The sequence below is a fragment of the Pseudomonas sp. TE3552 genome (assembly GCF_056278945.1).
In genome coordinates this window covers 4,654,470-4,711,672 of sequence record NZ_JBWBQJ010000001.1, presented here as the reverse complement: position 1 = coordinate 4,711,672, position 57,203 = coordinate 4,654,470, and the positions used below count along the sequence as shown (strand labels likewise).

The window sequence follows — 57,203 nt, the reverse complement described above, 5'->3', positions numbered from 1 at the left end:
AAGCCGATTTCAGGCTTTTCGCTCCGTTGTTCATGCGCGTGGTTTATGCACATGAGCCGATCATTTTCTGCTTCACTCAAGGCTCGCCCAAAGGCTTGCTGCCCGGATCATAGGGGAATGGCGTAATGGCAACGGTAGACCGCTGGCTGCTGCCAGATGGCATCGAAGAAGTACTGCCACCGGAGGCGGCGCGTATTGAAGTCGCGCGTCGCCAGGTGTTGGATCTGTTCCAGAGCTGGGGTTACGAGTTTGTCGTGACCCCCCATATCGAGTACCTGGAATCCCTGCTGACCGGCGCAGGCCAGGATCTCGACCTGCGTACCTTCAAGGTCATCGACCCGCAGTCGGGCCGGCAGATGGGTTTCCGTGCAGACATCACGCCGCAAGTGGCGCGTATCGATGCGCACACCCTGCGTCGCGAAGGTCCGAGCCGTCTGTGCTATGCCGGTAGCGTGCTGCATGCTCAGCCGCGCGCCTTGTCGTCCTCGCGCAGCCCGATTCAGCTGGGCGCCGAGTTGTACGGCGATGCCAGCCCGAGCAGTGACGTGGAAGTCATCAGCCTGATGTTGGCCATGCTGCAGCTGGCCGATGTGCCGGATGTGCACATGGACCTCGGTCATGTCGGCATCTACCGCGGCCTGGCCCGCGCCGCCGGTTTGTCCGGTGAAGTCGAGCAGCAGTTGTTCGATGCGTTGCAACGTAAAGCCATCGACGAGGTCATTACCTTGACCGAAGGCCTGCCAGCCGATCTGTCGGGCATGCTGCGATCGCTGGTGGATCTGTGTGGCGGTCGTGAAGTGTTGAGCGCTGCCCGCGAGCGTCTGGCCAGTGCGCCGGCGCCTGTGCTGGCGGCCCTGGACGATTTGCTGGCGATTGCCGAGCGTCTGTCCACGCGTTTCCCGGAGTTGCCGCTGTACTTCGATCTGGGCGAGTTGCGCGGCTACCACTACCACACGGGTGTGGTGTTCGCCGTGTTCGTGCCGGGTGTTGGCCAGTCCATCGCTCAGGGCGGTCGTTACGACGACATTGGTGCCGATTTCGGCCGTGCCCGTCCGGCGACCGGTTTCTCTACCGATTTGAAAACCCTGGTGACCCTGGGGCGTGCTGAAATCGAGTTACCGTCTGGCGGTATCTGGATGCCTGACAGTACGGATGCAGCACTCTGGCAGCAGGTTTGCCAGTTGCGCAGTGAGGGTCAGCGTGTCGTCCAGGCATTGCCTGGGCAAGCTTTGGCCGCCGCCCGTGAAGCGGACTGCGACCGGCAATTGATTCAGCAGAACGGGCTTTGGCAAGTATTGCCGCTGGCTTCTTGAGTTTTCCTGCCGGCCGCCGCCGGCACCAAGTTTGCGCGAATGAGGACAAGTGTTATGGGTAAGAATGTCGTAGTCCTGGGCACCCAATGGGGTGATGAGGGCAAAGGCAAGATCGTTGATCTGCTGACCGAACATGCTGCCGCCGTAGTGCGCTACCAAGGTGGCCACAACGCTGGCCACACCCTGGTGATCGACGGTGAAAAAACTGTCTTGCACCTGATCCCTTCTGGCGTGCTGCGCGAAGGCGTGCAGTGCCTGATCGGCAACGGCGTGGTGGTTGCACCCGACGCCCTGCTACGGGAAATCAACAAGCTGGAAGAGAAAGGCGTACCGGTGCGCGAGCGCCTGCGCATCAGCCCGTCCTGCCCGCTGATCCTGTCCTACCACGTAGCGCTGGACCAGGCCCGTGAAAAGGCCCGTGGCGAGCTGAAGATCGGCACCACTGGTCGCGGCATTGGCCCGGCTTATGAAGACAAGGTTGCCCGTCGCGGCCTGCGCATCGGTGACCTGTTCCACCGTGAGCGTTTCGCCGCCAAGCTGGGCGAGTTGCTGGATTACCACAACTTCGTACTGGTCAATTACTACAAAGAGCCAGCGATCGACTTCCAGAAGACACTCGACGAGTGCATGGAATACGCCGAGCTGCTCAAGCCGATGATGCTCGACGTCACCGCAGAGCTGCACAATCTGCGTCGTGCCGGCAAGGACATCATGTTCGAAGGCGCCCAAGGCTCCCTGCTGGACATCGACCACGGCACCTACCCGTACGTCACCAGCTCCAACACCACCGCTGGCGGCATCGCCACCGGTTCGGGTGTTGGCCCGATGTTCCTGGACTACATCCTCGGCATCACCAAGGCCTACACCACGCGCGTCGGTTCGGGTCCATTCCCGACTGAGCTGTTCGACGACGTGGGTGCTTTCCTGGCCAAGCGTGGTCACGAGTTCGGCGCTACTACCGGCCGTGCCCGTCGTTGCGGCTGGTTCGACGCCGTCATCCTGCGTCGCGCCATCGACGTCAACAGCATTTCGGGCCTGTGCCTGACCAAGCTGGACGTGCTGGACGGCCTGGAAACCATCAACATCTGCGTAGGCTACAAGAACCAGGATGGTGCAGTGATCGACGCACCGACCGACGCCGACAGCTACATCGGCCTGGAGCCGGTGTACGAGCAGATGCCGGGCTGGAGCGAGTCGACCCTGGGTGCCAAGACCCTGGAAGAGCTGCCTCAGGCTGCGCGCAACTACATCAAGCGCATCGAAGAGTTGGTCGGCGCCCCGATCGACATTATTTCGACGGGCCCGGACCGCAACGAAACCATCGTTCTGCGTCACCCGTTCGCTTAATAAGTCGTTGATGTAAAACACAAAGGCCCCTTAGTCGGGGCCTTTGTCGTTTATGCCTGTTGGACGGCATGACCTTTGCTGTGAATATCGCCTTCAGAATGCCATCAATTTAATGGCGTTAGAGTAGAGGGATTTCCTGTGTCGGCCGTTCTCTCACTGTTACAAAGCCGTCTCTTGCGGCCTGTGTTCGTTACCCTTGGTATCGCCCTTTTGGTGCAGGTGCTGGTGGCTGTCGCTCTGACCCGGAGCACGGTGACTGCGCTGGAAACCGATCTGGGTGTGCGGCTGGATGCCGATAGCCAGAAGCTCTCTGGCGAGCTTGAGCAGGCAGGGCGTGAGGTCACGTCGAGCCTGGATAGCCTGTCCACCAATACCCGTCAGCGCCTGACCGTCGGGCTGTCTTCGCGTCTGAAGGACGAGCAGGCACAGCTGCGTACGATGCTGGAGAAAGACCTGAAGGATTCGGCCAACGACATGGCGCAGCTTCTGGCCTCGGTCGCACCCCCGCGCCATGTGGGACAGCGACATTCCCACCCTGTCCGAATTTGCTCGCCGTGCCCAGCGTAATCCCAACGTGTTGTTCGTGGTCTACGACGACGCTACGGGCCAGCACCTGACGCGCTACCTCAACCGGGAAAACTCGATCAACAAGGCGCTTCTGGAAAAAGGTCAGGGCGAGCGGGCGCTGGACAAGGTGCTGGATGCGGCGAAGAGTGATCCGGCGGTCTACTACCTTGAAGCTTCGATCAGCCCCAATGGGGTGGAAATCGGCAAGGTTTTGATGGGCGTCTCGACCGCCTCCGTGGAAACCGATCTGGCGGCGCTGGACAAGCGTTTCTCGGCGCTGATCGCCAGCAGCGATCAACTGGTGGGGGATAGCCTCAAAGGTGCGGCAGCTGACAGCGCAGCGGCGATGCGCGGGCGTCTGCAATCGGCGCAGTCCACTGCTTCTGAAATGAAAGCCAACACCACGGGCGCCGTGCAGGAAGCCGCAGGGGCTTTGCGCTGGCGCATCGGCATGGGCCTGGCGGTGGTGGGTTTCGGTGTGCTGCTGTTACTGGCGGTGGTGCTGGGGCGTCGAGTGGTCAATCGCCTGAAAATGCTCATTGTCGCGATGGATGACCTGGCAGCGGGTGAGGGCGACCTGACCAAGCGCGTGCAGATCAACAGCCAGGACGAGATCGGCGACATGGCCTCGGCGGTCAATCGCTTTGTGGATAAGTTGCAGCCGATCGTGCGTGAGGCGGGCGATGTGGCTCAGCGCACCGGCGTGGAGATCGGCGCCATGACCCTGCGCAATGCCGGTGCCGATGCGGCCGCGGGCATGCAGCGCGATGAAGTGGCCGAAAGCTTGCGCGCGTTGTCGCAAATGGCTGACGAAGCCCAGTCTGAAAGTCATGCCATGCAGGCCGCCTTGCAGCAAGTGGTGGGTATTCGTCAGGCTACGGATGAAAACACTCGGACCTCGGCGAAAGTCGGCAGTCTCATTGAGGCGTTGGCTGGACAAGTCGACACCGGTGCGAAAGTCATCGAGCGCCTGGCGCAGCAGAGTGAGCAGATTGAAGTGGTGCTGACGGTGATTCACGGGATCGCCGAGCAAACCAACTTACTGGCACTGAACGCGGCCATCGAGGCGGCGCGTGCCGGCGAAACCGGTCGCGGGTTTGCCGTGGTGGCGGACGAGGTGCGGGCGCTGGCGAGCAAGACCCAGAGCTCGACCGGTGACATTCAGGCGCACATCGTGGCGTTGCAGCAGGGGGCGCGTGAGGCCGTCGCGGCAATCGGGCAGGCTGGACGTCAAGCCAGCGAAGGTTTGTTGGTATTGCGCGACAGTGCGCGGTTGCAGCAGTCGGTGCAGGCGTCGGTCGAGCAGGTACATGCGGCGATCGGTCTGGCGACTCAGGCTGCGGCGCATCAGGCGCAAGGTGCGCAGGCCGTGCGTGGGCGGGTTGAAACTATTCATGCCCAGGCTGAAAAAGCCGCTCAGGCGGTGGTGGAAACCACGGCCAGCGGCAAGGTGCTGGATGGTTTGGCTGCGCAGTTGAAGGCGAGCCTGGGGCAGTTCAGGGCTTGAGTTTTTCGTCGGCAGGTCTGGCGCCTTCGCGGGCAAGCCTCGCTCCTACAGGAATTGCGTTGTGCGCAAATTTCGCGAACGACGCTACGCCGCGCTCCCTGTGGCGAGGGAGCTTGCTCCCGTTCGGCTGCGAAGCAGTCGTAAATCCTGAGGATGCGATGTAACTGTCGGGATGGTAGGGGAGCGCTTCGCACTCCAGCGGGAGCAAGCTCCCTCGCCACAGAGGCCACAGGAGAGGGAATGGCTTTGCAGTTTTTGAAAGCCAGAAACGCAAAAACCCGCTTTCGCGGGTTTTTGTGAAATTCAAGATCGTGACCTTGAATTTGAATTGGTGCCCAGAAGAAGACTCGAACTTCCACGACCTTGCGGTCACCAGCACCTGAAGCTGGCGTGTCTACCAATTTCACCATCTGGGCATGATCTTCAGCGTTGCCGCTGTTGATGTGGCGCACTATACGGAGAGCATTTTGATCTGTAAACCCCTGATTTGGTTTTAATAAATCAAAAGCCTGAAATGCAAAAACCCGCTTTCGCGGGTTTTTGTGTGAGCCTTGAAATTGTTCTAATCTCAAGCTCGAAATTGGTGCCCAGAAGAAGACTCGAACTTCCACGACCTTGCGGTCACCAGCACCTGAAGCTGGCGTGTCTACCAATTTCACCATCTGGGCAGTATCGGCAGCGCTAGTGCGTCGTCGATGGCGCGCACTATACGGAGCGTCTTTTTAACTGTAAACCCCTGTCATCAAAAAAACCTGGAAAATTTCACGGACGGCATTCAAATCAGCTTTGCAGTGTCGATAAAGGGCTTTAGACGGGCTGTCGTAGCCTGAAATTTCCCGTTTCATTACGCCTATGCCAAACTAACCCGCATATAGACAAGGTGAAAACTCTCTAATGGCCGATTGGCAATCCCTCGATCCCGAGGCCGCTCGTGAAGCGGAAAAATATGAAAACCCTATTCCTAGCCGCGAACTGATCCTTCAGCACCTTGCTGATCGTGGTTCGCCTGCTAACCGCGAGCAGCTGGTCGAAGAGTTTGGTCTGACCACAGAAGACCAGATCGAAGCCCTGCGCCGCCGCCTGCGCGCCATGGAGCGCGACGCTCAACTCATCTATACCCGTCGCGGCACCTATGCGCCGGTGGACAAGCTCGACCTGATCCTGGGCCGCATCAGCGGTCACCGTGACGGCTTCGGCTTCCTGGTCCCGGACGACGGCAGTGACGATCTGTTCATGAGCCCGGCGCAAATGCGCCTGGTGTTCGATGGCGACCGAGCCTTGGCCCGTGTTTCCGGTCTCGACCGTCGCGGTCGTCGCGAAGGCATGATCGTCGAAGTGGTGTCCCGTGCCCACGAGACTATCGTCGGTCGCTATTTCGAAGAAGGCGGTATCGGTTTCGTTGTCGCGGACAATCCGAAGATCCAGCAAGAAGTGCTGGTGACTCCGGGCCGCAACGCCAACGCCCAGATCGGCCAGTTCGTCGAAGTGAAGATCACTCACTGGCCGACGCCACGCTTCCAGCCGCAAGGCGATGTGGTCGAAGTCGTGGGTAACTACATGGCGCCGGGCATGGAAATCGATGTCGCCCTGCGCACCTACGATATTCCTCACGTCTGGCCTGAAGCGGTGCTCAAGGAAGCCGCCAAGCTCAAGCCGGAAGTCGAAGAAAAAGACAAAGAGAAGCGCATCGACCTGCGTCATCTGCCGTTCGTGACCATCGACGGCGAAGATGCGCGCGACTTCGATGACGCGGTCTACTGCGAAGCCAAGCCGGGCAAGCTGCGCCTGTTCTCCGGCGGCTGGAAGTTGTACGTGGCGATTGCCGACGTTTCCAGCTACGTGAAAATCGGTTCGGCGCTGGATAACGAATCCCAGGTTCGTGGCAACTCGGTGTACTTCCCCGAGCGCGTCGTGCCGATGCTGCCTGAGCAACTGTCCAACGGCCTGTGCTCGCTGAACCCGCATGTCGATCGCCTGGCCATGGTTTGCGAGATGACCATCTCCAAATCCGGCGAGATGACCGACTACTGCTTCTACGAAGCGGTGATTCACTCCCACGCTCGCCTGACCTACAACAAGGTCAGCGCCATGCTGGAAACACCGAAAGCCACCGAGGCGCGTCAGCTTCGTGGTGAATACACCGACGTCCTGCCGCACCTCAAGCAGCTGTACGCGTTGTACAAGGTTCTGCTGGCGGCTCGTCACGTGCGGGGCGCGATCGATTTCGAAACCCAGGAAACCCGGATCATCTTCGGTTCCGAGCGCAAGATTGCCGAAATCCGTCCGACCGTTCGCAACGACGCCCACAAGCTGATCGAGGAATGCATGCTGGCGGCCAACGTGGCCACCGCCGAATTCCTGAAAAAGCACGAAATCCCTGCGCTGTATCGCGTCCACGACGGCCCGCCACCGGAGCGTCTGGAAAAACTGCGCGCCTTCCTCGGCGAGCTGGGCCTGTCCCTGCACAAGGGCAAGGACGGCCCGTCGCCGAAGGATTACCAGGCCTTGCTGGCTGGTATCAAGGATCGTCCGGATTTCCACCTGATCCAGACCGTCATGCTGCGTTCGTTGAGCCAGGCGGTGTACAGCGCCGATAACCAGGGCCACTTCGGCCTGAATTACGAAGCCTATACCCACTTCACCTCGCCGATCCGCCGCTACCCGGACTTGCTCACGCACCGGGCGATTCGCAGCGTCATCCATTCGAAAATGGACACGCCGCACGTTCGCCGTGCCGGCGCGATGAGCATTCCGAAAGCGCGCATTTACCCGTACGACGAGGCAACCCTGGAGCAGCTCGGCGAGCAGTGCTCGATGAGCGAGCGCCGTGCCGACGAAGCCACCCGTGACGTGGTGAACTGGCTCAAGTGCGAGTTCATGAAAGATCGCGTGGGCGAATCGTTCCCGGGTGTGATTACCGCCGTGACCGGTTTCGGCCTGTTCGTCGAACTGACCGACATTTACGTCGAAGGCCTGGTGCACGTTACCGCGCTGCCGGGCGATTACTACCACTTCGATCCAGTGCACCACCGCCTTGCCGGTGAGCGTACCGGTCGCAGTTTCCGCCTCGGCGACACCGTTGAAGTGCGGGTCATGCGCGTCGACCTCGACGAGCGCAAGATCGACTTCGAGATGGCCGAGAAAACCATCAGCGCGCCAATCGGCCGCAAGAAACGTGGCACTGAAACCGCTGCCCCTGCCACGAAGACTGCTGCCGAGCCGGCGCCGGCGAAAACCGGTCGTCGTCCTGCCAAGGAAAAGGCCATCGAGGCCTATCGTCCGAGCGATGCCGCGGCAAAAAATGCCGAGTTGCGCAAAAGTCGTGAACTGAAACAGGCGTTGCTGTCTGAAGCGAAAAGCGGCGGTAAAGCGGCGTCTGGGGGAAAGACCGGGCGGTCGGTGCCTGAAAAGGCCTCCGGCGGCAAGCCAGCCAAACCAAGCAAACACCGTAAAGGCCCGCCCAAAGCGGGTTCCGCTCCAGCCGCCAGAAGCGGCGGGGCGCGTAAACCTAAGGCCAAGTCATGAGTCAGTTGGAAAAGATCTACGGCGTGCACGCGGTAGAAGCGTTGCTGCGTCACCACCCAAAACGCGTCAAGCAGATCTGGCTGGCTGAAGGCCGCAGTGATCCGCGGGTTCAGACGCTGATTGAACTCGCTGCCGAAAACCGCGTTGCGGTCGGTCAGGCCGAGCGCCGTGAACTGGACGCCTGGGTTGAAGGTGTGCACCAAGGCGTGGTGGCGGACGTGAGCCCGAGCCAGGTCTGGGGCGAGGCGATGCTCGACGAATTGCTCGATCGCACCGAAGGCGCACCGTTGCTGCTGGTGCTCGATGGCGTGACCGATCCGCACAACCTCGGTGCTTGCCTGCGTTCTGCCGATGCGGCGGGTGCGTTGGCGGTGATCGTGCCGAAGGACAAGTCAGCCACCCTGACTCCGACGGTACGCAAAGTCGCCTGTGGCGCGGCGGAAGTGATTCCGTTGGTCGCGGTGACCAACCTGGCGCGCACCCTGGAAAAACTCAAGCAGCGCGGCTTGTGGGTCGTCGGTACGGCGGGCGAGGCTGAGCAGGATCTGTATCAGCAAGACTTGACGGGGCCGACCATCTTGATCATGGGCGCGGAGGGCAGCGGGATGCGCCGCCTGACTCGCGATCTTTGCGACTACCTGGTGCGTCTGCCGATGGCAGGCAGCGTCAGCAGTCTCAACGTTTCCGTGGCGACTGGCGTGTGCCTGTTCGAGGCGTTGCGCCAGCGTGGCGTCAAAGCTGCCGGGACCGCCAAAAAGTCCTGATCCGGTTGTAATCCCTGTGGGAGCGAGCCTGCTCGCGATAGCGGAGTTACATTCAGCACCAATGTTGAATGTTGCATCCCATCGCGAGCAGGCTCGCTCCCGCAGTGGTTTTGTGTCTGGGCGAAGATTGGGGTTGTTCAAATAATCACCAATTGCCTTGCACCTCTCTCGACCCTTCTCTACAATTGCGCCCCTTGCTGTGACGGCAGGCACGCATGTGTCTATCGCAAGCAAGTCCATAAGTGTCATTCACTCCTTGTCTGACCGCTTTTGAGCGGCAGGCTACAACCCGTAAGGAGCATTCATGCGTCATTACGAAATCATCTTTTTGGTCCACCCGGATCAAAGCGAGCAAGTCGGCGGCATGGTTGAGCGTTACACCAAGCTGATCGAAGAAGACGGCGGCAAAATCCACCGTCTGGAAGATTGGGGCCGTCGTCAACTGGCCTACGCAATCAACAATGTTCACAAGGCTCACTACGTGATGCTGAACGTTGAGTGCACTGGCAAGGCCCTGGCCGAGCTGGAAGACAACTTCCGCTACAACGATGCAGTGATCCGTAACCTGGTCATCCGTCGCGAAGAAGCCGTTACCGGCCAATCCGAGATGCTCAAGGCTGAAGAAAACCGCAGTGAGCGCCGTGAGCGTCGCGACCGTCCTGAGCACTCCGACGCCGATAGCGTTGATGGTGATGACAGCGACGCCAGCGATAACGCTGACGAGTAATCCACGGACCTTTTGAGGAGCCTATTACATGGCACGTTTCTTCCGTCGTCGTAAATTCTGCCGCTTCACCGCTGAAGACGTGAAAGAGATCGATTACAAAGATCTCAACACTCTGAAAGCCTACGTATCCGAGACCGGCAAAATCGTTCCAAGCCGCATCACCGGTACCAAAGCTCGTTATCAGCGTCAGCTGGCCACCGCTATCAAGCGCGCCCGCTTCCTGGCCCTGCTGGCCTACACCGACAGCCACGGCCGCTGAGACCGGGCAGTCGACACGTAGCAAAGGATTGAATGCATGCGCGCCTTAGCTGAGTTCATCATGCGCGGCCGTATGCAGGCCACTCTGGTAGTGGCCGGATGCGCAACATTGCCGTTGTTGTATTGGTTGGGTGCTGCCGCCGGATGCCTTGTGCTCCTGCGGCGCGGATTGAGGGACGCCCTGGGCGTTCTTGCTCTGGGGCTGCTGCCGGCGTTGATCTGGTGGCTTTACTCCGACGACCCACGGGCACTTCTGGTGCTGCTGGGGTCTTCGAGCCTTGCGTTGGTTTTGCGCGCAAGCGAGTCCTGGAACCGCGTGCTGCTGGTCAGCATAGCGATGGGAGTGGTGTTTTCAGTGGTGCTGGGGGCGGCTTTTGCGCCCCAGATCGAGATGCTGGCGCAGGCTTTGATAAAAGTCATGCCGTCGCTACTCGGTGATGTCTACCAGCAATTGTCGGTAGACGAGCAAGCGCGATTCGCGTCCCTGATTGCACCGGTCCTGACTGGCCTGATTGCGGCCTTGTTGCAAATCGTCAGTGTGCTGAGCCTGATTGTCGGGCGCTACTGGCAGGCGTTGTTGTACAACCCGGGTGGTTTTGGTCGCGAGTTTCGTGCCATCCGAATCCCGCTTTTACCGGCGATGTTGCTGCTGGTGTTGATGCTTCTGGGGCCTAACTTAGGCTCGCAGATGGCCATGTTGACACCGTTGTGCAGCGTACCGCTGGTGTTCGCCGGGCTGGCCCTGATTCACGGGCTGGTGGCGCAAAAACGACTGGCCAAATTCTGGCTGGTGGGGTTGTACGTCACGCTGTTGCTGTTCATGCAGCTGATCTATCCGTTGCTGGTGGTCCTGGCCATCGTCGACAGCCTGATTGATTTTCGCGGTCGTTCGGCGCCGAAAGATGCCGATAACGCGAACGGTGAAGGTTAAAAGTTAAGAGGATTTTCACATGCAACTGATCCTTCTGGAAAAAGTCACCAACCTGGGCAACCTGGGTGACAAAGTGAACGTTAAGGCTGGTTACGGTCGTAACTACCTGCTGCCTTACGGCAAAGCTACCGCTGCGACCGCTGCCAACCTGGCTGCGTTCGAAGAGCGTCGCGCTGAGCTGGAAAAAGCCGCAGCAGACCGTAAAACTTCGGCTGAAAGCCGTGCCGCCCAACTGGCTGAGCTGGAAGTGACTATCACTGCCACCGCTGGTGACGAAGGCAAGCTGTTCGGTTCGATTGGCACCCACGACATCGCTGATGCACTGACCGCCTCTGGCGTTGAAGTTGCAAAAAGCGAAGTTCGTCTGCCGAACGGCACCATCCGCAACGTAGGCGAATTCGACGTAGCCGTGCACCTGCACGCCGAAGTTGAAGCCACCGTACGCGTTGTCGTGGTAGCAGCTTAAGCAGCACTTGTCGGCTGGCACCCTCGGGTGCTTGCCGGTAACATCGGGCACGATCCTGTTTACAGGTCGTGCCCTTTGTCTTTCTGCGGTTCCTGATTTTCTACAAACTAATTCCAAGTGGCCATGAACGATATTTCCGCTCCCGAGCAATACGATCTGCAAACCGCTGCCCTGAAGGTGCCGCCGCATTCCATCGAGGCCGAACAGGCTGTACTCGGTGGCCTGATGCTGGACAACAACGCCTGGGAACGCGTGCTCGATCAAGTCTCCGACGGCGATTTCTATCGGCATGACCACCGCCTGATTTTCCGCGCGATCGCCAAACTGGCCGATCAGAACATGCCGATCGACGTCGTGACCCTGTCCGAGCAACTGGACAAGGAAGGTCAGACCTCGCAAGTCGGCGGGCTCGGTTACCTCGGCGAACTGGCGAAAAACACGCCGTCGGTCGCCAACATCAAGGCCTATGCCCAGATCGTTCGCGAGCGGGCAACCTTGCGCCAGCTGATCGGCATCAGTACCGAAATCGCCGACAGCGCCTTCAACCCCGAAGGCCGCACTGCCGCCGAAATCCTCGACGAAGCCGAACGGCAGATCTTCCAGATCGCCGAAGCCCGTCCGAAAACCGGCGGCCCGGTGAGCGTGAATGACCTGCTGACCAAGGCCATCGACCGCATTGACACCTTGTTCAACACCGACAACGCCATCACTGGCCTGTCCACCGGCTACACCGACCTCGACGAGAAGACCAGCGGCCTGCAGCCGTCCGACCTGATCATCGTCGCCGGCCGTCCATCCATGGGTAAAACCACCTTTGCGATGAACCTGGTGGAGAACGCCGTGTTGCGCAGCGAGAAGGCCGTATTGGTTTACTCGCTGGAAATGCCAGGCGAATCGTTGATCATGCGTATGTTGTCGTCCCTGGGGCGCATCGACCAGACCAAGGTCCGTTCGGGGCAGCTGGAAGATGACGATTGGCCGCGCCTGACCTCGGCGGTCAACCTGCTCAACGATCGCAAGCTGTTTATCGACGATACCGCCGGCATCAGCCCATCGGAAATGCGTGCCCGGACCCGGCGTCTGGTGCGTGAGCACGGTGAAGTCGGTCTGATCATGATCGACTACCTGCAACTGATGCAGATCCCGGGTTCCAGCGGTGACAACCGGACCAACGAGATTTCCGAGATTTCCCGGTCCCTGAAAGCCCTGGCCAAGGAATTCAACTGCCCGGTGGTGGCATTGTCCCAGCTCAACCGTTCCCTGGAACAACGCCCGAACAAACGCCCGGTGAACTCCGACTTGCGTGAATCCGGTGCGATCGAGCAGGACGCCGACGTGATCATGTTCGTTTACCGGGACGAGGTGTATCACCCGGAAACCGAACACAAAGGCATTGCCGAAATCATCATCGGCAAGCAGCGGAACGGCCCGATCGGCTTTATCCGCCTGGCCTTCATCGGTAAGTACACCCGATTCGAGAACCTGGCGCCGGGTAGCTATAACTTCGACGACGACGAATAACCTGTGGCAAGGGGGCTTTGCTTGCTCCCGCTCGGCTGCGCAGCAGTCGTAAAATCAGCCGACTCGAGTTGTCTGAAGGAATAGGTTTGGGGTTGCTTCGCAACCCAGCGGGAGCAAGCTCCCTCGCCATAGGTTGTGGGCCTGACCCCAAGATCTCGCCTCGAAGTGAACACCACCAATTTCCGACCATAGCCGTCGGAATTGGTCAAAATTTGTGCTATATTCCGCGCCCGCGAAATTCAATGAAAGCCAACACCGGTTATCGACATGCAAGCAGCCAAGCCGTTATTTGACTATCCAAAGTACTGGGCCGAATGTTTCGGGCCAGCGCCATTCCTGCCGATGAGCAGAGAGGAGATGGATCAGCTCGGCTGGGATTCTTGCGACATCATCATCGTCACCGGCGATGCCTACGTCGACCACCCGTCGTTTGGCATGGCGATCATCGGCCGGCTGCTGGAGGCCCAGGGCTTCCGCGTCGGGATCATCGCGCAGCCGAACTGGCAATCCAAAGACGACTTCATGAAGCTCGGCGAGCCGAACCTGTTTTTCGGTGTCGCGGCCGGCAACATGGACTCGATGATCAACCGCTACACCGCTGACAAGAAAATCCGTTCCGACGACGCCTACACCCCTGGTGGCCTGGCGGGCAAACGTCCGGACCGCGCGAGCCTGGTTTACAGCCAGCGCTGCAAGGAAGCCTACAAGCACGTACCGATCGTGCTCGGTGGCATCGAAGCATCCCTGCGCCGCATCGCCCATTACGATTATTGGCAGGACCGGGTGCGCAACTCGATCCTGATCGACGCCTGCGCCGACATCCTGCTCTACGGCAACGCCGAGCGTGCAATTGTCGAAGTCGCCCAGCGCCTGTCCTACGGCCACAAGATCGAAGACATCACCGACGTGCGCGGCACCGCGTTCATCCGTCGTGATACGCCGCAAGGCTGGTACGAAGTCGATTCCACACGCATCGACCGTCCGGGCAAGATCGACAAGATCATCAACCCGTACGTGAACACGCAAGACACCGCGGCCTGCGCCATCGAGCAGGAAAAAGGTCCGGTTGAAGACCCGAGCGAAGCCAAAGTCGTGCAGATCCTGGCCAGCCCGAAAATGACCCGCGACAAGACCGTGATTCGTTTGCCGTCGGTTGAAAAGGTCCGTGGTGACGCCGTGCTTTACGCCCACGCCAACCGCGTGCTTCACCTGGAAACCAACCCGGGCAATGCCCGCGCACTGGTGCAGAAGCATGGTGAAGTGGACGTCTGGTTCAACCCGCCTCCGATTCCGATGACCACCGAAGAAATGGACTACGTGTTCGGCATGCCTTACGCACGGGTTCCGCACCCGGCGTACGGCAAGGAAAAGATTCCTGCCTACGAGATGATCCGTTTCTCGGTGAACATCATGCGCGGCTGCTTCGGCGGCTGCACCTTCTGCTCGATCACCGAGCATGAAGGCCGGATCATCCAGAACCGTTCCGAAGAGTCGATCATTCGCGAAATCGAAGAAATCCGCGACAAGGTGCCAGGTTTCACCGGTGTCATTTCCGACCTCGGCGGCCCGACCGCGAACATGTACCGTATCGCCTGCAAGACTCCGGAGATCGAATCCGCGTGCCGCAAGCCTTCGTGTGTGTTCCCCGGCATTTGCCCGAACCTGAACACCGATCACTCGTCGCTGATCCAGCTCTATCGTAGTGCCCGTGCCTTGCCGGGTGTGAAGAAGATCCTGATCGCGTCCGGCCTGCGCTACGACCTCGCGGTCGAGTCGCCGGAATACGTCAAGGAACTGGTGACCCATCACGTCGGCGGCTACCTGAAGATCGCCCCGGAACACACCGAGGAAGGTCCGCTCAACCAGATGATGAAACCGGGCATCGGCAGCTATGACAAGTTCAAGCGCATGTTCGAGAAGTACACCAAGGAAGCCGGCAAAGAGCAGTACCTGATTCCGTACTTCATCGCCGCTCACCCGGGCACCACCGACGAAGACATGATGAACCTGGCCCTGTGGCTCAAGGGCAACGGTTTCCGTGCCGACCAGGTGCAGGCGTTCTACCCGTCGCCGATGGCTACCGCCACCGCGATGTACCACTCGGGCAAGAACCCGTTGCGTAAGGTCACTTACAAGAGTGACGGCGTGACCATCGTCAAGAGCGAAGAGCAGCGTCGCTTGCACAAGGCGTTCTTGCGTTACCACGACCCGAAAGGCTGGCCGATGCTGCGTGAGGCGCTGACCCGCATGGGCCGAGCCGATTTGATCGGGCCGGGCAAGAACCAATTGATCCCGCTGCATCAGCCTGCGACCGACAGCTATCAAAGCGCCCGTCGCAAGAACTCGACGCCGGCCGGCAGCCACAAAGTGGCAGGGGAAAAGACCACCAAGATCCTGACCCAGCACACTGGCCTGCCACCGCGTGCCAGCGATGGCGGCAACCCGTGGGACAAGCGTGAACAAGCCAAGGCCGCGGCATTCGCCCGTAACCAGCAGGCTGCCAAGGAGCGCAAGGATGCGGCCAAAGGCAAGGGGCCGAAACCTGCGCGCAAGCCGGTTGTACCGCGCTAAGCCTCGCTTGAGCTGAACAGAACGCCAACCTTCGGGTTGGCGTTTTGCGTTTCAGGAACAATGAACTTCATTGTGGCGAGGGAGCTCGCTCCCGTTCGGCTGCGAAGCAGTCGCAAACCCGACTTGCACATTTCAATGGAATGGACCCATTGCCTGACTCAAGGGCCGCTTCGCGCCCCAACGGGAGCAAGCTCCCTCGCCACAAAAGCTGAGTTGACTTGCTCCTTCGCCACATTTGCGTGCAACTCTCTCAAACCATTTTCCCGCATCGCCCGATTTTGGTGCTGTACTGCCCTGAGCAAATCAGTGAAAGCGCCAACGCAGCTGGATGGCATAAGTCTTGCGCCGCTTTCGATAACGCTCAAGGCTCGCAGGAGGCACGCCGTGTCGATCCATGTCGCATTGCATCACGTCACGCATTACCGCTACGACCGCGCTGTCGAGCTCGGTCCGCAGATCGTTCGCCTGCGCCCGGCTGCTCACAGCCGCACGCGAATATTGTCCTATGCGCTGAAAGTCTCGCCCGAGCAGCACTTCATCAATTGGCAGCAGGACCCACAGGGCAATTACCTGGCGCGGCTGGTGTTCCCGGAGAAAACCGATGAGCTGCGGATCGAGGTCGATCTGCTGGCCGAGATGGCGGTGTTCAATCCATTCGACTTCTTCCTCGAGCCCTATGCCGAAAAGATCCCTTTCGCCTACGCCGCGGATGAGCGCAAAGAGCTGGCGCCGTACCTGGAAACCTTGCCCCTGACGCCTAAATTCAAGGCCTATCTGGATGGCATCGATCGCACGCCGCTGCCCAGCGTGGATTTCCTGGTCGCGCTCAACCAGCGCCTGAGCGAAGACATCGGCTACCTGATCCGCATGGAGCCAGGCGTACAGACACCGGAACACACCCTCGAACAGGCTTCCGGTTCCTGCCGCGACTCGGCGTGGTTGCTGGTGCAATTGCTGCGCAACCTCGGCTTGGCGGCGCGATTCGTCTCCGGATACCTGATCCAGTTGACCGCCGACGTCAAAAGTCTCGACGGCCCTTCGGGCACTGATGTGGATTTCACTGACCTGCACGCCTGGTGCGAAGTCTATTTGCCCGGTGCAGGCTGGATCGGCCTGGACGCGACCTCAGGGCTGTTTGCCGGTGAAGGGCACATTCCGTTGGCGTGTAGTCCTGATCCATCCTCTGCGGCACCGATCAGTGGTTTGGTGGAGCCGTGCGAGTGCGAATTCACCCACGAAATGTCGGTCGAGCGGATTTGGGAAGCGCCAAGGGTTACCAAACCCTACACCGAAGACCAATGGCTGGCGATTCAGGCATTGGGCCGGCAGATCGATGCTGATTTGCTCGAAGGTGACGTGCGCCTGACCATGGGCGGCGAGCCGACGTTCGTTTCCATCGATGATCCGGACGGCGCCGAGTGGAACACCGCCGCGCTCGGGCCAGACAAACGTCGGCTGTCAGCCGAACTGTTCCAGCGCATGCGCAAGCATTACGCGCCCAAGGGCCTGGTGCATTTCGGTCAGGGCAAGTGGTACCCCGGCGAGCAGTTGCCGCGCTGGTCGCTGAACTGCTACTGGCGCCGCGATGGCGTGCCGATCTGGCACAACAGCGCGCTGATTGCCGACGAGCGGGAAGATTACGGCGCCGATGGCGAACTGGCCGGGCGTTTCCTGGCGAGTGTCGCCGAACGCTTGAAAATTCCGACACGCTTCGTGTTCCCGGCCTACGAAGACAATTTCTATTACCTCTGGCGCGAAGGCGCTTTACCGCAGAACGTCAGCGCCGAAGACTCACGCCTGGAAGAACCTTTGGAGCGTGCGCGCCTGCGTAAAGTCTTCAGCCAGGGCCTGGACAAGGTCATCGGTCAGGTCCTGCCGCTGGCGCGCACCGCCAAGGGCGATCAATGGCAGAGCGGTCGCTGGTACCTGCGCGAGGAACACTGCCGGTTGGTGCCGGGGGATTCGCCACTGGGTTATCGCTTGCCGCTCGGTTCGCAGCCTTGGGTGAAAGCCGCGGAGTACCCGTTCATTCACCCCACGGACCCGAATCAGGATTTCCCGGCGCTACCGGACACCGACCAGCTACAGCATCACGCTCAACCGAAAACCGCCGACGAACGTGTGCCCGAGATCGACCAGTCCGCCGACTGGCTCACCCGCACCGCGTTCTGCGCCGAAGCGCGCGAAGGCCGGTTGTACCTGTTCATGCCGCCACTGGAACGGGTCGAGGACTATCTGGAACTGGTCGCCGCCATCGAAGCCACCGCCGAGGAGTTGCATTGCCCGGTCCTGTTGGAAGGCTATGAGCCGCCGAGCGATCCGCGCCTGAGCAACTTTCGCATTACTCCGGATCCGGGCGTGATTGAGGTCAACGTACAACCGTCGGCCACATGGGATGAGCTGGTGGAGCGCACCGAATTTCTTTATGAAGAAGCGCGCCAGACGCGACTGACCACCGAGAAGTTCATGATCGACGGTCGGCACACTGGCACCGGCGGCGGTAATCATTTCGTACTGGGTGGCGCGACTCCGGCCGACTCACCGTTTCTGCGCCGGCCCGATCTGTTGCGCAGCCTGATCAGTTATTGGCATAACCACCCATCCTTGTCCTACCTGTTTTCCGGACTGTTCATCGGCCCGACTTCGCAGGCGCCGAGGGTAGATGAAGCGCGCAACGATGCTTTATATGAGCTGGAAATCGCCTTCGCCCAGATGCCGAAGCCGGGCGAGGAATGTCCGCCATGGTTGGTGGATCGCTTGCTGCGCAATTTGCTGATCGACGTCACCGGCAACACCCACCGCGCCGAGTTCTGCATCGACAAACTCTACTCGCCGGATGGCGCCACCGGGCGCCTCGGGTTGCTGGAGTTGCGGGCCTTTGAAATGCCGCCCCATGCGCGCATGAGCCTGGCTCAGCAATTGTTGCTGCGAGCGCTGGTGGCGCGGTTCTGGCGCGAGCCTTATACGCCGCCGAAACTGGCGCGCTGGGGCACGGAGCTGCACGACCGGTTCCTGTTACCGCATTTCATCGAACAGGATTTCGCCGATGTCATCGTCGACCTCAATGCCGCCGGTTATCCCGTGCGGGCCGAATGGTTTGCGGCGCATCTGGAATTTCGTTTTCCCAAGGTCGGCGATTACGCCGTCAGCGGCATCGAACTGGAATTGCGTCAGGCCCTTGAGCCCTGGCATGTGTTGGGCGAGGAGGGTAGCGCGGGCGGTACGGTGCGTTATGTGGATTCATCCCTGGAGCGCTTGCAGGTCAAGCTGACGGGGCTGCCGCCGCAACGTTATCTGCTGACCTGCAACGGCATTCCGGTGCCGTTGCAATCTACCGGTCGGGTCGGGGAGTTCGTCGCCGGTGTACGTTTCCGTGCCTGGCAACCGTACAACTGTCTGCAACCAACTATCCCGGTCCACGCACCGCTGGTGTTCGACTTGCTCGACACCTGGATGGGGCGTTCGCTGGGCGGCTGTCAGTACCACGTCGCCCATCCGGGCGGGCGCAACTACGACAGTCTGCCGGTGAACGCCAATGAGGCCGAGAGCCGGCGGATGGCGCGATTCTTCCGTCTCGGACACACGCCTGGGAAACTTCCTATACCGAATCTGGAAATTAACGACGAGCTGCCGATGACTCTCGATTTGCGACGTTTCTAAACCGTACGCGACGCTCGGATTTTTCGTATATCCGGGCGTCATGAGCCTGCGTTAGTCTGACGGTTCTTTGTTGTCTGCCGAGCTTTCCATGCCTGACCTGCTTGACCGCTACCCGCTGACTGCGGGCACCTATCACGAACTGCTCGACAACAGCGGCGCCGTGCGCCCGCACTGGCGGCGGCTGTTCGATCAATTGCAACGCAGCACGCCAATGCAACTGGTGCAGCGTCAGGCGCTGCTGACCCGGCAGATCCAGGAAAACGGTGTGACCTACAACGTCTACGCCGACCCCAAGGGCGCCGACCGGCCGTGGGAGCTGGATTTGTTGCCTCATGTGATTGCCGCCGATGAGTGGGAGCAGTTAGCGGCAGGGATCGCCCAAAGGGCACGCTTGCTCAATGCGGTGTTGGCGGATCTCTACGGCCCTCAGCGCTTGATCGCCGAAGGCTTGCTGCCGGCTGAGCTGGTGTTCGGTCACAACAACTTCCTCTGGCCCTGCCAGGGTATTGCGCCGCCCGACGGGGCCTTCCTGCATCTGTATGCCGTGGATCTGGCGCGTACGCCTGACGGTCGCTGGTGGGTGACCGCCGACCGGACTCAAGCGCCGTCCGGCGCCGGTTACGCCCTGGAAAACCGCACCATCGTGTCCCGGGCCTTTCCCGAGCTGTACCGCGATTTGAAGGTGAAACACCTGGCCGGGTTCTTCCGCACACTTCAGGAAACCCTCGCCCGTCAGGCGCCGAGCGATGATGAAGCGCCACTGGTGGTTCTGCTGACACCGGGGCGTTTCAACGAAAGTTATTTCGAACACCTGTACCTGGCTCGTCAGCTCGGTTATCCGTTAGTGGAAGGCGGCGATCTGACCGTGCGGGATGCCACGGTCTATCTGAAGACCTTGAGCGGCCTGCGTCGGGTTCACGCGATCATGCGTCGGCTCGACGATGATTTCTGTGACCCGCTGGAGTTGCGCACCGACTCAGCCCTTGGCGTGCCGGGGCTGCTCGAAGCCGTGCGTCAGGGCCGCGTGCTGGTGGCCAACGCCCTCGGCAGCGGCGTGCTGGAATCGCCGGGGTTGCTGGGCTTTCTGCCAAAGATCAATCAATTTCTGTTCGGTGAAGAGCTGATCCTGCCGTCCATCGCGACCTGGTGGTGTGGCGAAGCGCCGGTACTGGCCCAGGCCCTGGAAAAACTGCCGGAGCTGTTGATCAAACCGGCGTTCCCGTCCCAGAGCTTCGCAGCGGTGTTTGGTCGTGATTTGAGTGAAAAACAGCGCCAGGCCCTGGCCGAGCGCATGCAGGCACGGCCTTATGCCTATGTTGCGCAAGAACTGGCGCAACTGTCCCAGGCACCGGTCTGGCAGGCCGAAGGCGGGCAGTTGCAACCGCGAGCCATCGGCATGCGCATGTATGCGGTGGCCAGTCGTGATGGCTATCGAGTGCTGCCCGGTGGCCTGACTCGGGTCGCCGCCGACGCCGATGCCGAAGTGGTGTCGATGCAGCGCGGCGGGGCAAGCAAGGACACCTGGGTATTGGGCGATCGCCCGCCCAGCGGTGAACAATGGAAAGCCCAGCGCAACATCGGCGTTCATGATCTGGTGCGACGCGATCCGTATCTGCCGTCGCGGGTGGTCGAGAACCTGTTCTGGTTCGGCCGTTATTGCGAGCGCTGCGATGACAGTGCGCGGCTGCTGCGGATCATGTTGGCGCGGTATGTCGATGGCGATGACCCGCAAGCCCTGGAGGCGGCAGTCGATCTCGGCGAACGCTTGAATCTGTTGCCGGAGGAGGGCGAGTTGCCGGAGCGACTGCTGGCGGCGCTGCTCGGCGAAGACTGGTCGTTCAGTCTGCGTTCCAACCTGCAGCGCTTGCAGTGGGCGGCCTCGCAAGTGCGCGGCAAGCTCTCGCGGGAAAACTGGCAGGCGCTGGTGGAGTTGCAACGCGAAGCCATGGGGCTGGAAACCGACGAGCCGGATTTCGGCGAGTTACTGGATTTCCTCAACCGGTTGGTGATGTCGCTGGCGGCGCTGTCTGGTTTTGCCCTCGACGACATGACCCGGGACGAAGGCTGGCGTTTCCTGATGATTGGTCGACGAATCGAACGGCTGCAATTTCTCAGCGGCAGTCTGGCAGCGTTTCTGCGGGGGGCCGGCACCTTCGATCAGGCAGGCCTGGAATGGTTACTGGAACTGGGTAATAGCAGCATCACCTATCGCTCGCGGTACCTGGCGGTGGCGCAATTGATCCCGGTGCTTGACCTGTTGTTGCTCGACGAACAGAACCCGCATGCGGTGCTGTTCCAGTTGAAACTGGTGACCCGCACGTTGAAGCGCTTGAACGACGACTTTGGTGCACCCCGCGAAACAGGCCTGCCGCAGTTGGTGGAGCGGCTGGCGCGCTTCGATCTGGGCTGCCTGGAGAATTCGTTGTTCGGCGAAGCCAGTGTTCGCGCCGCCATCGAGGGGCTGGCCGATCTGCTGCAAGAGATCGCCAATGCCAGCGGGCAAGTATCCGATCGCCTGGCCTTGCGCCATTTCGCCCATGTCGATGATGTCAGCCAGCGCACGGTATCCGTCTGATGAATGCCCGTTACCAGATTTTCCACGACACCCATTATCACTACGACAGCCCAGTGTCACTGGCCCAGCAACTGGCGCATCTATGGCCACGGCCCTGTGCCTGGCAGCGCTGTACCGAACAACTGTTGCAGATCAGCCCCGAGCCGACTTCGCGCCGGGATGAGCTGGATGTGTTCGGCAATCCGCTGACTCGGCTGGCGTTCGAACGGCCCCACGATGAATTGCTGGTCAATGCCCGGCTCACCGTCGAAGTGCTGGCCCGGCCACCGCTGGACTTCACTCAATCGCTGGCCTGGGAAAATACCCGTAACGCGCTGACCTATAGCAGTCAGCCGCTATCTCCCGATTTGCTGGAGGCTTGCCGTTATCGGTTCGAATCACCCTACGTGCATTTGAAGCGCAGCTTCGTCGAGTTTTCCGAAAGTTGTTTTCCTCCGGGCAGGCCACTGCTGCTGGGTGTCCAGGCATTGATGGAGAAGATCTTCAACGAGTTCACCTTCGATGCCGAAGCGACCCAAGTGGCAACGCCACTGGTGGAAGTGCTGGAGAAGCGGCGCGGGGTATGCCAGGACTTTGCCCACCTGATGCTCGCCTGTGTGCGCTCCCGTGGGTTAGCGGCGCGGTACATCAGCGGCTACCTGCTGACCCAGCCACCACCGGGCCAGCCACGGTTGATCGGCGCCGATGCGTCGCATGCCTGGGTCTCGGTGTTTTGCCCGGTGCTGGGTTGGGTCGATTTCGACCCGACCAACAACGTGCAACCGGCGCTGGAACACATCACCCTGGCCTGGGGCCGGGATTTTTCCGATGTCTCGCCGTTGCGCGGGGTGATCCTGGGGGGCGGCAGCCATGATCCCGAGGTTCGGGTGACAGTGATGCCATTGGAGTAACGCAGCTCCCAGAGGCAATGTGCAATTTTTTTGGAGAGGTAATTTCAGATTGGCCTGTGAGGGTCAGCAACATCGCTGCTGACCCTGGACACAGATCCGGTGGGCCTGATCAGATCATCGGGCCCTGAGGGTCTCAGGCGTCGGGCGCCTGATCTTTCGGTGCTTCAGTTTCGTCTGTAGCTACTTCGCTTTCGGTATCCGGGTTCAGTGCTGCTGCGTCTTCTTCAGCTGTGGCTTTCTTGCGCTGAAGCTTTTCCTCTTTCTTCTGCTCCTTGGCCAAGTCTCTCTGACGTTTGGCGAAGGAATAATTGGGTTTGGCCATGGGCGATCCTCTGGGGTCGAAGGTGAGGTTGAGCGGCGCATATTCTGCCCTGTATCGGCACCGAGCCGTTAGCTGGGTTTTTGCTCGGTCCATTTTGGCGGTACCGAGGGTTGCCAGGCGTCCAGCGCATCGAGCAGGGTTTGCGGCGATTCGCTCATTTGCAGCATGTCACGGTGCGCTTCGCGAACGAAGCCTTCGCCGACGATATGATCGAGAAAAGACGTCAACTTGCTGTAGAAACCGTTCACTTCCAGCAAACCCAGCGGTTTGCCGTGATAGCCGAGCTGGCCCCAGGTCCAGACTTCGAACAGCTCTTCCAGTGTACCCAGGCCGCCGGGCAGAGCGATGAAGGCATCGCTGAGCTCGGCCATTCGCGCCTTGCGCGCATGCATGCCGTCGACCACTTCCAGGCGAGTCAGGCCGCTGTGGCCGATTTCCTTGTCCTTGAGACTCTGCGGGATGATCCCGATCACTTCACCACCGGCCGCCAGCGCGGCGTCGGCCACAATCCCCATCAGCCCGACGGCGCCGCCGCCATAGACCAGGGTCAGCTTGCGTTCGGCCAGCGCGCGCCCCAGGGCGACAGCCGCTTCACGATAAACCGGGTTAGTGCCGGTGCTGGCACCGCAAAATACACAAACGGACGCTAAAGACATGCCTTACTCCATGATCATCAGGGCCACAGAGTAAAGGCAGGCTTGTTTCGTTCCAAGGACTAAACTTCGCGTTCAGGGGGTTCGTACGTACCGCTGGCGCCACAGGCATAGGCGGCAAGCAAACTGCTCAACAAGCTGTTGAAAGACATAACAGACGCTCCAGATGAAAGATGACGGCCCTGATGATAGGGCCGTGCCAGACGTGTGGCTGGTAGATTGTTTCGATGAGTGTCATAGCCCGAAAGTTGTATACAATTTTTGATTCAGGTCATAGGAACTTGCGAAGATTTCAGGCAGTCTTCTGTCCATTAGCACTTTTGTTAACCCTGCCTTGGAGATTCACCATGTTTGCCAAACTTGTTGCGGTATCCCTGCTGACGCTGGCCAGCAGTCAATTGATGGCTGCCGAGTGCAAGACGACCATCGACTCCACCGATCAGATGTCCTTCAACACCAAGGCCATTGAAATCGATAAAAGCTGCAAGACCTTCACCGTTGAACTGACCCACTCCGGCAGCCTGCCGAAAAACGTCATGGGCCATAACTGGGTGCTGAGCAAAGAGGCGGACATGCAGCCGATCGCCACCGACGGTCTGTCGGCTGGTATCGACAAAAATTACCTGAAAGACGGTGATACCCGCGTTATCGCTCACACCAAAGTCATCGGTGCTGGTGAAAAGGATTCCGTGACGTTCGACGTATCGAAACTCGCTGCCGGTGAAAAGTATGGGTTCTTCTGCTCGTTCCCGGGCCACATCTCGATGATGAAAGGCACTGTTACCCTGAAGTAATTAATTGCATTCATAAAAAAAGCGTCCTGCGAGGGACGCTTTTTTGTGCCTGACGATAGACCGAGTCATCGTTCTTCGCGTCGGTACAGACGCCGACGTCCTTATGGCGCGAACGGCATCACCCGCTTGTGATGAGTCTTTTTATACGTGTCGCAGATGATCTTGAACGCTTCCTCACGCACCGGTTCGCCGTGCAGGAAGGCGTCGATTTCGGCATAAGTCACGCCGTGGGATGCTTCGTCCGGTTTGCCCGGCGACAGGTCTTCAAGGTCGGCGGTCGGGATTTTTTCCACCAGCGACTCCGGCGCGCCGAAGCTGCGGGCAATGGCCCGAACCTGATTTTTCACCAGGCCGCTCAGCGGTGCTAGGTCGCAGGCGCCGTCGCCGAACTTGGTGAAGAAACCCATCACCGCTTCTGCCGCGTGGTCGGTGCCGATCACCAGGCCATGAGCCGCGCCAGCGATGGTGTATTGCGCGACCATGCGCATCCGCGCCTTGGTATTGCCCAATACGAAATCCACCGAGACCGCATGTTTGCCTTCGAAGGCCGCCACTTCGCTGGCCAGGGATTTGACCGCCGGGCCGATGTTCACGGTATGGCGCTCATCCGGGGCGATGAAATCCACCGAAGCCTGGGCGTCATGCTCATCGAACTGCGTTTGGTATGGCAGGCGCACGGCGATGAATTTGTAGCTGTTGTCACCGGTGCGTTCGCGCAGTTCACGCATGGCACGTTGGGCCAGCAGGCCGGCGGTCAGGGAATCGACGCCGCCGCTGATGCCGAGTACCAGGGTCTTGAGCCCGGAATCGACCAGGCAATCCTGGATGAAGGTAATCCGCCGGGCGACTTCGGCCTCGAGGGCGGCCTGGTCGGCGAACGGCGGCTGGACCTTGAGCTGTTCAGCAATCTCACGCTGTTCGGCTTGCATGAATTCACTCCTTGCTTGATGTACTTGAAAGGGTGGCAGGTACTTGGAAAACGTGTCGCAGATAGGCGACGAAATTCGGGTCTTTGCAGTGAGTCTTGCCAGGCTCATCGGAAATCTTGGCCACCGGCTGGCCGTTGCAGGCCGTCATTTTAAGCACGATGCTCATCGGTTCGACACCGGCAATATCGCAGGTCAGGTTAGTGCCAATACCGAAGCTCACATTGATCCGACCGCGCAACGCCCGAAAAATCTCCAGGGACTTGGGTAACGTCAGGCTGTCGGAGAACACCAGGGTCTTGCTCATCGGATCGATGCCCAGGTTGTGGTAGCGGGCGATGGCTTTTTCCGCCCAGAGCACCGGATCACCAGAGTCGTGGCGCAAGCCGTCGAAGAGCTTGGCGAAATAGAGGTCGAAATCGCTGAGGAAGGCATCGGTAGTGATGCAATCGGTCAGGGCGATCCCCAGCAAACCCCGATACTCGCGGACCCAGCAATCGAGGGCGGCAATCTGGCTGTCGATCAGTCGCGGGCCCAGTTGCTGGTGGGCCATGATCCATTCGTGGGCCATGGTACCCAGTGGCTTCATGTCCAGCTCCCGGGCCAGGTGCACGTTGCTGGTGCCGACGAAGCGACCGGGGAAGTCATGCTTGAGTACGTTCACCACTTCTTCCTGTACCCGGTACGAGAAGCGACGGCGAGTGCCGAAATCGGCCACCTGCAGTTCCGACAATTCATCGCTGCTGGCGTTGGCGCTCAGCCAGTCGAACTTGCGATAGAGCTGCTCGCGGGCCTGCTCCAGAACGATTTCCTGGTAGCGATAGCGGTTGCGCACTTCGCTGACAATGGCCAGCAGCGGCACCTCGAACAGAATCACATGCAGCCACGGCCCGCGCAGGCGAATGAATAACTCGCCGTTTTCAATGCCGGTGTGGATGTAGCGCAAGTTGAAGCGGAACAGCCCGAGAAAGCGCAGGAAATCCGGTTTCAGGAAACTGATGCGTTCCAGGAAGCTCAACTGATCGGCACTCAGACTCAACTCGGCCAGGCGCTCGATCTGGAAACGGATCTCCGCCAGGTACGGGCGCAGATCTTCACTGTTACGGCAACGAAACTCCCATTCGACGTCCACGTTAGGGTAGTTGTGCAGCACCGCCTGCATCATCGTCAGTTTGTAGAAGTCGGTGTCGAGCAGGTTCTGCACGATGCGATCGGCAAACACACTCTCGCTCATAACGGGGGTCTCCAGGCTGGCCGCGGCCCGTGGCAGCGACCTTGCAGCTGTTTCAATGAATGGGGCTAGTGGCGCATATCAGCGGTGAGGATTGCCAGCGATTTTTTAGACGCTAGAGATATCTGTGGCGAGGGAGCTTGCTCCCGCTGGGGGGCGAAGCGCCCCCGATGAAAGCCGATGAGTTCTATCTGGAAGAATGCATTGACCGTTTTGCGGCTGCTGCGCAGCCGAGCGGGAGCAAGCTCCCTCGCCACAAAAAATGGGCTTGACCATAGATTTTTGTGAATCCTCACATCTATTGCGCATCCGGACTATCAATCTGCTCCAGCATCCACTTCACAAAATCCCGCACCTTGGGCACTTCCGCCGAATGCTCCGGGTACGCCAGGTAATAGGCGTCAGTACTTGGCATCGCATGCTGCCAGGGAATGACCAGTTTGCCGTCGGCCAATTCCTCTTCCACCAGAAACCGCGGTAACAGCGCCACGCCGCAGCCGACCTGCGCGGCGCGGATGCACATGTAGAAGGTTTCGAAGCGCGGGCCGTGGTAGCTGTGTTCGGTGTGGTAGCCCTGACTGTCGAACCAGTCGTGCCACGCCTGGGGTCGGGAGGCGTTTTGCAGCAGGACCAGGTCGGTGAGCTGCGTCGGATCGGTGAATGGCGTGTCCGGCAGGCTGCCCGGTGCGCAGACCGGCACCAGTTCCTCGCCGAACAGCTTCAGGCATTCGGTGCCTGGCCGGGAGCCCTGGCCGAAGTAGAACGCCAGGTCGCTGCGACCTTGCAGCAGGTCGTCGGCTTCCTGTTCGCTGCACAGGTCCAGATGGATCGTGGGATGGCGCAGGCGCCAGCCTTTCAAGCGTGGCACCAGCCAGCGTGCACCGAAGGTCGGAGGCGTCGAGACGCGCAAGACTTCGGTGTCACCGCCGTAGGAGCGCAGGTAATGAGTCGACATTTCGACCTGTGTGAGGATTTTTCTTACCTCCACCAGGTACAAATCACCCGCCGGGGTCATTTGCAGGCGTCGGCGCACCCGGCGGAACAGCAGGTGCTGCAACAGTTCTTCGAGTTGTGCGACCTGTTTGCTCACGGCGCTCTGCGTCAGGTTCAGCTCTTCGGCGGCACGGGTGAAGCTCAAATGCCGGGTCACGGCCTCGAAACACTGCAGCGCAGTGATCGATGGCAAGTAGCGTTTATTCAGCATTGGTTGTCCTTTCTTGTTTCTCGATGCTCTTTTTTACCGGCAGATTCGCAGCATGAATAAACGGAATGATATCTCTCTTAAAGGTCGTTTGTTGGCTAACCTCCAGAGCGCTAAAACTACAGGCCTGCCCAGTCGTGATTTTGCGGCTGCACACATTCTGTTTTTTGCTTGAGGAGTGACCCATGGTAGCCGCATTGCTTGATCGTCTTGGTGTGAACCCGGCCCTGTACCAGAATGGCAAAGTGCCGGTGCACTCGCCGATCGACGGCAGTCGTATCGCTGCTGTGAACTGGGAAGGCGCTGCTGAAGTCGAGCAGCACATCAGTCGCGCAGATCATGCGTTCGAACTGTGGCGCAAGGTTCCGGCGCCGCGTCGTGGCGAACTGGTGCGTCAATTGGGCGACATCCTGCGCGAATACAAGGCCGATCTCGGTGAGTTGGTGTCCTGGGAAGCTGGCAAGATCACTCAGGAAGGTTTGGGTGAAGTTCAGGAAATGATCGACATCTGCGACTTCGCCGTCGGTCTGTCCCGTCAGTTGTACGGTTTGACCATCGCTTCCGAGCGTCCTGGCCACCACATGCGTGAAACCTGGCACCCGCTGGGCGTCGTTGGCGTGATCAGCGCGTTCAACTTCCCGGTCGCCGTCTGGGCCTGGAACGCGACGCTGGCGCTGGTCTGTGGTAACCCGGTGATCTGGAAACCGTCGGAGAAAACCCCGCTGACCGCGCTGGCCTGCCAGGCACTGTTCGACCGCGTACTGAAGAATTTCAGCGACGCACCGCCGCACCTCAGCCAAGTGATCATCGGTGGTCGCGATGCTGGCGAAGCCTTGGTCGATGACCCGCGTGTCGCGCTGGTCAGCGCCACCGGCAGCACCCGCATGGGCCGTGAAGTGGCGCCGAAAATCGCGGCCCGTTTCGCTCGCAGCATTCTGGAGCTGGGCGGCAACAACGCGATGATCCTCGGCCCGAGCGCCGATCTGGACATGGCCGTACGGGCGATTCTGTTCAGCGCCGTCGGCACCGCCGGTCAGCGTTGCACCACCTTGCGTCGCCTGATCGCCCACGAGTCGGTGAAAGAAGAAATCGTTACCCGCCTCAAAGCCGCTTATTCCAAGGTGCGCATCGGCCATCCACTGGAAGGCAACCTGGTCGGGCCGCTGATCGACAAACACAGCTTCGACAACATGCAGGACGCGCTGGAGCAAGCCTTGAGCGAAGGCGGCCGGGTGTTTGGCGGTCAGCGTCAGCTGGAAGATAAATTCCCCAACGCGTACTACGTTTCACCGGCCATCGTCGAAATGCCGGAGCAGAGCGATGTGGTGTGCAGCGAAACCTTCGCGCCGATTCTGTACGTGATCGGTTACAACGACTTCGATGAGGCATTGCGCCTGAATAACGCTGTGCCACAAGGCCTGTCGTCGTGCATCTTCACCACCGACGTGCGTGAAGCCGAGCAGTTCATGTCGGCGGTGGGCAGCGATTGCGGGATCGCCAACGTCAACATCGGCCCGAGCGGGGCGGAGATCGGGGGTGCGTTTGGCGGCGAAAAAGAGACCGGTGGTGGTCGTGAGTCCGGTTCGGATGCATGGCGCGGGTACATGCGTCGCCAGACCAATACCGTGAACTATTCGCTGGAGTTGCCGTTGGCTCAGGGGATTACGTTCGACTGATGGTCTCCTTTGAACCCATGAAGAACACTGTGTGAGCGGGCTGCCCGCGATAACAATCTCTCAGTCACTCAGATGTTGAATGTGCTGACGCTATCGCGGGCAAGCCCGCTCCCACAGGGAAATGGTGTGTTGGTTAGGTTTCGGATTGGAGTCTGGCAATGCCGTTACGCGAAGAGTGTCTGTGGGAAAAACTGACGCCGCAAAGGCCCGACAATGTGGCGCTCAAGGGCGAGGTGACGGTGGATGTCTGCGTCATCGGTGCCGGTTTCACCGGTTTGTCGGCGGCGGTGCATTTGCTGGAACAGGGTAAAAGTGTTTGTGTGCTGGAAGCGCATCGCGCCGGGCATGGCGGTTCGGGTCGCAATGTCGGGCTGGTCAATGCCGGGATGTGGATTCCACCGGATGAAATCGAAGCCGGTTTCGGCGAGGCGGTCGGCAGTCAGCTCAACCGCATGCTGGGTGCGGCACCATCACTGGTGTTCAGCCTGGTCGACAAATACAACATTGATTGCCAGTTACGCCGCGAAGGCACGCTGCACATGGCGCACAACGCCCGTGGCGAAGCCGATTTGCGCAGTCGCGAAGAACAATGGAAACGTCGTGGGGCGCCGGTCGAGCTATTGACCGGTCAGGCCTGCGAACAAGCGACCGGAACCAAAAAGATCGCCGCCGCATTGCTCGATCGACGTGCCGGCACGATCAACCCGATGGCCTACACCACGGGGTTGGCCAAGGCAGCCATTAGTCTTGGCGGTCAGCTGTTCGATCATTCCCCGGTGACCCGACTTGAACGTCAGGGCCAACGCTGGTCGGTGCAGACCGCCCAGGGTTCGGTGCTGGCCGAACAGGTAGTGATTGCGTCCAACGCCTACACCGAAGGCGACTGGACGGAACTGCGGCGCAACTTCTTCCCCGGTTATTACTATCAAGTGGCCTCGGTGCCGCTGACCGAAGACGCCGCGCAGCAGATTCTGCCCGGTGGCCAGGGTTCCTGGGACACCCGGCAGGTACTCAGCAGCATTCGTCGCGATGCCGAAGGGCGTTTGTTACTCGGCAGTCTCGGTAATGGCAACCAGAAACCGACCTGGTTCCTCAAAGCCTGGGCCGACCGGGTTCAGCAGCATTACTTCCCATACCTTAAACCGGTGGAATGGGAGTGCACCTGGACCGGTTGCATCGCCTTCACCCCAGATCATTTGATGCGCTTGTTCGAGCCGGCGCCGGGTCTGGTGGCCGTCACCGGTTACAACGGTCGAGGCGTGACCACCGGCACAGTGGTCGGCAAAGCCTTCGCCGACTATTTGTGTAACGGAAATCCTCAAGCCCTGCCGATTCCTTTCGCCCCCATGCAGCCATTGGCGGGTGTGGGGCTGCGAAGCTGCCTGTATGAGGCCGGTTTTTCGCTGTATCACGCGGGCCAGTGCCTGCGGATCGTGATCTGATTGTTGAAATATGTTGCTGGAAGCAGCGCTTTTCAGCGAAGCGGCTAGCCTGTAATGGTGCGGGTTGTAGCAGTTGCGCACCAGCAGTGTGCAGTTCGGTGACGCAGTCTGTTACAGGCAGGTTGCACGTCGTTTAGTGCTGTGGTTGCAATGATGGCGCGTGCGGGTTGCGCCTTTAAAGATAAATGGTTTCACCTCCCGCGGTTTAGACGGTTGCACACCCAATGAAAATGGGATCGAAACAGTCGAAATAACAACAAAGCAGCGACTTTTTTCAGAATAAAAAACCGATGGCACGGCCCTTGCTCTGAGCATTCAGTGAAGTCGCAGTGCCAACTAAAAAAAACCTTGGAGCACCACCTCATGTCCCAGACGTTTTACAAGAAAGGCTTTCTGGCCCTCGCAGTGGCAGCTGCGTTGGGTGTTTCTGCGTTTGCACAGGCTGATGTGAAAATCGGTGTGGCGGGTCCGATGACAGGCGCCAACGCGGCATTTGGCGAGCAGTACATGAAGGGTGCACAGGCAGCCGCTGATGCGGTCAACGCAGCTGGCGGTGTCAACGGGGAGAAAATCGTACTGGTCAAGGGCGATGACGCCTGCGAACCGAAGCAGGCTGTGACGGTCGCCAAGGACCTGACTGAAAAGAAAGTCGTTGGTGTGGTAGGTCACTTCTGCTCCTCGTCGACCATCCCTGCCTCCGAGATCTACGACGAAGCTGGCATCATCACGATCACCCCAGGTTCCACCAACCCCAAGGTGACCGAGCGCGGTCTGAGTGCCATGTTCCGCATGTGCGGGCGTGACGACCAGCAAGGTATCGTGGCTGGCGACTATGTCGTCGACGTGCTCAAGGGCAAGAAAGTCGCCGTGCTGCACGACAAAGACACCTATGGCCAAGGCTTGGCAGATGCCACCAAGGCTCAACTGATCAAGCGCGGCGTAACGCCAGTGCTGTATGAAGGCTTGACTCGCGGCGAGAAAGACTTCAGCGCCGTCGTCACCAAGATCCGTGCGGCCGGTGCCGACGTGGTCTACTTCGGCGGCTTGCACCCGGAAGCCGGTCCACTGGTTCGGCAACTGCGTGAACAGGGCCTCAAAGACGTCAAGTTCATGTCCGATGACGGCATCGTGACTGACGAACTGGTGACCACCGCCGGTGGCCCACAGAACGTTGATGGCGTACTGATGACCTTCGGCGCCGACCCACGTCTGCTGCCAGACAGCAAGACCGTGGTAGACGCCTTCCGCAAGGCCGGCACCGAACCTGAAGGCTACACCCTGTACGCCTACGCTTCGGTCCAGACCCTGGCCGCAGCGTTCAATGGCGCCAAATCCAACAAGGGCGAAGACGCTGCAAAATGGCTGAAAGCCAACCCGGTCAAGACTGTCATGGGCGAGAAGACCTGGGACAGCAAGGGCGACCTGAAAGTCTCCGACTACGTGGTTTACCAGTGGGACAAGGACGGCAAATACCACCAACTGGAAAAACAGAAGTGATATGACCTGACTGCCCGGTGCCTTGTGCGCCGGGCAATCAAAGAACATGTCCGTGCAGTACCTGTCTTTTCTCGTAGAGCTGCACACAACCGTGTTGCGCCGGTGGCTGAACCCCGGTCCGTCGCACCCGGCTTCTGTGCAGTCTCTCAAATGCGTGAGATTGCGTTATGGATGGTATTTTCCTGCAGCAACTGGTCAACGGCCTGACCCTCGGGTCGGTCTATGGCCTGATCGCCATCGGCTACACAATGGTCTATGGCATCATCGGCATGATCAACTTCGCCCATGGCGAGGTTTACATGATCTCTGCTTACCTCGCGGCGATCAGTCTGGCTCTGCTGGCATACTTCGGTATTGAATCCTTCCCTCTGCTGATGCTTGGCACACTGGTCTTCACCATTGTCGTCACGGCGGTGTATGGCTGGGTCATCGAGCGCGTCGCCTACAAACCGCTACGCAACTCCACCCGACTGGCACCGTTGATCAGCGCCATCGGTATTTCGCTGATCCTGCAAAACTATGCACAGATCGCCCAAGGCGCCCGTCAACAAGGGGTTCCTACACTGCTGACCGGTGCATGGCGAGTTGAAGTCGGGACCGGCTTCGTCCAGCTTACCTACACCAAGATCTTCATTCTGGTTGCCGCGTTCGTCGGGATGGGCCTGCTGACCTATGTCATCAAGTACACCAAGCTCGGCCGCATGTGCCGCGCCACCCAGCAAGACCGCAAGATGGCCTCGATCCTCGGGATCAACACCGACCGGGTGATTTCCTACGTGTTCATCATCGGTGCAGCGATGGCGGCCCTGGCCGGCGTGCTGATCACCATGAACTACGGCACATTCGACTTCTACGCCGGCTTCGTCATCGGGATCAAAGCGTTCACCGCAGCGGTACTCGGCGGCATCGGCTCGCTGCCTGGCGCCATGCTCGGCGGGATCATTCTCGGGATCTCCGAGTCACTGTTCTCGGGTCTGGTGAACTCGGATTACAAAGACGTTTTCAGCTTCTCGCTGCTCGTTCTCGTTCTGGTCTTTCGGCCCCAAGGCCTGCTCGGCCGTCCTCTTGTGTCGAAGGTGTAAGCGATGTCTTCAACCACTAAAAAAACCATTGATATCAAAAGAAGCCTGGTTGACGCGATTCTTGCCGGCCTTGTCGCCCTGATTGTGTTCGGCCCGATTGTTGGCGTAGTCCTCGATGGCTACGGCTTTGACTTGCAACCGACCCGTGTGGCGTGGATTGTCGCCATCGTCATGACGGGTCGTTTTGCCCTGAGCCTGTTCCTGCAAACCCCCAAGGGCCTGAGAATTCTTGAAGGCTTTGAAAGCACCGGCTCCGGGGTTCATGTACTGCCGCCTGATTACAAATCCCGGTTGCGCTGGATCATCCCGCTGTTGATCGTCATTGCCGTGGTGTTCCCGTTTTTCTCCAACTCTTATCTGTTGGGCGTGGTCATTCTCGGGTTGATCTACGTGTTGCTGGGCTTGGGCCTGAACATCGTGGTCGGTCTGGCCGGGCTGCTCGACCTGGGTTACGTGGCGTTCTACGCCATCGGTGCCTACGGCCTGGCGCTCGGTTATCAATACCTCGGTCTGGGGTTCTGGACGGTGTTGCCGCTGGCGGCGATCACCGCTGGCCTCGCCGGTTGCATCCTCGGTTTCCCGGTATTGCGCCTGCACGGTGACTACCTGGCGATCGTGACCCTGGGCTTCGGCGAAATCATCCGGTTGATCCTCAATAACTGGCTGTCCCTGACCGGCGGCCCGAATGGCATGGCGGCTCCGTTGCCAACCTTCTTCGGCCTTGAGTTCGGCAAAAGGGCGAAAGAGGGCGGGGTGCCGTTCCATGAGTTTTTCGGCATCGCCTATAACCCGGACGTGAAGTATTACTTCATCTACGCGGTGTTGTTCCTGGTGGTACTGGCCGTGCTGCATATCAAGCACCGCTTGACCCGGATGCCGGTCGGTCGCGCCTGGGAAGCCTTGCGTGAAGACGAAATCGCCTGTCGTTCCATGGGCCTGAACCACGTACTGGTCAAGCTCTCGGCGTTCACCATCGGTGCGTCGACGGCCGGGCTGGCCGGTGTGTTTTTCGCCACCTATCAAGGCTTCGTCAACCCGACCTCGTTCACTTTCTTCGAATCGGCCCTGATCCTCGCCATCGTCGTCCTCGGCGGCATGGGCTCGACCATCGGCGTAGTGATTGCGGCCTTCGTGCTGACCGTCGCCCCGGAACTGCTGCGCGGCTTCGCTGAATACCGCGTGCTGTTGTTCGGCGTCCTGATGGTGTTGATGATGATCTGGCGACCGCGCGGCCTGATTCGGATCAGCCGTACCGGTGTGACCCCGCGTAAAGGAGTAGCGCCATGAGCGAAGTCGTACTCTCGGTAGACAAACTGATGATGCACTTTGGCGGCATCAAGGCGCTGAGCGATGTCAGCCTGAAGGTCAAACGCAACTCGATTTTCGCCCTGATCGGCCCCAACGGCGCCGGCAAGACCACCGTGTTCAACTGCCTGACCGGATTCTACAAAGCGTCCGGCGGGCATATCGAACTCAACACCCGTGGTGTGAAAACCGACGTCATCAAGATGCTCGGGGAACCGTTCAAGGCAATCGATTTCGTTTCGCCGAAAAGCTTCATCAGCCGGCTCCACTACAAAATGTTCGGCGGCACGCACCTGATCAACCGTGCCGGTCTGGCGCGGACTTTCCAGAACATTCGCTTGTTCAGGGAAATGTCGGTGCTGGAAAACCTGCTGGTGGCCCAGCATATGTGGGTCAACCGCGGCATGCTGGCCGGCATCCTCAACACCAAGGGTTACCGCAAGGCCGAAAGCGATGCGCTGGACCATGCGTTCTACTGGCTGGAAGTGGTGGATCTGGTGGACTGTGCCAACCGCCTGGCCGGTGAACTGTCCTACGGTCAGCAACGCCGTCTGGAAATCGCCCGAGCCATGTGTACCCGCCCGCAGATCATCTGCCTCGACGAACCGGCCGCCGGCCTCAACCCTCAGGAAACCGAAGCGTTGAGCGCGATGATCCGGTTGCTGCGGGATGAGCATGATCTGACCGTGGTGCTGATCGAACACGACATGGGCATGGTAATGAGTATTTCCGACCACATCGTGGTGCTGGACCACGGCGTTGTCATCGCAGAGGGTGGTCCCGAAGTGATTCGACATGATCCAAAAGTGATTGCCGCCTACCTGGGCGCCGAAGAAGAGGAAGTGGTATGAGTAAACCCATCCTCGAACTCAAGGATCTGGACGTGTTCTACGGGCCGATCCAGGCCCTGAAGAAGGTCTCGCTGCACATAAACGAAGGCGAAACCGTCAGCCTCATCGGCTCCAACGGTGCCGGCAAGTCGACCTTACTGATGTCGATCTTCGGCCAGCCACGGGCGGCTGATGGGAAAATCGTCTATCAGGGTGTGGATATCACGCACAAGTCGTCCCACTACATCGCCTCCAACGGTATCGCTCAATCGCCGGAAGGCCGGCGGGTGTTCCCCGACATGACCGTCGAGGAAAACCTGTTGATGGGCACCATCCCGATCGGTGACAAGTACGCCAAGGAAGACATGCAACGCATGTTCGAGCTGTTCCCGCGCCTCGAAGAGCGACGCACCCAACGGGCCATGACCATGTCTGGCGGCGAGCAGCAAATGCTCGCCATCGCCCGGGCGCTGATGAGTCGGCCGAAGCTGTTGCTGCTCGATGAGCCGAGCCTGGGGCTGGCGCCGATTGTGGTGAAACAGATCTTCGCGACCCTGCGGGAACTGGCCAGCACCGGCATGACCATCTTCCTGGTGGAGCAGAACGCCAACCACGCTCTCAAGCTGTCAGACCGGGCGTATGTGATGGTCAACGGCGAGATCCGCCTCAGCGGCACCGGCAAGGAGCTGCTGGTAAATGAAGAGGTGCGTAACGCATACCTCGGCGGGCATTGAGTTCTGTGCTGTAACAACAAGCCCCGACGAGCAATCGCCGGGGCTTTTTTCTATCTATAAAACACCAACAATCCCTTGTGGGAGCGAGCGGCGTGTGCTTTTTGGAAATTGTGGAAAACAATATTCAGGAGCTCTCAAAGCGCGACATAAAGCCGCTGCAAATCGCTGTTTTGTCTCGGTTTTGACTTGTCCCCGTTTGCTGTGGAGCTGGCTGTGAATAACGTGGGAGTAGCTGGCTGTAAGCCTTTTAATCCGTGGCTTGCAGAGGTTTGGTTATTTTTTGATCAGGCGTTTTTGCCGACCTGCGAGCCGGCTTTGTCAACCTTTTTGTTACGGGTAGACTCGGTATGAATCGAGGTGGACAAGCCTGTGGATAAGTCTGTGATTAAACTCTGGAAAGACCCGGCTGAGGGCCGTAGTTACTGGCTTGGCGCCATCGTCGGTTTGACCGCTCGGTCGTGCAAATTGCCCGGGGCTACACAGCAGGCGCCCGAGGGTCAAGCAAAAAACTTTCTAATCTGCTCGCAAAGCCTTGTGCACAGCGGCTTGCAGCTTTTCCACTTGCCCCCGGAAACTGTGGACCGGCCTGTGGATAAGGTGCGTGTACATGGCTGCAAGCCACGGTGCATGGGGTGTTGCCAGCATTGATCGTTTTTTGTACGGTTTTTGCGATGGTTGCCGCTGTGGGCAAGGCCGGGCATGCTGCCAGCTGATTTTCTATTCCAATGGCTGACTGTCAGCCGAAGCAAGGAGAACACGATGTCCAACACCCTGTTTATTACCGGCGCGACTTCCGGTTTTGGCGAAGCCTGTGCCCGTCGATTTGCCGAGGCCGGCTGGAAACTGGTGCTGACAGGTCGTCGTGAAGAGCGCCTCAATGCCCTGTGTGCCGAGTTGTCAAAGCAGACCGAGGTCCATGGCCTGGTGCTCGATGTACGGGATCGCAAGGCCATGGAAGAGGCGATTGCCAATCTGCCGCCGTCCTTCGCCAAGCTGCGCGGGCTGATCAACAACGCCGGCCTGGCCTTGGGCGTGGACCCGGCCCCCAAGTGCGACCTTGATGATTGGGACACCATGGTCGACACCAACATCAAAGGCCTGATGTACAGCACCCGCTTGCTGCTGCCGCGTTTGATCGCCCACGGTCGTGGCGCCAGCATCGTCAACCTCGGCTCGATCGCCGGCAACTACCCGTACCCGGGCAGCCACGTGTATGGCGCGAGCAAGGCGTTCGTCAAACAGTTCTCCCTGAACCTGCGCTGCGACCTGCAAGGCACGGGCGTGCGGGTCAGCAACATCGAGCCGGGCCTGTGCGAGAGCGAGTTCTCGCTGGTGCGTTTCGCCGGTGACCAGGAGCGGTACAACGCCACTTATGCCGGTGCCGAGCCGATCCAGCCGCAAGACATCGCCGAGACCATTTTCTGGGTGCTGAACGCGCCGGCCCACATCAACATCAACAGCCTTGAGCTGATGCCGGTGAGCCAGACCTGGAGCGGGTTTGCCATTGAGCGTAATGGCGGCAAGGCGTAATTGTGGCGAGGGGGCTTGTCGGAACGCCGCACCGCCCCGTTCGGGTGCGAAGCAGCCGCCTGCGATGCAACTGACAGAACACTAGGGCTGCTGCGCAGCCCAACGGGGGCAAGCCCCCTCGCCACAAAAAACTCAGCCGAGATACTCGGCCAGCCCGCGATAGCAGGTTGCCAAGTGATAAGGCGTGGTCGAAGGCATGTCCTTGCGGCTCACCTGGCCTTGTTCATCGCGACACTCATACCAACCGCCCGCATGCACAAAGCGCTGTTGCAACGCCTGCAATTGACGCTCGACTGACGCTTCACTGCCCGGGCGCAAGGTCAGGGCGCGCAGGTATTCGGCTTGAGCCCAGATGCGTTGGGTTGCGTCGCGAGGGCGGCCATTCAGTTCCAGCATCGCGCGCACGGCACCGGTCTGCTGATCGACACCCCGTTGTTCGGTGAACGCAAACGCGCGCTCAAGCGAGGTGTGCAGTTTCGAGCCTCGCAGCAACGGCGAGGATTGCAGCAGGAAATACCATTCAAACTGATGGCCCGGCTCGAACCAGTTATCCACAGCCCCAAGCGGCTTTTCCATCAACACCGCGTGTTGCGGATCGATAAAACGCTCTTGCATGGTTGTGCATAACTCGACGAGCGCGCTCTGCACCGCTGCGTCTTCGCGCACCGACAGGGTGGCGAGGAAGGCTTCGGCCAAATGCATCAAAGGGTTTTGCAGCGGCCCGGAGTTGAGCGAGGACCAATCACGGTCCAGGCTGGCTTCATACAGGCCGTCGCCCATGGCAAAACGCCGGGCCACGACTTCCAGCGCGGCGTTGAGTACCGACTCCACCAGCGGTTCGCGAACCTTGTCCCAATAATGGGCGCAGGCGAACAAGATGAAGGCGTGGGTGTAGAGGTCCTTGCGCTGATCCAGCGGCGCACCTTGCGGGTCGATGCTGTAGAACCAGCCGCCATGCTCGGCATCGTGGAAATGCCGCTGCAAGGAACGGAACAGCGCCGCCGCACGTTCTTCGGCCTGGGGTACTTGACCGATAAGGCTGGAAAACAGGTACAGCTGCCGCGCGCAGGCCATGGCCCGGTAGCGCTGAGGTGGCAGCGGTCGATGCTCGGCATCCAGCGCTTCATAAGGCAATGCCATGTCGGCGTTCCAGCCGGGGCCTTGCCAGAGCGGCACGATCACGTCCTCAAAGTGCTGCTGCACCGAGGCGAACAGGGCGGTCAATTCAGGCTGGGAGGCAGAGCGGGAAACATGCGGCATTGGCTGGCGTCGTCACGGCAGGGTTAATTGCGCGACATGTTAGCAGGCCTGAGGGACGCGGTGTCTGATCGGCCGCCTTCGCGGGCAAGCCCGCTCACAGGGATCTTCGGTATTCACGCGATCTGTGCCGGCGGCGAATATCCTGTAGGGACGAGGCTTGCCCGCGAAGAGGCCAGTTCAGACGCCAGAGAATCAACCCGCCAGCAACCAAACCCCGGTCGCCGCCGACGCCGCGCCCGCCAGCCGAATCAACGGCGCCGCGGCTTGAGGCAGCACTCGAACCACCGCATAACCCAACCCATGCAGCGCGGCCGTCGCCACCACAAAACCCGCCGCATACGCCCATGGACTCGCCATATCCGGCAGTTCCAGCCCATGCGCCACACCGTGGAACAGTGCGAACAACGCAGTCGCACCCACCGCCACGCTCAGCGGCGGACGCACCGCCAAAGCCACTGCCAGCCCCAAGGCCAGGACCGAAGCGGCAATCCCGCCCTCCAGCGCCGGCAGGTCCAGCCCTTCAAAACCCAGCAGCCCGCCGATCAGCAGAGTGCCAACGAATGTGCACGGCAGCGCCCAGCGTGCAGTGCCTTTGTGCTGCGCCGCCCATAACCCCACGGCAACCATCGCCAGCAAGTGATCGAGGCCGCCGATCGGGTGGCTGATGCCGGCCATCAGGCCATTGTCGCCGTGGCCCGGGTGGGCGAACGCGATAGCCGGCGTCAGCAGCAGGGCCAGGGTGCCCAGAATGCGCTTCAGTGTCATGGATAAGCTTCCTTGTTGATAAGTGTGAGCGTGCTCAGGCCGCGGTCAGCAAGCCCTGGCGTTCGATGAAGGCGATGATGTCTTCCAGGCCTTGGCCGGTTTTCTGGTTGCTGAAGACGAATGGCTTGCCGTTACGCATGCGTTTAGTGTCGCTGTCCATCATTTCCAGCGATGCGCCTACCAGCGGCGCCAGGTCGATCTTGTTGATCACCAGCAAATCGGATTTGCAGATGCCCGGCCCACCCTTGCGCGGCAGCTTGTCGCCGGCCGAGACGTCGATCACGTAAATTGTCAGGTCGGACAATTCCGGGCTGAAGGTCGCCGAAAGGTTGTCACCGCCGGACTCCACCAGAATCAGGTCCAGCCCCGGAAAGCGCCGGTTCAGCTGATCCACGGCTTCGAGGTTGATCGAGGCGTCTTCGCGGATTGCCGTGTGCGGACAACCGCCGGTTTCCACACCGATGATCCGCTCCGGCGCCAAGGCTTCGTTGCGCACCAGAAAGTCGGCGTCTTCGCGGGTATAGATGTCGTTGGTCACGACGGCCAGGTTGTAGCGCTCGCGCAGGGCCAGGCACAGGGCCAGGGTTAGCGCGGTTTTGCCGGAACCGACCGGGCCGCCGATGCCGACGCGCAGAGGTTGTGTGTTCATGTGGTTCTCCAAAATAAAAGGCCCAAAATAACAGGCCCTAGGAACGGAACAGACGGCTGTACTGGCGCTCATGGGCCATGCACGCCAGGGACAGGCCGAAAGCGGCACTGCCAGAGTGTTCGGGGTTGATTCGGGTGGCGTCTTGCTGCGCCTGTTGCAGCAACGGCAGCAATTCGCTGGTCAGGCGCTGGGCGGCTTGCTGGCCAAGGGGCAGGGTTTTCATCAACACCGCCAATTGGTTTTCCAGCCAACTCCAGAGCCAGGCGGCCAGCGCATCTTGCGGGCTGATCTGCCAGGCGCGAGCCGCCAGTGCCCAGCCGAGGGCCAAGTGCGGTTCAGGGCATTGCTGCAGAAACGCGCGGGCCGCTGCATCCAGTTCCGGCAAACCGCTGAGCAGTTGCTGCAAGGAATAGCCCATCTGTCGACTTTCCTGATGCAGCTCACGGGTTTCGCGGCTGGCGCGATGCTCTTCGCAGCGTTGCAGCAACTCGCCCCAATTCTCCTCTGCCGCGGCGGTGCAATGGGCGAGCAGCAGCGGCGCTTCGAAACGTGCCAGGTTCAGCAGCAACTGATCGCTGATCCAGCGTCGCGCGCTGTCGGGGTCGTTGACCCGGCCGTTATCCACAGCCATTTCCAGACCCTGGGAATAGCTATAGCCGCCAATCGGCAGCTGCGGGCTGGCCAGACGCAGCAGCGCCCAGGCCGGGCTCATAAACGCACGCCGAACTGGTGCAGTTTCGGCGGGTAGTTGAAAGCCTCGTCGCCATGGCGCGAATGGTGATGGCCGCCGCCGTAGGCGCCATGTTCGGGCTGGAACGGTGCTTCGATGTCTTGGACCTTGGCACCCAACTGTTCGAGCATGGCCTTGAGTACGTAATCGTCGAGCAGGCGCAACCAGCCATCGCCGACTTGCAGGGCTACATGGCGGTTGCCCAAGTGATAGGCGGCGCGGGTCAGTTCGAAAGCATTGGCGCAGGTGACGTGTAGCAGTTGCTCGGGGCGAGCACAGACGCGAACGATGCGCCCGTCTTCAGCTTGCAGGCATTCGCCGTCGTACAACGGCGGCTGGCCGCGCTCCAAAAACAACCCGACGTCTTCACCTTCGGCACTGAAACAGCGCAAACGGCTTTTGCTCCTGGCTTCGAAAGTCAGGTGCAACTTGGCGGCCCAGACGGGTTGAGGGTCGATTCTGCGATGAATCACCAGCATCGGAAGGCTTCCAGCAATGGACAATACCGGGGCTAGAGCAAGGGGCTTGCCAATCGGGTGAAGCGTAGGAAATGCCTGTCAGGGCGGAGAGGGAGTTTCAGAATGCTGGAGGATTTTGAGAGGTTTTGGTGCGCTTGTTTTTTATGTGCACCAAATTAATGCCTTGATGTTGGGCGATGTGGGAGCGACAGGCTCGCTCCCACCGTAATTACTCGGTGCTGCCGAGTCCTTGCCAATGCTTCAGCCCGATAAAGATAAACCGCAGCTGCTGAGTGATTTTTGCTTGAGGCGTCAGATGCTCCGGCAACGCTTGTGCCGGTGGATCGATGATGTCCGGCAAGGTCGCGAACACGCTTTTGACGATCAGGTCGGCCATGACGCTCAACCCTGCGATGTCCAGATGCTGCAGTTTCGGCATTAGCGACAAGTCGGCCGCCAGGTCCGAACTGATGTCTTCGCGCAAGCGGCCGATGGCTTGGCGCACCGGCAGCGAACCGCCGTACTGTTCGCGGGCAAGAAACAGGAATTGCGAGCGATTGGCCGTGACTACGTCGAGAAAGATTCGTACCGAGGCATCGATGATGCCGCCCATGACGAACTCGTTATGGCGCACCAGCCGGATGGTTTCGCGGAAGGTCTGGCCGACTTCGCTCACCAGAGCCAGGCCCAGTTCATCCATGTCGGCGAAGTGCCGGTAGAAACCGGTGGGCACGATGCCGGCGGTTCGGGTCACTTCGCGCAGGCTCAGGCTGCCGAATCCTCGGCCGCTTTCCATCAAGTGGCGGGCAGCGTCCATCAGGGCGTTGCGGGTCTGTTGTTTCTGTTCGGCGCGGGGCAGCATCGCAAGGGCGTTTTCTGGACAGGGACAGCGGCGCACTCTAACAAATCGGCTTCGCTGGCGTCGAACGGACTGTCGGGGGATCACACGGGGGAAATGCAGCTTCTATAAAGTCAAAAGCCCAATCCGGGGATTGGGCTTTTTTTCCAGGCCGCCATGGGCTTAGCTCACAGCGCTGTTGCGTTCGATCACACGGTCACCACCACCTTCAGCAAGGGTTTGGCCTTGTGGAGTGCGGTCAGTACCGTCAGCAGCCAGGGTTTGACCTTGTGGGGTACGGTCGGCACCGTCAGCAGCCAGGGTTTGGCCTTGTGGAGTGCGGTCAGTACCGTCAGCAGCCAGGGTTTGGCCTTGTGGAGTGCGGTCGGTACCGTCGGCAGCCAGGGTCTGGCCTTGTGGAGTGCGGTCGGTACCGTCGGCAGCCAGGGTCTGGCCTTGTGGGGTGCGGTCAGTACCGTCAGCAGCCAGGGTTTGACCTTGTGGTGTGCGATCCGAACCATCCTGAGTGATCAGGCCTTTTTCTTTCAGGCGGTCATTACCACCTTCGGCAACGGTTTGGCTGAACACCGAGTGGCTGTCTTTGACTTGTGGAGTGGCCTGATCAGCAGCCGGCAAAGCAAAAGCGGTGCTGGCTAACATCGAAAGGGTCAGGCTAAGCAGTAATTCGCGTTTCATGATGGGTTGCTCCTTGGGAGGGCGATAAAGTGGGTACGAGGGCAATGCTACTCTCGATAAGTCGATACAAAAGTTCATAAACGCAATGGTAATAATCAACAGAATTGATTGTTCGGCCGCAGCGCTCTAGAACGGGCGTTTCCGGCGAGCTTTTTTGCACTGAGGTGGGTATTTTCGACCCGCTCTCGCCTCGCAAAAGTGCGGGTGCGGTAACGCCGGATGAGGAGTAGGGTGGCCCCGGCCGATTATTTGAGTGTTAAACACCTATTCGGTAAAACCCGCGCGCCATTTCCCAGTCTAGATTTCATGGCAGGCCGGTTCTGGCCTAACGTTTCATTCAGTGCGTCGCTGTCGGGGCGCTCAGTCGTATTCAGGAGCCCTGTGCAATGACGCGCACTCGTAAAATTCTTGCCTGGACCTTCGCCAGCCTCGTTGTCCTGCTGGCCGTCCTGGTGCTGATCATCGCGTTCTTCGATTGGAACCGGATCAAGCCGCCCCTGAACGCCAAAGTGTCCGAAGAACTGCATCGTCCGTTCGCCATCAATGGCAACCTCGACGTGCTCTGGCAGCGCGAGCCCGATGAGGGCGGCTGGCGGGCCTGGGTGCCGTGGCCGCATGTGGTGGCTGAAGACCTGAGCCTGGGCAACCCGGACTGGTCGAAGCAACCGCAGATGGCCAGCCTCAAACGCGTCGAACTGCGCATTTCGCCACTGGCCTTGTTGGCGCAGCGGGTAGTGATCCCGCGCATTGACTTGAGCGAGCCCAATGCCGACCTGCAACGCCTGGCCGACGGCCGCGCCAACTGGACATTCAAGTTCGACCCCAAAGACCCGAACGCCGAGCCTTCGAACTGGGTGCTGGACATCGGAGCCATCGGCTTCGACAAAGGCCACGTCACGCTCGACGACCAAAGCCTGAAGACTCAGCTTGATCTGCTCATCGACCCATTGGGAAAACCGATTCCGTTCAGCGACATTGTCGGCGACAAAGCGGCGAAAAAAGCGGTTGAAAAGGGCGGTCCGCCACAGGATTACGCATTCGCACTGAAGGTCAAAGGCCAATACCACGGCCAGAATCTCGCCGGCCAAGGCAAAGTTGGCGGCCTGCTGGCCTTACAGGACGCCACCAAGCCATTTCCATTACAGGCGCAAATGAAGATCGCCGACACCAGCGTCGAACTGGCCGGCACGCTTACCGATCCATTGAATCTCGGCGCCCTGGATCTGCGCCTGAAACTGGCCGGCGCCAGCCTGGGCAATCTCTATCCGCTGATCGGCGTGACCCTGCCGGATACGCCACCCTACGCCACCGACGGACACTTGATCGCCAAGCTGCATGAACCGGGCGGGGCGGTGTACCGCTATGAGGACTTCAACGGCAAGATCGGCGAGAGTGACATCCACGGCAACCTGGCCTATGTCGCGAGCCAGCCAAGGCCCAAGCTCAGTGGGGCGCTGGTGTCCAATCAACTGTTGTTTACCGACCTGGCCCCGCTGATCGGTGCCGATTCCAACGCCAAGCAAAAGGCCCGTGGCGGTGAAAGCAAGCAGCCGACGGACAAGGTGCTGCCGGTCGAGGAGTTCAGGACTGAGCGTTGGCGCGATATGGACGCTGACGTTGAATTCACCGGAAAGCGCATCGTCCACAGCGAAAAACTACCGTTCAACGATCTCTATACTCATTTGGTGCTGACCGATGGGGTACTCAGCCTGGAGCCTCTGCGGTTCGGCGTGGCTGGCGGCAACCTGGATGCGCAGATTCGTCTGAACGGGCGCACCGAACCTTTGGAAGGCCAGGCCAAACTGACCGCGCGCAAGTTCAAGCTCAAGCAGCTGTTCCCCTCCATTGAACGGATGAAAACCAGTTTCGGTGAGCTTAATGGCGACGCCGACCTTACCGGCCGTGGCAACTCGGTGGCCAAACTGCTGGGCACTGCCGACGGCAATTTGAAGTTGCTGATCAATGATGGCGCGATCAGTCGCGAGCTGATGGAGCTGGCGGGGCTCAATGTCGGCAATTATGTGGTGGGCAAGATCTTTGGCGACAGGGAAGTGAGGATCAACTGCGCGGCGGCCGATTTCGACATCAAGACCGGCCTGGCGACCACGCGGCTGTTCGTCTTCGATACCGAGAACGCGATCGTCTATATCGATGGCACCGCGAACATGGCAACCGAGCAACTGGACCTGACCATCAGCCCGGAATCCAAGGGCTGGCGCTTGATTTCGTTGCGTTCGCCGCTGTATGTGCGGGGCAAGTTCATCAAGCCGGATGCCGGCGTGAAACCGGTGCCGCTGATGCTGCGCGGGGCCGGGATGGTTGCGCTGGGCGTGATTGCCGCGCCGGCGGCGGGCTTGCTGGCGCTGATTGCGCCGAGCGCTGGCGAGCCCAATCAATGCGCGCCGTTGCTGGAGCAGATGAAGGCGGGCAAGGTGCCGGTGACGGTCAAGCCCACCCGGTAAACCGTTGGCGTCTGTCATGACGCCTTCGGCGGTTCAATAGTCGCTATAGATCTTTCAGAATATCGGCCATGTCATCGGCATGCTCTACGTCTTCGATGCGCCTACATTGGAATGCGTTCTGCCGGAGCTGCCGCAGGCTGCGATCTTGGCAATAGACCAGACAATCGAGCTTCTTCCTGTAACCACGCAAAAAACGCCCGCACGGGCGGATGCCGTTCGCGGCCCGGTACGCACAGCGCGCTGTATCCGGCCCCATTCACCTGAATGTCATCCCGATAAGGCAGCAGCAAGCCGCTGGCCACGCTCTCTGACACTAGAATATTGCTCACCAGCACCAGGCCTTGCCCGGCGATGGCGGCTTGCAGGGCGTAATGCTCTTCATCGTACTCGCGCACCGCTGGCTGCCCGGTCAGCCAGGTTTCGCCGGACTGTGCGCACCAGGCCTCCCAGCCATGGGCATAGAGCTTGGAGTTGTGCCAGCGCACGCTGATCAGCGTCGGTGCCCGGCTGGCCGCCAGGGTGACTTGTTCGGGCGAGCCATAGACTCCGAAAGACTCGTCGAACAGGCACAGGCCATACAGGTTCGGGTAATCGTCGAGGCTGTAACGCACCACCAGATCGACACTGGCGTCCTGATGCAAATCGATGACTTCGCAATGGGTGTCCAGCCGCAGGTTGATGTTCGGGTGGCGGGCATAAAACCGTCCCAGCCGAGGCACCAGCCAGAGGGCGGCGAAGGCGGCCGTGGTGGAAATCGTCAGGCTCGTGCCGCTGCGTTGCGGGCGCAAGGTATCGACGCTTTGCGCCACTTCCAGCAGGGCGCCGTGCAGGCTGCGGAACAGTCGCTCGCCGCATTCGGTAAGTCGCACTTGCCGTGGCAGTCGTTCGAACAGCGGCACGCCGAGCCAGTTTTCCAGGGAGCGGATCTGATGGGAAACCGCCGTCGGCGTCACCGAGAGTTCTTCGGCGGCGGCTTTGAAGCTCAGCAGGCGCGAGGCGGATTCGAAGGCGCGCAGGGCGGTCAGCGGCAACGAGGCAAACATTTAACACTCCATGGGTGAAATAGATTCATCCAGACTGATTTCTACTCATTTGAAGAGGAGCGGCTACGCGCTTCAAGCTGCAACCACAAGCCGTTTCAGTTTAGCCTTCAAGGAGATTCAGATGAGCGCAATTCTTGCCGTTCATGCCAGCCCTCGTGGCGAACGTTCTCATTCCCGGCGTCTGGCCGAGGTGTTTCTTTCAGCCTGGCAGCTGCGCAATCCGCAGTCGCAACTGACACGCCGAGAAGTCGGTCGGGCGTCGATTCCTCCCGTCAACGAAGCCTTTGTGGCGGCCGCTTTTCATCCGGAACCTGAAGCGCGACCGCTGTCGATGCGGGCTGATTTGGCGCTCAGCGATGAATTGGTGAGGGAGTTGCTCGGTCATGATCTGTTGGTGATTTCCACGCCGATGTACAACTTCAGCGTGCCCAGTGGCCTCAAGGCCTGGGTCGACCAGATTGTGCGGCTCGGGCTGACGTTCAATCACACCCTGGACAACGGCATCGCTCAATACGAACCGCTGGTGCAGGGCAAGAAGGCGTTGATTGTCACCAGTCGCGGCGGTTTCGGCTTCGGGCCGGGTGGTGAACTTGAAGCGATGAACCATGCCGATCCGTTTTTGCGCACGGCACTGGGGTTCATTGGCATCACCGACGTCACGGTCGTTGCCGCTGAGGGCGAAGAGTCCGCCGAACGCACCTTCCAGGTGTCCGTGGCCGAGGCCGAGCAGCGTTTGCTGGCCCTGGCCAGGGAGTTCTAAATGGCCTGGTTGTTCTTGCTGATCGCCGCCGGGTTCGAGGTTACCTTCGCCATGGGCATGAAGTACGCCGAAGGCTTCACCCGGCTCTGGCCTTCGGTGATTACCGCGGTGGCGGCGGTGGGCGGGATTTACTTTCTGACGCTGGCCATGCGCGAATTGCCGGTGAGCATCGCCTACCCGATCTGGACCGCCATCGGTTCACTGGGCACGGTGTTTCTCGGCTTTGCGCTACTGGGTGAAAGCCTGACCGCGCTCAAGCTGGTGTCGGTCGGGCTGATTGTGGCGGGCGTGGTGGGGTTGAAGTAGGCGGATGTCATAAACTGGTCGTCGAGTTGTCATCTTGGGTGACGATGCTTGGCTGATGCCTTGCATCCGGCCTTGCTTCATCTCTCCGATCACAAGGATGTTCATCCATGTCGCAAGGTTCCGCCACGCGTTACCCGTTGGTACTGGTCCCGGGGATGCTCGGGTTTATCCGTCTGGTGTTCTATCCCTATTGGTACGGGATCATTTCGGCGTTGCGCCGGGATGGGGCGACCGTGATCGCGGTGCAAGTCTCGCCGCTCAATTCAACCGAGGTGCGCGGTGAGCAGTTGCTGGCGCGGATCGACGAGATTCTGCGCGACACCGGGGCCGAGAAGGTCAACCTGATCGGCCACAGCCAAGGCTCGCTGACCGCCCGTTACGCCGCAGCAAAACGCCCGGACCAAGTGGCCTCGGTGACGTCAGTGGCCGGGCCCAACCATGGCTCGGAGCTGGCGGACTATCTGCACACACATTATCCGGCGGATAGCGCCAAGGGCCGGCTGCTGAGCTTTTTGCTGTGGCTGGTCAGCGCGTTGATGTGCCTGTTGGAAACCGGTTATCGCGGGCCGAAACTGCCGGTGGATATCCCGGCTTCGCACCACTCGCTGACCACGGCAGGCGTGGCGCTGTTCAATCAACGTTATCCACAAGGCCTGCCTGAAACCTGGGGCGGGCACGGTCCGGAAGAGGTCTATGGCGTGCGCTATTACTCCTGGTCGGGGACTCTCCAGCCGGGCAAGAGCGATCGCGGGTGCAACCTGTTCGATGGGACCAACCGCAGTTGCCGGTTGTTTGCCAAAACCTTCGTGCGTGAAGCAGGGCAGTGTGACGGGATGGTCGGGCGCTACAGCTCGCATCTGGGGACGGTGATTGGCGATCAATACCCGATGGATCACTTCGATATCGTCAACCAATCGCTGGGGCTGGTGGGCAAGGGCGCAGAGCCGGTGCGCTTGTTTGTCGAGCATGCGGCGCGGTTGAAGGCCGCCGGGGTTTAGATCCCTGTGGCGAGGGAGCTTGCTCCCGTTGGGCTGCGAAGCAGCCCTGAATTGCGACGGGAGCAAGCTCCCTCGCCACAAAGGGTTATGCGCGGCCCAACACGGTGGTCCAGCGCTCCGACAAAATAACCCCACCCAACGTCAACACCCCACCCACCAAGTGATACAACGCCAACTGCTCATGCAGCACCACCGCCGCAATCAGCGCCGTAATCAACGGCAGCAGATTGAAAAACAGCGTGGTCCGGCTCGGCCCCAGGCGCACCACGGCTTGCATCCATGCCAGCGGCGCAAGCATCGAGGCCAACAGGCAGGCGTAGAGCACCAGCGGAATGTTCTGCAGGGTCGGGCCGACCTTCGGTGACGCGAGGAACAGCGGAAACAGCACCACCACCGCGACCAGCACCTGCAAATACAGCAACACCAGCGGCGGCAAGCGCAGCTGCCATTTCTTCAGCAAGGTGCTGTAAACCGCATAAGCCAGCGTGGCGATCAGCATCATCGCGTCGCCCAGGTTCACCCCGTGCTCCAGCAACGCGCCAAGGCTGCCGGACGACACCACCACCAAAACACCGGCAAACGACAATACCGCACCGGCCAGCGCTCCGGCGGTCAGGTGTTGGCCGAGGCTGACAATCGCCATGGCCAGTGACATCAACGGCATCAGCGACAAAATGATTCCCATGTTAGTGGCCGAAGTCAGCGTCGCAGCGAAGTAAGCCAGGCTCTGGTAAACCGCCATGCCCAGCACGCCGAGGATGAAAATCCTGCCCAGGTTCGGGCGGATCAGCGGCCAGTGGGCGATTACCGGTTTGAGCATGAACGGCGTGAACAGCATTGCGGCCAGCAGCCAGCGGTAGAAGCCGATTTCGGCGGGGAAGATTGCGCCGACCGCCAGTTTGTTGATCACGGTGTTGCCGGCCCAAATGAAAATGGCCAGCAGGGGATAAGCGTATTGCATCGGAAAAGAGCCAGAACGTTAATGAGGGGGAATTATCCGTCTGTCTGGATCAAAGCCTATACTGCGATCCAGACAACCTGCCTCTGATTCCGGACAGCATGAACAACAAACACATCGACCTGCTGGATTTCAGCGAATTGCCGGCCCCGGTCTATTTCCGTTATGCCGACTTCAACCGCCACCAGTACGCTTCGGCCCACCATCACCCTTGGGGCACGCTGGAGTATTCGGCCAATGGGGTCTTGCATATGGAAATCGGCAGCCGCCGCTTCATGTCGCCGCCGCAATACGCCGTGTGGGTGCCACCCGGGACCGAGCACAGTTTCTATAGTAATCAGCCGATCAACTATCGTGCGGTCTGCCTCGCGCCGACGCTGTGTCGCGATTTGCCGCAGCAGGCCTGCACCCTGGCGATCAGCGACATTCTCAAGGCGATCCTCAAGGACTTCGCCGCCCGCGATGTGAAAATTCCCGAGCTCGATGCAGACAAGCGTCTGGCTCAAGTGCTGGTGGACCAACTGCAACAGGCACCGATGCATGAGTGTTATTTGCCCTACGCCAGCAGCCCCGGGTTGCTTGGAATCCTCGAGGCCTTGCAGGCCGAGCCTGGGGATAATCGGCCATTGGCACATTGGGCCGGGCAGATTCACGTCAGTGAGCGCACCTTGGCCCGGCAGTTTGTCCGTGAGTTGGGCATGAGCTTCGGGGAGTGGCGGCAACGGCTGCGGTTTCTGGCGGCAATCGAAGCGCTGGACAGCCACCGCAGCATTCAGGAAATCGCCTTTGACATGGGCTACAGCACCGGTTCGGCATTTATCGCGATGTTTCAGCGCCAGGCCGGGTGTACGCCGGAACAGTATCGGCGCAGCCAACTCGATAGCAGATGAAGGTGTAACGGGCTTTGTCTACACTCCAGAGCGAGGCCGTACCCATCGGTGCGGTAACAAGGAGAACACTCCATGAAGATGTTGCGTGTCCCGTTGTTGATGATCGGTTTGCTGCTCTGCTCCCAGGGGTTCGCTGCCACTGCCCAACAGAACAAGATGACCACCTGCAATGCCGACGCTACCGCCAAGAGCCTCAAGGGCGATGAGCGCAAGGCCTTCATGAGCACTTGCCTCAAAGCCGCACCGGCCGCCGATGCCGCCAAACCCATGACTCCTCAGCAAGAGAAGATGAAAACCTGTAACGCCGACGCCACGACCCAGGCCCTCAAGGGCGATGCGCGCAAGGCCTTCATGAGCGATTGCCTGAAGAAAAAATAAACAGTGTGGGAGCGAGCCTGCTCGCGATGCAGGCGACTCGGTATCACGCAGGACCGCGTTGATGCAATCGCGAGCAGGCTCGCTCCCACAGGTTCGTGTTTGCTCGCTTCGGCGCCGGAACGCTGGCAGACTGCCAATCCTTTTACGTCGTTCGTTTTGAGGCTGTATGTCAGCGTTTTCTCAGCGTCAGGTCTTGTTGTTCATCAGCTGGGTCATCATTTTTGGTGGTTTGCTGCTGGTACTCCCTCTGCGATTGCTGCCCAGCCTGCTGGCCGGGTTGTTGGTATTCGAACTGGTCAACATGCTCACGCCGCAATTGCAGCGGCTGATCGAAGGCCGGCGCGCACGCTGGCTGGCGGTGGCATTGCTGGGGACATTAGTGGTCAGTGTGCTGGCGCTGATCTTTGCCGGTGCGATCAGTTTCCTGCTGCACGAGGCGGAAAACCCCGGCGCTTCTCTCGACAAATTCATGGTGGTGGTCGATCGCGCACGCGGGCAGTTGCCGCCGTTCGTCGACGCTTATTTGCCGGCCAGTGCCGCCGAGTTCCGGGTGGCCATCGGCGAGTGGATGAGCAAGCACCTCAGCGACTTGCAATTGGTGGGCAAGGACGCGGCGCACATGTTCGTGACGCTGCTGATCGGCATGGTGCTGGGGGCGATCATCGCCTTGCAGCGAGCGCCGGACCTGACCAAGCGCAAGCCCTTGGCCGCGGCGCTGTTCGACCGTTTGCACCTGTTGGTCCAGGCGTTTCGCAACATCGTTTTCGCCCAGATCAAGATTTCCCTGCTCAACACGTTCTTCACCGGGATTTTCCTCGCGGTGGTCCTGCCGATGTTCGGGATCAAGCTGCCGCTGACCAAAACCCTGATCGTGCTGACCTTCCTGCTCGGCCTGCTACCGGTGATCGGCAACCTGATGTCGAACACCTTGATCACCATCGTCGGCCTGTCGCTGTCGATCTGGGTGGCGGTGGCGGCACTGGGGTATCTGATTTTTATCCACAAGCTCGAATACTTCCTCAACGCGCGCATCGTCGGCGGGCAGATCAGTGCCAAGTCGTGGGAGTTGCTGCTGGCAATGCTGGTGTTCGAAGCCGCGTTCGGCCTGCCGGGGGTGGTGGCGGGGCCGATTTATTACGCGTATTTGAAGAGTGAGTTGAAGCTGGCGGGGATGGTTTGATCCAGTGTTGATCTAATTGTGGCGAGGGGGCTTGCCCCCGTTGGGTCGCGAAGCGGCCCCTCTTATCCCCAAAAGAAGGGACTGCTGCGCAGCCCAACGGGAGCAAGCCCCCTCGCCACAGGGTTTCAGCTCAATCCATCGGGCCGTAACGCTTGGCCGCTTCAATCGCCAACCCACTGCCGATACTGCCGAAGATGTTGCCTTCCACATGCTGCGCATTCGGCAACATGGCCGAGACGCTGTTGCGCAGCGCCGGAATCCCGCTCGAACCGCCGGTGAAGAACACCGTGTCCACCTGATCGACCCGCACATTGGCGTCGTTCAGCAATTGGGTCACGCTGTTGCGCACCCGCTCCAGCAAGTTGTCGATGGCCGACTCGAACAGTGCCCGGCTCAATTCCACGCTCAAACCCGGTTCGATACGATCCAGCGGCACATGGCGGCTGTCGGCGTGGGTCAGCTGGATCTTGGTTTCTTCGACCTCCATGGCCAGCCAATGCCCGGCGCGTTGGTCGATCAGCTTGAACAGGCGATCGATGCCGCCGGTGTCTTCGATGTCGTAACGCATGCTGCCCAGGGCCAGGGTCGACTTCTGTGAGTACACCGAGTTGATGGTGTGCCAGGTCGCCAGGTTCATGTGGTGGCTGGTAGGCATGTAGGCGCCGCTTTTCATGCGGCTGCCGTAGCCGAACAGCGGCATCAGGCCTTGCAGGCTCAGCTGCTTGTCGAAATCGGTCCCGCCGATGTGCACGCCGCCGGTGGCGAGAATATCGTCGTGACGATTGTCGTGGTTGCGGCGCTCAGGCGACAGGCGCACCAGCGAGAAGTCCGACGTACCCCCGCCGATGTCCACAATCAGCACAAGTTCTTCTTTTTCGATGGTCGACTCATAGTCAAACGCCGCCGCAATCGGCTCGTACTGGAACGAGACATCCTTGAAACCGATGGCACGGGCCACGTCCACCAAGGTGTTCTCGGCTTCCTGGTCGGCCAGTTCGTCGTCATCGACGAAAAACACCGGACGGCCCAGCACCACTTCCTCGAACTCACGACCGGCGGCGGTTTCGGCGCGCTTCTTCAATTGGCCGATGAACAACCCGAGCAAGTCCTTGAACGGCATCGCGGTGCCCAGGACGCTGGTGTCGTGCTTGATCAGCTTGGAACCGAGCAGGCTCTTGAGCGAGCGCATCAGCCGGCCTTCGTAGCCTTCCAGGTATTCGTGCAGCGCCAACCGGCCGTACACCGGGCGGCGTTCTTCCATATTGAAGAAGACCACCGAGGGCAGGGTGATCTTGTCGTCCTCCAGCGCGATCAGCGTTTCCATGCCGGGGCGCAGCCAGCCGACGGTGGAGTTGGACGTGCCGAAGTCGATACCGCAGGCACGGGCTGGAGATGCGTTTTTCATGTCTTTCGAGTTCCGGTTAAAAAACGGCCGCGCAGTGTATGTCAGTGCGGCGGAGATTCGAAGGCCGACTATCCGTTAAATCGCAGCGATTAGCGCTTGAAAGATGGTCCATCACCCCCAAACTTCCCTGCATAGGCTTGGCAGCCCTCAGGGCGATCGCAAGAACCGCGCCTGCTGCCGATAAACTTCTGATGCGCTGCCCGGTCACAATTTTGAGATCGGTCAATCCAGATGCTGCAAACAAGAGCATGCTGTGACGAGCGGCGCGATTTCGATAATGGATGGTGATTCCCTCGATGGACTTCAAAGACTATTACAAGATTCTCGGTGTGGAGCCGACCGCGGACGACAAGGCGATCAAGGCTGCCTATCGAAAGCTGGCGCGCAAATACCACCCCGACGTCAGCAAGGAAAAGGACGCCGAGGCCAAATTCAAGGACGCTTCGGAGGCCTATGAGGCGCTGAAAAGCGCCGACAAGCGCGCCGAATATGACGACTTGCGCAAATACGGCCACCACGGTCAGCCCTTTCAGGGGCCACCGGGTTGGCAGAGCCGCGGTGGGTTTGGTGGTGGTGGTCAGGACACGGGCGATTTTTCGGACTTCTTCAGTTCGATCTTCGGCAACCGTGGGCCTGGTTTTGGAGGTGGACAGTCGCGTCGCAGCACCGGGCGTCGAGGGCAAGACGTGGAAATGGAATTACCGGTTTTTCTGGAAGAAACCCTCTCGACCGAATCAAAGAAAGTCAGCTTCCAGGTGCCGCAGTACAACGCTGCAGGCCAGCATGTCAGCAACACCAGCAAAAGCCTGAACGTGAAGATCCCCGCCGGCGTGACCGACGGCGAGCGTATCCGCCTCAAGGGCCAGGGTGCGCCGGGCATCGGCGGCGGGGTCAATGGCGACCTGTACCTGACCATTCGTTTTGCGCCGCATCCAAAATTCGACGTCGAAGGCGAGAACCTGATCATCACCTTGCCGCTGGCCCCATGGGAGCTGGCGCTGGGTACCGAAGTCGCGGTGCCGACCCTGACCGGCAAGATCAACCTCAAGGTTCCGGCCGGCAGCCAGAATGGCCAGCGCATGCGCGCCAAGGGTCACGGGCTGCTGCACAAGGCCGGGCACCGTGGCTATCTGTTCGTGCAACTCAAGGCGGTGATGCCGAAAAAACTCGACCATGACGTCAAGGCGTTGTGGGAGGAGCTGGCGAAAAAAGCCGCTTTCGATCCGCGAGAGAATTTTTGATTCAGAGATAAGGAGTAGCCAATCATGAGCGACCCCGTGATCGTTCTATTGGACCTGGCAGAATTCTGCGAGGCGACCGAACTGTCGGACGTGCACGTGATCGAGATTGTCGAACACGGCATCCTCGAACCTCAGGGAACAGAGCCCAAGGATTGGCGTTTCACCGATTATGAGCTGGCACTGGCCAAGCGCGCCGCCAAGCTGCGGCGCGACCTGGAGCTGGAATGGGAAGGCGTCGCGCTGGCGCTGGACCTGCTGGAAGAAGTCCAGCAACTGCGGGCCGAGAACCGCATGCTCAAGCAGCGGTTGGGGCGGTTGCTGGTCGAGTAGCTATAAACGCTACAGGGCCTCATACCTTTCTTGGCAACACCACGGTAAACATCGTGCCATCGGCCTCATTGGAGCTGACGTCGATCGTCCCTTGATGGGCCTTGACCACTTCCCTGACGATGAACAGTCCCAGACCGAGGCTAGTGGTCGGCCCGTTGAGCGCTTCGTCGGCACTGCGTACCAGTGGATCGAAGAGCGTGGGGAGCGCCTCGGGTGGAATCGGCGCACCGTCGTTGTGCACGGTGAGCCGAACGCTGTCCGCTTCGCCCCTGAGAGTGAGCTTGACCGCGCTGTTGTTCGAACCGTGTTGCAAGGCATTGCCGATCAGGTTCTGCAGCATCTGATTGAGCTTTCGGCCATCCCACACACCTTGGGTATCGCCTTCCACGCTCAATCTCGGATCGCATTGCGGCTGAGCAGCGCAGGCCTGGGCAATCGCTTCACGCGCCGTATCGGCCAGATCCATGGGCGCCGGTTCGATCGGCAGGCTCTTGCCCAGGCGACTGCGGACCAGCTCCAGCAAATCGCCGACCATCACCGCCATGTGGCGGGTGCCACGCTTGATGTGGAGCGCACAGGTCAATGCGTCGCCCTCTAGGTTGGTTTTACGCATCAGTATTTCGGTGGACATGCTCACCGCTTGCAGCGGTGCGCGCAGGTCATGGCCAAGAATTGCCAGAAAAATGTCCCGGGAATGATTGACCTGCTCGGCATAGGCCGCCGTAGATTCGGCCAGGGCTTCGTCGATGGCTTCGTTGAAACGGATCATGTCCTGGAAATAGGCGATGTCGGGGGTGTCCAGGCTATCGACCCACAGGCGGATCACACACGCGCGCAAATGGCGAAACTCGCTGGTCATCTGTACCAGGTCAAACCCCACGGTATGCCGCAGCTCGCCATGGCTGGCGCCGGCTTCGTCCAGGCTCGGGGTCTTTTCCGGGCCTTCGCCACGGGCTTTGGCCAGCTGCTCGCTGGCGCTCTGGGGCTTGGTCATGTCCCGCGCAGCCGCCAGCAGGATCGACCTTGAATGGTCGCGCAGTGCGGTGCGGTCCATGGATTCGGCGGCAGGGGTGATGGTTTTGGCGAATTGCTCCCATTCATCGACGATGCGGTCAACGTGTAACACGATGAATTCGGAAAGGCGCATGGCGGTTACCTGAGTGCGAGACAGCGAGTCGCATAGTAGCGCTTTTGATTGCGAAAAGAAGACCGCTCACCGGTTGGCATATGCCCACGGCTGCGTGGTGGTATCTGTGTATTTTCGGCCACATGATTTTCGAAGGTTCCAGTGCCTTTTCAAGGGAGGGCTTACCCGATATTTCGTCTTTTGTTTTTGCCGAGGGTGAATAAAGCTGTTGATTCCCGACCTGACAGCAAGGTGATTGAACAGTGGCTGATTTGCATGGAAGCAATTCGCTGGAAACGTCTGAAGCGTCTCAAATCGAAAATAACGGCAGGCATTACAGTCGCGTACTCGGTGTTATCCCGGACTCGATCAAGCGTACATCGGCGCCAAGGTTGAAAGCCCTTACGGAGCTGGATCCACAGACTCCCGATTGGTATGGCGACGCGCGAGCCATCGACCGCCAACAGCTTAAAGCACTGATTGAACGGCGCTGGCGCTTGCAGGCCGTGCTGGACAAGACGCTGGCTAATTTGCAACAGGAGATAAAGGCATTCGCCGAGCCTCTGCTCGGTTCGTTATTAAAAGAAAACTTTAATGTGGTCGAAAACGTTGATGATTGGGTCGTGCAACTTGAAGTGCCGAGCAAGATCATCTTCGGCATCGATACCGGCGCCAGTCGCGTCCGCTCATCTACCTTGTTGGAGGCGGCATTACATAATTTCGAAACGTCTGAAACCGTGCAAGATGCATGGCGCAGCAGCTCCGGTATCTATCGCAAGGATGCCCGTGGCGGTCTTACGCGGGTCCCGCAGATCACGTTGCCAAGGTTTGCGTCGTTATGCCGAAGTCTGAATATTGGTGAGCAATACCAGCAACACATCAAAT

At 59.9% G+C, this 57,203-nt stretch carries 48 protein-coding genes, 2 tRNA genes and 1 pseudogene (1 of these 51 only partly in view); 33 read left to right on the top strand and 18 right to left on the bottom strand.

Annotated features, from left to right (window positions below):
* Positions 1 to 125: 125 nt before the first annotated feature.
* The 3 genes and pseudogenes from ACZ9BB_RS21325 (at position 126) to ACZ9BB_RS21315 (ending at position 4,734) form a co-directional block, all read left to right on the top strand.
* Positions 126 to 1,313, top strand: a complete 1,188-nt coding sequence (locus ACZ9BB_RS21325) for an ATP phosphoribosyltransferase regulatory subunit (RefSeq protein ID WP_476215973.1) — start codon at positions 126 to 128, stop codon at positions 1,311 to 1,313.
* 54 nt (positions 1,314 to 1,367) lie between these two features.
* On the top strand, positions 1,368 to 2,660 hold the full coding sequence (locus ACZ9BB_RS21320) for an adenylosuccinate synthase (protein WP_476215971.1): 1,293 nt from the start codon (positions 1,368 to 1,370) through the stop codon (positions 2,658 to 2,660).
* 138 nt (positions 2,661 to 2,798) lie between these two features.
* A pseudogene (locus ACZ9BB_RS21315) lies at positions 2,799 to 4,734 on the top strand (methyl-accepting chemotaxis protein).
* 329 nt (positions 4,735 to 5,063) lie between these two features.
* Here ACZ9BB_RS21315 and ACZ9BB_RS21310 read toward each other — a convergent pair.
* Positions 5,064 to 5,150, bottom strand: a tRNA-Leu gene (locus ACZ9BB_RS21310).
* A gap of 165 nt (positions 5,151 to 5,315) precedes the next feature.
* Positions 5,316 to 5,402 (bottom strand) — tRNA-Leu (locus tag ACZ9BB_RS21305).
* A gap of 226 nt (positions 5,403 to 5,628) precedes the next feature.
* Here ACZ9BB_RS21305 and rnr point away from each other — a divergent pair.
* The 11 genes from rnr (at position 5,629) to ACZ9BB_RS21250 (ending at position 22,622) form a co-directional block, all read left to right on the top strand.
* Positions 5,629 to 8,259 (top strand): ribonuclease R, encoded by a 2,631-nt coding sequence (gene rnr, locus ACZ9BB_RS21300; protein ID WP_476215970.1) that lies wholly within the window; start codon positions 5,629 to 5,631, stop codon positions 8,257 to 8,259.
* Complete coding sequence (rlmB, locus tag ACZ9BB_RS21295; RefSeq protein WP_018928494.1) at positions 8,256 to 9,023, top strand: 23S rRNA (guanosine(2251)-2'-O)-methyltransferase RlmB; 768 nt, start codon at positions 8,256 to 8,258, stop codon at positions 9,021 to 9,023. Before rnr ends, rlmB begins: the two co-directional genes overlap by 4 nt.
* 304 nt (positions 9,024 to 9,327) lie before the next feature.
* On the top strand, positions 9,328 to 9,750 hold the full coding sequence (rpsF, locus tag ACZ9BB_RS21290) for a 30S ribosomal protein S6 (protein ID WP_095052890.1): 423 nt from the start codon (positions 9,328 to 9,330) through the stop codon (positions 9,748 to 9,750).
* Positions 9,751 to 9,778: 28 nt separating this feature from the next.
* Positions 9,779 to 10,009 (top strand): 30S ribosomal protein S18, encoded by a 231-nt coding sequence (gene rpsR / locus ACZ9BB_RS21285; protein ID WP_002551829.1) that lies wholly within the window; start codon positions 9,779 to 9,781, stop codon positions 10,007 to 10,009.
* Positions 10,010 to 10,045: 36 nt separating this feature from the next.
* Entirely contained in the window at positions 10,046 to 10,939 is an 894-nt protein-coding gene (locus tag ACZ9BB_RS21280; RefSeq protein ID WP_476215966.1) for a hypothetical protein, read from the top strand.
* A 19-nt stretch (positions 10,940 to 10,958) separates the two neighbouring features.
* Positions 10,959 to 11,405 (top strand): 50S ribosomal protein L9, encoded by a 447-nt coding sequence (gene rplI, locus ACZ9BB_RS21275; protein WP_003197251.1) that lies wholly within the window; start codon positions 10,959 to 10,961, stop codon positions 11,403 to 11,405.
* A gap of 123 nt (positions 11,406 to 11,528) precedes the next feature.
* Positions 11,529 to 12,926 (top strand): replicative DNA helicase, encoded by a 1,398-nt coding sequence (gene dnaB / locus ACZ9BB_RS21270; protein WP_476215964.1) that lies wholly within the window; start codon positions 11,529 to 11,531, stop codon positions 12,924 to 12,926.
* A 267-nt stretch (positions 12,927 to 13,193) separates the two neighbouring features.
* Complete coding sequence (locus ACZ9BB_RS21265; RefSeq protein WP_007939575.1) at positions 13,194 to 15,497, top strand: YgiQ family radical SAM protein; 2,304 nt, start codon at positions 13,194 to 13,196, stop codon at positions 15,495 to 15,497.
* A 384-nt stretch (positions 15,498 to 15,881) separates the two neighbouring features.
* Positions 15,882 to 19,157: a transglutaminase family protein gene (locus ACZ9BB_RS21260; protein WP_476215961.1), complete on the top strand. Its 3,276-nt coding sequence runs from the start codon at positions 15,882 to 15,884 to the stop codon at positions 19,155 to 19,157.
* Positions 19,158 to 19,245: 88 nt separating this feature from the next.
* Positions 19,246 to 21,732 (top strand): circularly permuted type 2 ATP-grasp protein, encoded by a 2,487-nt coding sequence (locus ACZ9BB_RS21255; RefSeq protein ID WP_476215960.1) that lies wholly within the window; start codon positions 19,246 to 19,248, stop codon positions 21,730 to 21,732.
* On the top strand, positions 21,732 to 22,622 hold the full coding sequence (locus ACZ9BB_RS21250) for a transglutaminase family protein (RefSeq protein WP_476215958.1): 891 nt from the start codon (positions 21,732 to 21,734) through the stop codon (positions 22,620 to 22,622). The genes ACZ9BB_RS21255 and ACZ9BB_RS21250 overlap by 1 nt, the downstream gene beginning before the upstream one ends.
* A gap of 133 nt (positions 22,623 to 22,755) precedes the next feature.
* Here the strand turns inward: ACZ9BB_RS21250 and ACZ9BB_RS21245 are convergent, their stop codons facing one another.
* Together ACZ9BB_RS21245 and ACZ9BB_RS21240 are read right to left on the bottom strand one after the other, a co-directional pair.
* Positions 22,756 to 22,944 (bottom strand): hypothetical protein, encoded by a 189-nt coding sequence (locus ACZ9BB_RS21245; protein ID WP_476215956.1) that lies wholly within the window; start codon positions 22,942 to 22,944, stop codon positions 22,756 to 22,758.
* Between the two features lie 68 nt (positions 22,945 to 23,012).
* Positions 23,013 to 23,600, bottom strand: coding sequence for an LOG family protein (locus ACZ9BB_RS21240; RefSeq protein ID WP_192345950.1), 588 nt, complete (start codon positions 23,598 to 23,600; stop codon positions 23,013 to 23,015).
* Positions 23,601 to 23,944: 344 nt separating this feature from the next.
* Between ACZ9BB_RS21240 and azu the strand changes: the two genes are divergently transcribed.
* The gene (azu, locus tag ACZ9BB_RS21235; RefSeq protein WP_476215954.1) at positions 23,945 to 24,391 is read left to right on the top strand and encodes an azurin; all 447 of its coding nucleotides are present in this window, start codon (positions 23,945 to 23,947) and stop codon (positions 24,389 to 24,391) included.
* 101 nt (positions 24,392 to 24,492) lie between these two features.
* Here azu and nadE read toward each other — a convergent pair whose 3' ends face one another.
* The 3 genes from nadE to ACZ9BB_RS21220 form a co-directional block, all read right to left on the bottom strand.
* Positions 24,493 to 25,320, bottom strand: a complete 828-nt coding sequence (nadE, locus tag ACZ9BB_RS21230) for an ammonia-dependent NAD(+) synthetase (RefSeq protein ID WP_476215953.1) — start codon at positions 25,318 to 25,320, stop codon at positions 24,493 to 24,495.
* Positions 25,321 to 25,324: 4 nt separating this feature from the next.
* Positions 25,325 to 26,551 (bottom strand): nicotinate phosphoribosyltransferase, encoded by a 1,227-nt coding sequence (pncB, locus tag ACZ9BB_RS21225; RefSeq protein WP_476215952.1) that lies wholly within the window; start codon positions 26,549 to 26,551, stop codon positions 25,325 to 25,327.
* Positions 26,552 to 26,846: 295 nt separating this feature from the next.
* Positions 26,847 to 27,752, bottom strand: a complete 906-nt coding sequence (locus tag ACZ9BB_RS21220) for a LysR family transcriptional regulator (protein ID WP_476215950.1) — start codon at positions 27,750 to 27,752, stop codon at positions 26,847 to 26,849.
* Positions 27,753 to 27,934: 182 nt separating this feature from the next.
* On the opposite strand from ACZ9BB_RS21220, the gene amaB reads away from it, so the two are divergent.
* From amaB to ACZ9BB_RS21180, 8 genes are all read left to right on the top strand, one after another.
* A complete protein-coding gene (gene amaB / locus ACZ9BB_RS21215) occupies positions 27,935 to 29,425 on the top strand; it encodes an L-piperidine-6-carboxylate dehydrogenase (RefSeq protein ID WP_476215949.1) in 1,491 nt (496 codons plus the stop codon).
* Positions 29,426 to 29,583: 158 nt separating this feature from the next.
* On the top strand, positions 29,584 to 30,867 hold the full coding sequence (amaA, locus tag ACZ9BB_RS21210; RefSeq protein WP_476215948.1) for an L-pipecolate oxidase: 1,284 nt from the start codon (positions 29,584 to 29,586) through the stop codon (positions 30,865 to 30,867).
* Positions 30,868 to 31,230: 363 nt separating this feature from the next.
* Positions 31,231 to 32,364, top strand: coding sequence for a branched-chain amino acid ABC transporter substrate-binding protein (locus ACZ9BB_RS21205; protein WP_476215946.1), 1,134 nt, complete (start codon positions 31,231 to 31,233; stop codon positions 32,362 to 32,364).
* Positions 32,365 to 32,531: 167 nt separating this feature from the next.
* Entirely contained in the window at positions 32,532 to 33,446 is a 915-nt protein-coding gene (locus tag ACZ9BB_RS21200; protein WP_027921961.1) for an ABC transporter permease subunit, read from the top strand.
* A 3-nt stretch (positions 33,447 to 33,449) separates the two neighbouring features.
* Entirely contained in the window at positions 33,450 to 34,733 is a 1,284-nt protein-coding gene (livM, locus tag ACZ9BB_RS21195; protein ID WP_476215944.1) for a high-affinity branched-chain amino acid ABC transporter permease LivM, read from the top strand.
* Positions 34,730 to 35,602, top strand: coding sequence for an ABC transporter ATP-binding protein (locus tag ACZ9BB_RS21190; RefSeq protein ID WP_476215943.1), 873 nt, complete (start codon positions 34,730 to 34,732; stop codon positions 35,600 to 35,602). The genes livM and ACZ9BB_RS21190 overlap by 4 nt, the downstream gene beginning before the upstream one ends.
* The gene (locus ACZ9BB_RS21185) at positions 35,599 to 36,315 is read left to right on the top strand and encodes an ABC transporter ATP-binding protein (RefSeq protein ID WP_476215941.1); all 717 of its coding nucleotides are present in this window, start codon (positions 35,599 to 35,601) and stop codon (positions 36,313 to 36,315) included. The genes ACZ9BB_RS21190 and ACZ9BB_RS21185 overlap by 4 nt, the downstream gene beginning before the upstream one ends.
* 759 nt (positions 36,316 to 37,074) lie before the next feature.
* Entirely contained in the window at positions 37,075 to 37,845 is a 771-nt protein-coding gene (locus tag ACZ9BB_RS21180) for an SDR family oxidoreductase (protein ID WP_258697794.1), read from the top strand.
* A 132-nt stretch (positions 37,846 to 37,977) separates the two neighbouring features.
* Here ACZ9BB_RS21180 and ACZ9BB_RS21175 read toward each other — a convergent pair whose 3' ends face one another.
* From ACZ9BB_RS21175 to ACZ9BB_RS21145, 7 genes are all read right to left on the bottom strand, one after another.
* On the bottom strand, positions 37,978 to 39,105 hold the full coding sequence (locus ACZ9BB_RS21175) for an AGE family epimerase/isomerase (protein ID WP_476215938.1): 1,128 nt from the start codon (positions 39,103 to 39,105) through the stop codon (positions 37,978 to 37,980).
* Positions 39,106 to 39,297: 192 nt separating this feature from the next.
* Positions 39,298 to 39,870 (bottom strand): HupE/UreJ family protein, encoded by a 573-nt coding sequence (locus ACZ9BB_RS21170; RefSeq protein WP_476215936.1) that lies wholly within the window; start codon positions 39,868 to 39,870, stop codon positions 39,298 to 39,300.
* A gap of 34 nt (positions 39,871 to 39,904) precedes the next feature.
* Positions 39,905 to 40,519, bottom strand: coding sequence for an urease accessory protein UreG (gene ureG, locus ACZ9BB_RS21165; RefSeq protein ID WP_187678571.1), 615 nt, complete (start codon positions 40,517 to 40,519; stop codon positions 39,905 to 39,907).
* 37 nt (positions 40,520 to 40,556) lie between these two features.
* Complete coding sequence (locus ACZ9BB_RS21160; RefSeq protein ID WP_476215934.1) at positions 40,557 to 41,231, bottom strand: urease accessory protein UreF; 675 nt, start codon at positions 41,229 to 41,231, stop codon at positions 40,557 to 40,559.
* Positions 41,228 to 41,728, bottom strand: a complete 501-nt coding sequence (gene ureE / locus ACZ9BB_RS21155) for an urease accessory protein UreE (RefSeq protein WP_476215932.1) — start codon at positions 41,726 to 41,728, stop codon at positions 41,228 to 41,230. The genes ACZ9BB_RS21160 and ureE overlap by 4 nt, the downstream gene beginning before the upstream one ends.
* 208 nt (positions 41,729 to 41,936) lie before the next feature.
* Positions 41,937 to 42,569: a TetR family transcriptional regulator gene (locus tag ACZ9BB_RS21150; protein WP_476215931.1), complete on the bottom strand. Its 633-nt coding sequence runs from the start codon at positions 42,567 to 42,569 to the stop codon at positions 41,937 to 41,939.
* Between the two features lie 159 nt (positions 42,570 to 42,728).
* Positions 42,729 to 43,241 carry a WD40 repeat domain-containing protein gene (locus tag ACZ9BB_RS21145; RefSeq protein WP_476215929.1) on the bottom strand — a complete coding sequence of 171 codons (513 nt, stop codon included), beginning with the start codon at positions 43,239 to 43,241 and terminating at the stop codon, positions 42,729 to 42,731.
* Between the two features lie 386 nt (positions 43,242 to 43,627).
* Between ACZ9BB_RS21145 and ACZ9BB_RS21140 the strand changes: the two genes are divergently transcribed.
* The gene (locus ACZ9BB_RS21140; protein ID WP_476215928.1) at positions 43,628 to 45,703 is read left to right on the top strand and encodes an AsmA family protein; all 2,076 of its coding nucleotides are present in this window, start codon (positions 43,628 to 43,630) and stop codon (positions 45,701 to 45,703) included.
* 101 nt (positions 45,704 to 45,804) lie between these two features.
* Here ACZ9BB_RS21140 and ACZ9BB_RS21135 read toward each other — a convergent pair whose 3' ends face one another.
* A complete protein-coding gene (locus ACZ9BB_RS21135; protein ID WP_476215926.1) occupies positions 45,805 to 46,746 on the bottom strand; it encodes a LysR substrate-binding domain-containing protein in 942 nt (313 codons plus the stop codon).
* Between the two features lie 121 nt (positions 46,747 to 46,867).
* On the opposite strand from ACZ9BB_RS21135, the gene ACZ9BB_RS21130 reads away from it, so the two are divergent.
* From ACZ9BB_RS21130 to ACZ9BB_RS21120, 3 genes are all read left to right on the top strand, one after another.
* Entirely contained in the window at positions 46,868 to 47,506 is a 639-nt protein-coding gene (locus ACZ9BB_RS21130; RefSeq protein ID WP_476215924.1) for an FMN-dependent NADH-azoreductase, read from the top strand.
* Positions 47,507 to 47,812 carry a DMT family transporter gene (locus ACZ9BB_RS21125; protein ID WP_476215922.1) on the top strand — a complete coding sequence of 102 codons (306 nt, stop codon included), beginning with the start codon at positions 47,507 to 47,509 and terminating at the stop codon, positions 47,810 to 47,812. It begins immediately after the preceding gene.
* A gap of 107 nt (positions 47,813 to 47,919) precedes the next feature.
* On the top strand, positions 47,920 to 48,810 hold the full coding sequence (locus ACZ9BB_RS21120) for an alpha/beta fold hydrolase (protein WP_476215921.1): 891 nt from the start codon (positions 47,920 to 47,922) through the stop codon (positions 48,808 to 48,810).
* 85 nt (positions 48,811 to 48,895) lie between these two features.
* Here ACZ9BB_RS21120 and ACZ9BB_RS21115 read toward each other — a convergent pair whose 3' ends face one another.
* On the bottom strand, positions 48,896 to 49,771 hold the full coding sequence (locus ACZ9BB_RS21115) for a DMT family transporter (RefSeq protein ID WP_476215919.1): 876 nt from the start codon (positions 49,769 to 49,771) through the stop codon (positions 48,896 to 48,898).
* 98 nt (positions 49,772 to 49,869) lie between these two features.
* Here ACZ9BB_RS21115 and ACZ9BB_RS21110 point away from each other — a divergent pair, with 98 nt between their 5' ends.
* The 3 genes from ACZ9BB_RS21110 (at position 49,870) to ACZ9BB_RS21100 (ending at position 52,216) form a co-directional block, all read left to right on the top strand.
* Entirely contained in the window at positions 49,870 to 50,658 is a 789-nt protein-coding gene (locus ACZ9BB_RS21110) for an AraC family transcriptional regulator (RefSeq protein ID WP_476215918.1), read from the top strand.
* A gap of 72 nt (positions 50,659 to 50,730) precedes the next feature.
* On the top strand, positions 50,731 to 51,036 hold the full coding sequence (locus tag ACZ9BB_RS21105) for a PsiF family protein (RefSeq protein WP_476215916.1): 306 nt from the start codon (positions 50,731 to 50,733) through the stop codon (positions 51,034 to 51,036).
* Between the two features lie 166 nt (positions 51,037 to 51,202).
* Complete coding sequence (locus ACZ9BB_RS21100; protein WP_476215914.1) at positions 51,203 to 52,216, top strand: AI-2E family transporter; 1,014 nt, start codon at positions 51,203 to 51,205, stop codon at positions 52,214 to 52,216.
* A gap of 130 nt (positions 52,217 to 52,346) precedes the next feature.
* Here the strand turns inward: ACZ9BB_RS21100 and ACZ9BB_RS21095 are convergent, their stop codons facing one another.
* Positions 52,347 to 53,621, bottom strand: coding sequence for an Hsp70 family protein (locus tag ACZ9BB_RS21095; RefSeq protein ID WP_476215912.1), 1,275 nt, complete (start codon positions 53,619 to 53,621; stop codon positions 52,347 to 52,349).
* A gap of 296 nt (positions 53,622 to 53,917) precedes the next feature.
* Between ACZ9BB_RS21095 and ACZ9BB_RS21090 the strand changes: the two genes are divergently transcribed.
* Together ACZ9BB_RS21090 and ACZ9BB_RS21085 are read left to right on the top strand one after the other, a co-directional pair.
* Positions 53,918 to 54,862, top strand: coding sequence for a DnaJ C-terminal domain-containing protein (locus ACZ9BB_RS21090; RefSeq protein ID WP_476215911.1), 945 nt, complete (start codon positions 53,918 to 53,920; stop codon positions 54,860 to 54,862).
* Positions 54,863 to 54,886: 24 nt separating this feature from the next.
* Entirely contained in the window at positions 54,887 to 55,192 is a 306-nt protein-coding gene (locus ACZ9BB_RS21085) for a chaperone modulator CbpM (protein WP_476215909.1), read from the top strand.
* Positions 55,193 to 55,211: 19 nt separating this feature from the next.
* Here the strand turns inward: ACZ9BB_RS21085 and ACZ9BB_RS21080 are convergent, their stop codons facing one another.
* Positions 55,212 to 56,339: a sensor histidine kinase gene (locus ACZ9BB_RS21080; RefSeq protein WP_476215908.1), complete on the bottom strand. Its 1,128-nt coding sequence runs from the start codon at positions 56,337 to 56,339 to the stop codon at positions 55,212 to 55,214.
* Positions 56,340 to 56,581: 242 nt separating this feature from the next.
* Between ACZ9BB_RS21080 and ACZ9BB_RS21075 the strand changes: the two genes are divergently transcribed.
* Positions 56,582 to 57,203, top strand: partial view of a dermonecrotic toxin domain-containing protein gene (locus tag ACZ9BB_RS21075; protein WP_476215906.1) — the beginning only. 4,640 nt of this gene lie beyond the right edge of the window; only the first 622 of its 5,262 coding nucleotides appear in the window; it begins with the start codon at positions 56,582 to 56,584; the stop codon falls past the right edge of the window.

Bases quoted from the DNA above. Each gene is read 5' to 3' on its own strand.
- ACZ9BB_RS21325 (WP_476215973.1), top strand. From the start codon at position 126: ATGGCAACGGTAGACCGCTGGCTGCTGCCAGATGGCATCGAAGAAGTA.
- ACZ9BB_RS21320 (WP_476215971.1), top strand. From the start codon at position 1,368: ATGGGTAAGAATGTCGTAGTCCTGGGCACCCAATGGGGTGATGAGGGC.
- rnr (WP_476215970.1), top strand. From the start codon at position 5,629: ATGGCCGATTGGCAATCCCTCGATCCCGAGGCCGCTCGTGAAGCGGAA.
- rlmB (WP_018928494.1), top strand. From the start codon at position 8,256: ATGAGTCAGTTGGAAAAGATCTACGGCGTGCACGCGGTAGAAGCGTTG.
- rpsF (WP_095052890.1), top strand. From the start codon at position 9,328: ATGCGTCATTACGAAATCATCTTTTTGGTCCACCCGGATCAAAGCGAG.
- rpsR (WP_002551829.1), top strand. From the start codon at position 9,779: ATGGCACGTTTCTTCCGTCGTCGTAAATTCTGCCGCTTCACCGCTGAA.
- ACZ9BB_RS21280 (WP_476215966.1), top strand. From the start codon at position 10,046: ATGCGCGCCTTAGCTGAGTTCATCATGCGCGGCCGTATGCAGGCCACT.
- rplI (WP_003197251.1), top strand. From the start codon at position 10,959: ATGCAACTGATCCTTCTGGAAAAAGTCACCAACCTGGGCAACCTGGGT.
- dnaB (WP_476215964.1), top strand. From the start codon at position 11,529: ATGAACGATATTTCCGCTCCCGAGCAATACGATCTGCAAACCGCTGCC.
- ACZ9BB_RS21265 (WP_007939575.1), top strand. From the start codon at position 13,194: ATGCAAGCAGCCAAGCCGTTATTTGACTATCCAAAGTACTGGGCCGAA.
- ACZ9BB_RS21255 (WP_476215960.1), top strand. From the start codon at position 19,246: ATGCCTGACCTGCTTGACCGCTACCCGCTGACTGCGGGCACCTATCAC.
- ACZ9BB_RS21250 (WP_476215958.1), top strand. From the start codon at position 21,732: ATGAATGCCCGTTACCAGATTTTCCACGACACCCATTATCACTACGAC.
- ACZ9BB_RS21245 (WP_476215956.1), bottom strand. From the start codon at position 22,944: ATGGCCAAACCCAATTATTCCTTCGCCAAACGTCAGAGAGACTTGGCC.
- ACZ9BB_RS21240 (WP_192345950.1), bottom strand. From the start codon at position 23,600: ATGTCTTTAGCGTCCGTTTGTGTATTTTGCGGTGCCAGCACCGGCACT.
- azu (WP_476215954.1), top strand. From the start codon at position 23,945: ATGTTTGCCAAACTTGTTGCGGTATCCCTGCTGACGCTGGCCAGCAGT.
- nadE (WP_476215953.1), bottom strand. From the start codon at position 25,320: ATGCAAGCCGAACAGCGTGAGATTGCTGAACAGCTCAAGGTCCAGCCG.
- pncB (WP_476215952.1), bottom strand. From the start codon at position 26,551: ATGAGCGAGAGTGTGTTTGCCGATCGCATCGTGCAGAACCTGCTCGAC.
- ACZ9BB_RS21220 (WP_476215950.1), bottom strand. From the start codon at position 27,752: ATGCTGAATAAACGCTACTTGCCATCGATCACTGCGCTGCAGTGTTTC.
- amaB (WP_476215949.1), top strand. From the start codon at position 27,935: ATGGTAGCCGCATTGCTTGATCGTCTTGGTGTGAACCCGGCCCTGTAC.
- amaA (WP_476215948.1), top strand. From the start codon at position 29,584: ATGCCGTTACGCGAAGAGTGTCTGTGGGAAAAACTGACGCCGCAAAGG.
- ACZ9BB_RS21205 (WP_476215946.1), top strand. From the start codon at position 31,231: ATGTCCCAGACGTTTTACAAGAAAGGCTTTCTGGCCCTCGCAGTGGCA.
- ACZ9BB_RS21200 (WP_027921961.1), top strand. From the start codon at position 32,532: ATGGATGGTATTTTCCTGCAGCAACTGGTCAACGGCCTGACCCTCGGG.
- livM (WP_476215944.1), top strand. From the start codon at position 33,450: ATGTCTTCAACCACTAAAAAAACCATTGATATCAAAAGAAGCCTGGTT.
- ACZ9BB_RS21190 (WP_476215943.1), top strand. From the start codon at position 34,730: ATGAGCGAAGTCGTACTCTCGGTAGACAAACTGATGATGCACTTTGGC.
- ACZ9BB_RS21185 (WP_476215941.1), top strand. From the start codon at position 35,599: ATGAGTAAACCCATCCTCGAACTCAAGGATCTGGACGTGTTCTACGGG.
- ACZ9BB_RS21180 (WP_258697794.1), top strand. From the start codon at position 37,075: ATGTCCAACACCCTGTTTATTACCGGCGCGACTTCCGGTTTTGGCGAA.
- ACZ9BB_RS21175 (WP_476215938.1), bottom strand. From the start codon at position 39,105: ATGCCGCATGTTTCCCGCTCTGCCTCCCAGCCTGAATTGACCGCCCTG.
- ACZ9BB_RS21170 (WP_476215936.1), bottom strand. From the start codon at position 39,870: ATGACACTGAAGCGCATTCTGGGCACCCTGGCCCTGCTGCTGACGCCG.
- ureG (WP_187678571.1), bottom strand. From the start codon at position 40,519: ATGAACACACAACCTCTGCGCGTCGGCATCGGCGGCCCGGTCGGTTCC.
- ACZ9BB_RS21160 (WP_476215934.1), bottom strand. From the start codon at position 41,231: ATGAGCCCGGCCTGGGCGCTGCTGCGTCTGGCCAGCCCGCAGCTGCCG.
- ureE (WP_476215932.1), bottom strand. From the start codon at position 41,728: ATGCTGGTGATTCATCGCAGAATCGACCCTCAACCCGTCTGGGCCGCC.
- ACZ9BB_RS21150 (WP_476215931.1), bottom strand. From the start codon at position 42,569: ATGCTGCCCCGCGCCGAACAGAAACAACAGACCCGCAACGCCCTGATG.
- ACZ9BB_RS21145 (WP_476215929.1), bottom strand. From the start codon at position 43,241: ATGAAACGCGAATTACTGCTTAGCCTGACCCTTTCGATGTTAGCCAGC.
- ACZ9BB_RS21140 (WP_476215928.1), top strand. From the start codon at position 43,628: ATGACGCGCACTCGTAAAATTCTTGCCTGGACCTTCGCCAGCCTCGTT.
- ACZ9BB_RS21135 (WP_476215926.1), bottom strand. From the start codon at position 46,746: ATGTTTGCCTCGTTGCCGCTGACCGCCCTGCGCGCCTTCGAATCCGCC.
- ACZ9BB_RS21130 (WP_476215924.1), top strand. From the start codon at position 46,868: ATGAGCGCAATTCTTGCCGTTCATGCCAGCCCTCGTGGCGAACGTTCT.
- ACZ9BB_RS21125 (WP_476215922.1), top strand. From the start codon at position 47,507: ATGGCCTGGTTGTTCTTGCTGATCGCCGCCGGGTTCGAGGTTACCTTC.
- ACZ9BB_RS21120 (WP_476215921.1), top strand. From the start codon at position 47,920: ATGTCGCAAGGTTCCGCCACGCGTTACCCGTTGGTACTGGTCCCGGGG.
- ACZ9BB_RS21115 (WP_476215919.1), bottom strand. From the start codon at position 49,771: ATGCAATACGCTTATCCCCTGCTGGCCATTTTCATTTGGGCCGGCAAC.
- ACZ9BB_RS21110 (WP_476215918.1), top strand. From the start codon at position 49,870: ATGAACAACAAACACATCGACCTGCTGGATTTCAGCGAATTGCCGGCC.
- ACZ9BB_RS21105 (WP_476215916.1), top strand. From the start codon at position 50,731: ATGAAGATGTTGCGTGTCCCGTTGTTGATGATCGGTTTGCTGCTCTGC.
- ACZ9BB_RS21100 (WP_476215914.1), top strand. From the start codon at position 51,203: ATGTCAGCGTTTTCTCAGCGTCAGGTCTTGTTGTTCATCAGCTGGGTC.
- ACZ9BB_RS21095 (WP_476215912.1), bottom strand. From the start codon at position 53,621: ATGAAAAACGCATCTCCAGCCCGTGCCTGCGGTATCGACTTCGGCACG.
- ACZ9BB_RS21090 (WP_476215911.1), top strand. From the start codon at position 53,918: ATGGACTTCAAAGACTATTACAAGATTCTCGGTGTGGAGCCGACCGCG.
- ACZ9BB_RS21085 (WP_476215909.1), top strand. From the start codon at position 54,887: ATGAGCGACCCCGTGATCGTTCTATTGGACCTGGCAGAATTCTGCGAG.
- ACZ9BB_RS21080 (WP_476215908.1), bottom strand. From the start codon at position 56,339: ATGCGCCTTTCCGAATTCATCGTGTTACACGTTGACCGCATCGTCGAT.